This is a genomic window from Enterobacter sp. UPMP2052, assembly GCF_053709675.1.
On record NZ_JBSKJR010000004.1, the window covers coordinates 171,761 to 226,823 of the forward strand.

Below are 55,063 nucleotides of genomic sequence, written 5' to 3' on the forward strand. Positions count from 1 at the left end.
CAGTAACGGTTAGTGCTTCACCCAGACCAGCCGGTCGACGTTAAAGCCCAGACCACGTGCGGTGTTCAGGTAATCTTGTTTCACCGTATCCGGAATGGTTGGCGTGCGGGACAGGAGCCACAGGTAGTCGCGGTTCGGGCCGCTGACCAGCGCGTACTGGTACTTGTCGTCCAGCTTGATGACGTTATACCCGCCGTAGAACGGGCCGAAGAACGAGACCTTGAGCGCGGCCGTGGTTGGCTCGCCGGTAAAGTAGGCTTTACCTTCGCTCTCATTCCATTTTTTCTTCATCGGATCGTAGCCGCGGTTTAGCACGCTAATGCCGCCGTCGCTGCGTTCGCCGTACGTAGCAGTTACCTGCTCCAGCCCGCGCTCAAAGCGGTTTTCCAGGCGGGCCACTTCGTACCACTTGCCCAGATAACGGCTGGCATCAAAGCCGGAAATTGGCTGCACGCCTTTCGGCGGCGTTGGGGATTTACAGGCAACCAGAGTCAGGGCAATGGCGACACCGGTTACAACAGGCCATAGCTTCATGAGAATTCCTTTCATTTGCGCGGTTGGAAGTTAAAGTGTAGTGCACCGCTCGGGCGCTTCATCCCATCGGGAAGAATTCGTAGTATATTGGGAATATTCTTTCTCTGCGGGCACGGACATGGCTTACTCCATCGGCGAATTCGCCAGACTCAGCGGGATCACCGCCACTACGCTTCGCGCGTGGCAGCGCCGCTATGGTTTACTCAAGCCGCAGCGCACCGAGGGCGGGCATCGCCTGTACAGCGAAGACGATGTCCGGCAGGCGTTAATCATCCTCGACTGGGTCAAAAAAGGCGTCCCTATCGGCCAAGTGAAATCCCTGCTGGAGCGCCCCGCCCCGCGTCGTACCAACAACTGGCAAACGCTGCAGCAAACCCTGCTGGAGCGCCTGAAAGCGGGAAAAATCGAATCCCTGCGCCAGGCGATTTACGACGCCGGTCGGGAATATCCCCGGCCCGACCTGGTTGCCAACGTTTTACGCCCGCTGCGCAGCCAGATGTCGGCCAACGTGCCTGCGGCCATGACCCTGCGAGAAATCCTCGACGGTATTATCATCGCCTACACCTCGTTTTGCCTGGAGGGCGATAAAAAAGCGCCCGGCGATAATTTCCTGCTCAGCGGCTGGCACCTCAACGATCCGTGCGAAGTCTGGCTCGAAGCCTTAGCCCGCACCGGGCAGGGTCACCGCATCGACGTCCTGCCCTTTCCACCTGCTGCGCTGGCGCCGGAGATTTTCCCGGACCGCAAATGGCTTCTGGTCACCAGCGGAAAGCTCAACGCTGCCCGCAAAAAGCAGCTTGAGCAGTGGCAGCAGCAGGTTTCCCTTGAGGTGATTATCCTCTAAACATTTTCTGCGGTGGGAATTGTCACGAAAAGTTGAATATTTTCCCGCCTCTGGAGTGCTAACGTTTTCCTGTGACCTAACCACAACAACAGGAAAACGTGATGAAAAAAACAACCCCGCTGCTGATCCTCGCCTCGCTGGCCTTTGCGCCCGTTGCCTTTAGCGCCCCGATGGGCACCCTGAGCGTGCACGTGCTCGACCAGCAAACCGGCACCCCACCGCCGGGTGTCACCGTCACGCTCGAAAAACAGCAGCAGGATAAATGGACCCCGCTTGCCAGCGGTAAAACCGACCAGGATGGCCGCATCAAATCACTCTATCCGCAGGATCAGGACATGCAGCCTGGCGTTTACAAAGTGACGTTTAAAACCGCGGACTATTTCCAGGGCAAAAAGCTGGACACCTTCTTCCCGGAAATTCCGGTGCTGTTTACCGTGACCCGCACGAACGAAAAGCTGCACATCCCGCTGTTGCTTAGCCAGTACGGTTACTCCACTTACAAGGGCAGCTAAACCGCGTTGATTTACAACGATTAGTAAAAATAATCGTGCCAATACTTGGACAAATCAGTCATGTTGTGTAAGTTTTAAAGAAGAGATTCTGGAGGCTTACACCATGACGACAAAACCTGTACTGGGAATTAGCGGATGCTTGACCGGTTCCGCCGTGCGTTTCGACGGCGGGCATAAGCGTATGGGCTTTGTCATGGATGAGCTGGCCCAGTGGGTGAATTTCAGGCCGGTATGTCCTGAAATGGGCATCGGCCTGCCGACGCCTCGCCCGGCCTTGCGCCTGACGATAACCCCCGCAGGCGAGACGCAAATGCGTTTCAGCAAAGCACCGCATGAAGACGTTACGCAGAAAATGGCCGACTTTACGGCACAATATCTGCCAAAAATCGGCGATCTCGCCGGGTTTATCGTCTGCGCCAAATCGCCAAGCTGCGGTATGGAGCGCGTGCGCCTGTATGATGAAAACGGCAATCGGGGCCGCAAGGAGGGCGTCGGGCTGTTCACCGCCGCCCTCCTTGAAACCTACCCGTGGCTGCCGGTCGAAGAAGATGGCCGCCTGCACGATCCCGTTCTGCGGGAAAACTTTGTCGAGCGCCTGTTTGCCCTTCACGAACTGAACACCCTGCGGGCCAACGGCCTGACGCGCCGGGCGCTGCTTGATTTTCACAGCCGCTATAAGCTCCAGCTGCTGGCGCACCATCAGGCAGGCTATCGCGAGATCGGGCCGTTCGTGGCGTCGCTGCACCAGTGGGACGATCTTGAGGCGTTCTTCGTCGAATACCGCAGCAAGCTGATGGCCATTCTGAAGAAGCCGGCCTCGCGTAAAAACCATACCAACGTGCTGATGCATATTCAGGGCTATTTCCGCAATCAGCTTAACAGCCGCCAGCGCGGGGAGTTACGCGACGTGATCCTCCACTACCGCGACGGGCTGTTGCCTATCCTCGCCCCGCTTACGCTGCTGAAGCACTATATGGCGGAATACCCGGACCGCTATCTGCAAACGCAAAACTATTTTGACCCCTATCCGGACGATCTGGGTCTCCGTCTCGCCGTGACCTAAGGCAGTATGCAAGGGCCCAAATTGACCCATAGAGGCCCAAAGCAGTACCCCGTTTAGACGACACCTCACTGTCGTCTTTTTTTGCATTTCACATAAAAATACTGGCATTATATACAGGTCTTTATCCGCAAATCGGGACTGCCAGATGATCAAAACGCTGCATATCGAAAACTATCGCTCCATTCGCCGGATGTCGCTGGAGCTTGAACAGCTCAACATCGTTTTCGGACCGAACGGCACCGGCAAGTCAAACATCTATAAGGCGATCCACCTGATGCACAGCGCGGCGCAAGGGCAGTTCTCGCAGGCGCTGGCGAACGAAGGGGGCATTCTGAAGGTGTTCTGGGCGGGCAAAACCCGCACCGACCAGCTGCGGCGGATGAACCTGGCGGTAGAAACCGAAACCTATGAGTATGAACTTCAGGTCGGTTTTGTTGAGCGGCTGCCTTACCCCTCGCAGTTCCAGCTCGATCCGGTTATCAAAGAAGAGACAATCTGGCTGAGCGATCAGCATCGCCGCCCATCGGCGCGGCTGATGCAGCGCAAAAACCAGACGGTGTTTCTGAACAACGTGCACCACGAGAAAGTGACCCACAGCGGTACGCTGTACGAGAACGAATCGGTCTTCGGCCAGCTCGGTGAGCCGCACCTGTACCCGGAAGTGTCACAGATGCGTGAATCCCTGCGCAACTGGCGCTTTTACCATGAATTTTCGGTCTCGTCCGGCTCGGCCATCCGCGCCCCGCAGGTCGGTTTCCGCTCGCCGGTGCTGGCCAGCGACGGGGCAAACCTGGCCGCCGCGTTCCAGACCATCGTGGAGATTGGCGATGAACTGCTCCTGATGCGTATCCTCGACCAGGCCTTCCCCGGCTGCGTGTTTTACAGCGATAACACGGATGGCCGTTTCCGCATGATGATGCAGCGTGAGGGCTTAAGCAGGCCGCTGGAGCCGACCGAGTTCTCCGACGGCACGCTGCGTTTTCTCTGTCTGGCCGTGGCGCTGTTAAGCCCGCGCCCGCCCGCATTTATCGTTCTCAACGAACCGGAAAACAGCCTGCATCCGCAGATGCTGCCCGCGCTGGCGAGCCTGATTGCCGAGGCCAGCCGCTACTCGCAGATCTGGCTGACCAGCCACTCGCCGGAGCTGGCGAACCTGATTGAAAAACAGCGCTCGTTTTCGCTGTATCAGCTGTCAATGGCGGACGGTGAAACGAGGATGGAGCGGCTGGGATAGCGCGTTACGCACGCGTGCGGAACGTTTTGCGCCACTCCATGGGGCTGACGCCAAAGCGCGCCTTAAACTGCTGGCGATAGGTGACCGCCGACGCAAACCCAACCTCCGCAGCCACGCTCTCAATCGGCAGATTGCCCGATTCCAGTAAAATCTGGCTGCGCCGCAGGCGCTCGGCGCTGAGCCAGTCGGCGACGCTCATGCCCGTTGCGTGGGTGAAATGGCGGGTCAGGGTGCGACGGCTCATAGAGACGATCGCCGCCAGAGAATCGAGATTATGCGGTTGCGCGATGTGCTGCTGTAGATAGTCGATCAGGCAGTTAATCCGCGCGTCGCGGGTATCTTTGGGCACAGGCTGGGCAATAAATTGTGCCTGCCCGCCTTCGCGGTGCGGTGGCACAATCATCCGTCGCGCAATCTGGTTAGCGACCACGCTGCCAAAGCGCTGGCGGATAATATACAGGCAGCAGTCCAGCGCCGCGGCGGTACCCGCCGAGGTAATGATGTGGTCGTCATCAACATAAAGCGCGTTGATATCCAGCTGCACCTTCGGGAATAACGACTGGAACTGACGTTCAAATTCCCAGTGCGTGGCGGCGCGTTTGCCGTCGAGGATCCCCGCATAGCCCAGCACAAATGCCCCCAGACACAGGCCGACAATCGCCGCGCCCCTCTTTTTTGCCTGCACCAGGCTATCGAGCAAGGCCTGAGGCGGGCGCTCCAGGACATGCTGCCAGTAGGGCACGACGACGATATCGGCTTTCCCAATGGCTGAAAAATCCTGCGTCGCATTCAGCGCGAAACCGTCCTTCGAGGTCAATAAGCCCGGCTTTTCGGCACATATCGTGACCTTAAACCGCGTTTCACCCGACACCGTATCGCCAAACAGAATGCAGGGAACGGCGTAGTGGAACGGGCTAAACCCGTCCACCGCAACAATCGCGACGTGTGTAAGCGGCATCTGTCTCTCCTACCCTCAGTGAGGCTCAGAATATAACGGTTTCGCCGTCCTGTGGAATGCTCAGCGCATCGCTAAACTGGTTGGCTTCGGCATATTCCCGCAGCGCGCGGCGGGTCAGCAGGCAGTGATTAACCGCTTCCATGTGGACTGCCATAAGCTTCGCCTGCGGGAGCAGGAAATGCACGTTCAGCACATCCTGCTCGCCCATAATAATCGGTCCAAAACCAATAACGTGCGCATACCCGGCGTTAAGTATCACCACATCCGGCTGATGGTGCAGCAGATCCGCCGCCACGTCTTCACGCCATATCGTATCCCCGGCGAGATAAAGCGTTTTTTCATCAGCATGGCGGAACACCACGCCACAGGCTTCTCCCAGCCGCTCAGCCAGCTCGGGCACGGCGTAAGCGCGATCGGTACCGTGCTGGCCGCCGTGGGTTTTGGCGATGCGGATATCACCAAAAGCCGTCTCATCGGTCATCACCGTCAGGTGGGTGAATCCCTGCGAGCGCAACAGCGCGGCGTCGTGCTCGTTCTGAACAAAGATGGGTTTATCTTTGGGGATCAGCGCAATAGCCTCGCGATCCCAGTGATCGTCATGCGTATGGGTCACGATCACCGCGTCGGCCTCCAGCAGCGTCTTCACGTCCACGGGAAGTTCTACCATCGGGTTGCGCAGTTCCGCGCGGGCGGTCCCCAGAAAGCCCGGGTAAGCGCCTTTAGGTGCCAGCATCGGATCGATTAAAAAGCGTTTCCCGGCGTAGGTAATCATCTGGGTGGCATTGCGAATGTGGGTAATGTTCATGGGCTATCCTCCGGTGTGTGTGATAAGGAGGATAGCCAGATGCCGCGCGTAACGATGTGGGTTATCGGGCAATGATCGATGAAATCGGGTCAATCTGTCTGAGACCATTGCGGCTCGTTCAACACCGGAAATCAGTGGGTTAACTGCTGCGAGCCAACCCAATTAATTTCTCACAGACAAAAACAGCAACCGAGGCTGCGAGCATATTTAACGCTACGTACACCGTAAAATAGTTGTTCTCTACGCGGTCGGGGTAAGGTTCTGGTTTATCCGTCGGAAGGGCGTTCAACGCGTTAGTGAGGGTATATTTCAGGCTTTCAGCCAGCGGATCAAATACGCCTGATAGCATCAGCACAAATGCGATAGCTAAAAACGCCACGACGCGAGAAGTCCATTTAATCGGGCGTGACACGGCAATCCTCCCGCGTATGACCAATCACCGTAATCTCACCGTAAGCCCAGAGCTGGTCACCCTGTAAAATACGATGGCGGTGTGCTTTTAACAGCGCAGCACGCACCCTGTAGAAATCCTGAGACAGGAAAAAAGTGATGCATCCCTCACTGATGCCTGAACCGTCGGGCCGGGGAGGATGTAAACGGAAATGGCCGCGCTGGTAGTGATGGCGACGATCAACGTCAAATGTCATATAGTCATCCACTACACCATCTTTGCGAAAGAGTGCAAACCAGTCGTAGTAATTATTCCCGGTATAGGCGTGCTTAAACCACGTCTCACTTCGTGAACGAAGCCCTCCAGTCGGACGATCAACAATCCAGTAGCTGCCCGGTGGTACCGTGGCGTTCTCCAGGAATGAACACTCACTCCTGTTTACGAGATTGCCCAGGCCACTGAAAACAGGGAACGAACCTACGCCTCCGACATCCAGACGAGCCACGCGACCTTCGTCATAAAGATGATTGAAATCCACACGGCACGTTAACATTAAGCCATCACCCGCTGATTCCATGCATCCGTATAGGCGATATTACCGTCAAGATAGCGCCAGGTAATAGTCTCATAAGCCAGTGAAACGGATTCGGCAGGATTATTGATTTGGCCTCCGGTATTTTTAAAATTATGCATTACCGGCGTAACGGCCACCACCTTGACGTTTTCCAGAATAATGTGCATAAATTCTTCTTCCAGGCCTGCATCATTAATCCGATACCATTTAATAATAGCTTGCTTCAGCGTTTCACCCTGGCAAACCGCCCGGTTTAAATACGGCGTAGCTTTATCTAACTCTTTTGTAAAACTGAGCTGATCGTGTACGCGTGTCCCGGTGAGTTTGCCAAACGTGTGGTCGTAGGGAATGTGCACGCCGTGGTGAAAACTCTGCATTTCTATCGCGCCCTCGCGTAGCGTAACGCGGCTACTTCCTTGAATAAGCGATCCTGTAGCATTATAAATCCAGATATAAGCGGGAACAGCCATTTGCCTTTCCTTTCAACAGGTTGATTATGGCCCTTTCATACACTCCTTTATCTGGATCACGTAAGCGTTAAATGCTTTCCGTTAATCTTTAAATGAAAATATCTATCGCAATCACTTTTTAGCACAGAGTTAGCAAATTTATTTTTGTTTTTTACGCTTACGTTTAATTCACATGGCTTATTTATTAAGGCGTATAACACAACGCTATACGCCATTCACACGTCAATCAATAAACCGCTTCCTCACCCTTTCAAGCGGAGCGATAAGTAAATTAATAAGCGGCTTGCGGTCGATAACGATATCCGCGTTCACGGTCATTCCGCCCATCAGTAGCCGTTTTTTCTTGTCCGGGTCGCTAAACCACGAAGGAACGCGCACCTTCGCGAGATAGTAGTTCTGCCCTTCCTGGAGCGGGATCAGCGCCGAATGGGCGTCGATATTGACCTCATAGAAATCGGACAGCGTGGCGTCAACCGAGCCATATTTATCCACTGGCCAGGAGTCGAAGCGCAGTTTGACCTTGTCCCCTTTCGCCACCCGGCCAACGCCCGTCGCCGGGACGTAGAGATACCCCTCCATCGTCGCGGTGGTGTTTTTGCGGATCACCACCACCACCTCGCTGTTTTGCGTAATAGCGCGTCCGGGCGGGAAATTGATGGCCACAACGTACCCCTCGGCGGGAGCCAGCATCGACATGGTCGAACTGCCCCGGCTGGAGAGATTGCGGTCAATTTCACTGATGCGGTTTTTCACGTACAGCTGCTCTTCGCTCAGGGAGTCGATTTGCGACTGCGTGCTGTCCGACAGGCTGGTTTTCCGCGCCTCCAGATCGAGAATGGTGCTCTCCTCCAGCGTCAGGTTCAGCTGGGCGTTGAGCACATCGTTATGGCTTTTATCGAGGTCAACCTTCGACACATACCCCTTCCCGGAGATGGCTTTCCACGCGTTGTAGGTATCCGTGCTGTTTTTCAGCAGCGCGCGCAGCTTCTTGACCTTGTCCCGCGACACGGCGATCTGCCGGTCGGTGATATTCAGCTGCTGCGCCAGATTCTTACGGTATGAGGCGATAGAGTCATCAATGGCCTGAATACGCTGTTCACTGCGCTTTTTCTCGGCCTCCATCTGCTGGCGGTCGAACTGCACCACCGACCCCTGCTTGCCGCCATAGTCCTGCGATACCGTAAACAGCGGGTCGTTTTCCTTCACGTAATCGCCCGGACGCACCGCGAAATCGACGATGGTGCCGGACTCTCTGGCCCGCACTTCAACATCGCCCTGCGCGGGGATCAGCACCCCGCGCGCCAGCGTGGTTTCGGAAAAATTAAACACCACGGAAAAAATCAGCAAGCAGAGAAAAAAGGAGATAAACAGCGCCAGCACGGCCTTTAACCGGGGAGCGTTAATCTGGTAACTCTTTGAAAAGTGGTTCGGGATCAGCGCCCGACGCTGTCGGCTACGGTTTTTTAATTTCACAACATGTCATCCATGATAAATCACTGAAAGATCGTCCCACGCACTCCAGAGCGTGGGGGTGCTGTGCAGCGCATTCAGCGTGGCGGTCGCGGCCTGGCGGTAATCCGCTGGCGCATAGCGCTGGCTCTCCAGTCCAAACGCCGGGGAATGGAGCGACCCCGTGGGCAGCAAGGTACGAATGCTGTAGCCGTATCGCGTCAGAAACCGCGTTGAGACATCCGTAAGCCACGCCGCCTGATCGCCCGCCCGGGCCATAAACAGCGGCGCGCCCGGTAGGCGCTCGTCCATCATCAGCACCGTTACCAGACGCTGGCGGGCAAAGAAGGACCCTGCGCGACGCGCCTCATGCGCGGCCATCAGCTTGTGCAGCGCGGGATAGTGGCTGATGCACTGAAAGCGCACATCGTCCGGCGCGGTGGATAACAGCGCGTCCATCACCAGCCCAAACCCCGCCCAGCGCATCCCCAGCAGCAGCGTGCGTTGTGAGGCGTAGAAGTCCTGCTCACGGGTAAACGCCGCCACGCGCGGATGCAGATCGAAGCGCACGTTACGCCGCCAGAGCGCGGGCGGGAAAACCTGCTCCACGAAGCCGAATCCGCTCAGCTCGCGGGCGTTCTCGCGCAGAAATTCGGCCGGGACATCGCTCTCTGCGCAGCGCATAAACTGGCTGTAGTTTTGCGTAATCCGGCTTCCCAGCGGCGTGCGCCCAACCTGACGGGCACAAAGATGAGCGTAGATCCGCGGAAGCAACATCATGGCTCACTCTCCCGCAGGGTGCCGTTTTCCATGGTATAGCACCGCCCCTCGCAGCCGACCACGTCAGGCGAGTGGGTGACAAACACCAGCCCGATCCCCAGGCCTCGCAGGTTTGCCAGCACCTTCTGCGCGGTGGTTTTATCGAGGTTGGCGGTCACTTCATCGCACAGCAGCAGCTTCGGCTGGCTGTACAGCGCGCGCGCCAGTACCAGACGCTGCATCTCTCCCGCGGAGAAAAAGGTATTCCCCGGCAGCAGCTGCGTTTCATAGCCGTGCGGCAGACGTGCCACCACGCTATCGACTTCCGCCAGCCGACAGGCCTCGATAACCCGCTCTTTATCCGGGGCGCTGTCGAAGCAGGCAATGTTGTCCAGAATCGATCCGGTAAAGAGAATATCGTCCGCATGGACGATGCGGATCTGCTGGCGCAGCGAGGAGAGATCGCACTCGTGAATGGGGATCGCATTGATCCGCAACGAACCCGACGTCGCCAGCAGCATGCCGGAGATCAGCCGCAGCAGCGTGGTTTTGCCGGAACCGCTCTGACCGACAATCACCGCCTCTTCGCCCTGCTTCAGGGTCATGTTGATGTGTTTAAGCGTGGCCTCGCGTCCTGGATAAGCAAACGAAACGTCCTCAAACGCCAGGCTCACCGGCGAGGTGACGATGCGTTTGCCGAACTGGCTGGCTTCCGAGGGGGCAAACAGCAGGTCGCCTACGCGATCCAGCGGCCCCTTAAGGGCGTTTTTGTCCAGCAGCTTTTGCGCCACCTGCACCATTGCGTCGGAAAAATAGCGTTTATAGCTGATGTAGGCGTACAGCATCCCGATGCTCATCTGCCCTTCCAGAATCAGCCACGCGCCAAAGCAGACCACCAGCAGCTGTTCGGCATTGATCACCAGCAGCGAGGCCACGTCAAAGCGGGCCAGCAGCCGTTCTTTGCGCATCAGGCCGGCGATATGCTCGCGCTGGGATTTATCCATCACCGCATCCCGCGCCTGCTCCATATTGTTTGCTTTAAGCGTAATGATGCCTTTCTGGGTCTCCACCAGCAGGGATTCATACTGCGCGGTGCGTTCAATGGAATCATCCACGGCGCGCTGATACGGACCAATCAGTGAAAAGCGGATCAGGAAGAAGACGCCCATCAGCAGCAGGGTCAGCACCGCAATCTTCACGTTATACAGCAGCATAAACAGCAGGCTGGTGAAGGCGATCAGGCAGGAAAAAAGGATTTGTACATAGCCATTGCTGATGAACTCCGCGCAGGCGTGGAGCGATTTCTCAATCGCCAGCACGATGCCCGGCGGACGCGAGCGGAACCAGCTGGTTTGGGTGCGCAGCATGTAGTGGCGCACGGACTGGCTCAGGTCGTCATAGGCGATGTTACGCATCAGGATCTCAAGCAGCTGCTTGAGGAATTTGCCTATCACTTCAAAAATAAAGACGATCGCAAAGATGGCGGTGAGCAGGATCACCAGGTCACTGTCGCTGCGGGCAATCGCCTCATCCATAATCAGCTGCACGTAGGTGGGGCTGGCCAGCATGGTGATAAGGGTAAAAATAGAGAGCACGAACAGCAGCAGCTGGCGCTGGAACAGACTCGGGGATTTATTGGCCAGCCGCCCGAGGGTCAGCGTGTCGTCCGGCGTTTTCTTTTCAAAACGCGGGGTGGGTTTTAGCTCCAGCACATAGCCGGAGAAGAGTTTTTCCGCTTCCTTAAGGCGATAACGACGAACGCCGCTCGCAGGGTCGTGGACGGTAACGCTGCGGCTGTCGACCTTCACGATGACCACAAAATGGTTCCCGCGCCAGAAGGCGATAAGCGGCAGCTCCGAGGTTTCTATTTCAGTGATTTCGCCTTTTAACACCCGGCCCGTCATATTTTTATCGCTGGCAAGGGTCATCAATTCCGCCATTGAGGTGCCCGCGTCGGCAGACACCGAGATCTCCCGGCGTAGCTGGCTTACAGAGACATGGTGCTCGTAATGCCCCATCACCATCGCCAGGCAGGCCAGACCACATTCGGTAAATTCATGCTGACGAATAACAGGGGTTTTACCCTGCTTCTTATACTGAAAAAGCGAAAACATAATGATCCGTGGCTGAAATAAAAAAATGGCCCGGCAAGGCGGGCCATAGGAGCATAGGTCGAAAACTTATGCGCTGAAGAAGCCGCCGATGAAGCCGCCCACCAGACCGAACACGCCGCCGATGGTGCCGCCCAGCGCGCCTAACATCTGGCTGCCTGCGTTATAGCCCGCGCTTGCGCCCTGCATTGCAGCGGCAAACGGATCCCAACCACCGATGATGGCCTGTGCTTTCTTAAAATCGATAACTTGCATGTTTCTGTTCCTCTAATCGTGAATTAGTTGTAGCTGCCAACCAGCGAGCCAAGGAAGCCCATTGCGCCACCCAGGATCCCGCCAACAACGCCGCCCACCATACCCATGATGCCTGCGCCAGTGTCGTAACCCAGCTGTGCACCTTTAACCAGACCCGCGAACGGGTTCAGCGCGCCACCGATAATGTCTTTCGCTTCTGTGAATGAAATCGCTTTCATTTTATTCTCCTGTTGATTGAGATCTTTGGCTTTAGGCCAAAGGGTAATTTCCTTTTATGAAGGAAAGCGGTTGCTACGGGCAGGTAGAAAGCGGAATAATTTTATTTCCATAAATAATCATCCGCCTTGCTGGCTGCCCGGCATTATCTATTTCCAGCCGTTGTCCCGGTGGAAGATATTTTGAGTTGTTATATTGCGTGCTGCACCCGACCGAGGAAACATATTTAAAATAGGTATTCCCCGTATTGCTTACCACCCCGTTGCTAAACGCATAATCAAAATGTCTTGTCCACGGACGGACAATCAAAATCGCCTCAAGCGAAACCACCACATCCGACTGAATGCGTTGGCCTTTACTCATTACAACCCGCGCCTGTAGCGGCGTCTCGGTGAATTTTACGCGATAATAACGCTCTTTATCGTCGTGCGGGCCGGTATAGTAAAACTTAAACCCGGCGCGCTCGCCGCTCCCCAGCGTCAATTGTTTTGGCGAGAACATCAGCTCGCCATCTTTTATTTCAGTCTCTTTCCCTTTTTGTTTAGGGACGTCTACCTGGATAAGTGAGACAGTATAATTCTGCCTTTCACTGGTATCGTTTTTTATAGGCTGAAAAACAACTTCCTTTTCTGGCAAAAAATCAATATTCAGACTTTCGATAATTAAAGCATTTGCCCCGAAAGAAATGAAGCAATTTATTGCGAAAATAGCCAGGATTTTTGCAGTCATATTCGTTTAATTCCAGGATGCACTGACGTCTATTTTCCCTTGCGCGGTTACTTCGCCAAACCAGTCATTCCCGTCATAGGTTGTTTTCGATACCGGGTTATCCATCACAAACTGCAGTACCAGCGGCGTTTTCCACAGCCACAGGTCCGTGACCCCGGAGCTCATTTTGTCCCACTCGGACGCGTGGGTGGCAGGTGCTGGTACCTGGAGGACCTCGCCTTTGCAGTTATGCGCCAGCAGCGTCTGGCTTTTGCCCACCAGCACGTTGCCCGGGATCGGGACGGTAAAACCGTTGCCGCTGAAGGCGCAGTAATCCACTCCGTTCAGGCTCCGCGTTGGCCCGGTCACTTTGACCGTTACCGCCACGGCGGCATCGCTTTGTGCGCCGCTGTAGGTAATGGTGTAGGGGATCTCAATGGGCGTTTCGCCAATGATCCCCGTGCCGGACCCGCCCAGGCCGTTCGGGTCGAGCGTATAGTCAGGGTTATCCGGCACAATCTCCAGCCCCGGCTCGATCGGGTTGATCACCACGCCGCCCCCCGGCTGGAAGCAGAAGTCCGCCGCCAGCGAGCTGTTGCCCGGCGTCAGGCACAGGCTAACGATATTGCCAATGCCGGTGCCGTCACCCGCCTGCGCCACGCTCAAAATCAGCGCCTTTGGCAAAAAGATTTTGAGGTAGGCTTTGCCGCCGTTTTTTTGCGGTGCTGCGAGGAAGGTTTGTGCCAGCACGCGGGTATCGCTCTGGATACCGCCGGAGATGCTGTACCAGTTGCTCTCATCAAACGTCAGCTCGGCGGCCAGGCCAGTGCCGCCGCTCATGTGCGACTGCAGCACGCTGTTCACGCGTGATGAGGTGAGCGCCAGTCCAGGGCTGTAGCCGGTAACATCCTCGCCGATAAAGGTGTATTCCATCAGGTCGCACAGCACCCCCGATATCGTATTTCGGGTGTATTTGGTGCAGGCGGCCTCCGTCGACCCGTCAACAATCGTGACCTCGCCGCTGATCGGGTCAATTCCCAGGTCCAACTCCCGGGAGTTGGTCATCGTCATCGTCCCCACCTTGTGCAGCGTGTTGGTGGTCGTCACTTTGTTGATGGACGACGTTTGCGGCGTGGAGGTAATGGTCACCTCGTCACCCGGCGCGGCGTTGAGCAGCGCGTTAAAGAACGGATCGCCCAACACCCAGCGGCCATAGGAGGTCCCCGGCTCCATCACCGGCGGCTTCACCACCATCGACGTGTCGCTGTAGCTGGTGGTCGGCGTGTAGCCGGCGGTACCGCAGCTCGATGAGCACGACGTCCCTTTAAAAAACGGCGAGGCGCTGGAGCCGGTGACGGAAAAGTTAATCGTCAACGCACTGCCCGCAGGCCCGCTATAGCTGTTATCCGGGATGTAGGTGGCGACCCCGTTGTTGGCCTTTGCGCTCAGCGTCGGCCACTCGCGCGAACCGTGTAAAAAGGCAGTCGAGGTGCTGTTCAGGCTAAACAGCCCTGCGGTATTCCCCGTCCCGTTGTTGTCGGGATTATTAATGGCGAAATAGGGCAACTGCTGCGCCTGAGCCGCCGCGCTCATCAGGAGCAAATTAAGAGCGAATATCTTTTTCATCGTCACGTTCCCGTGTTCCTTTTGCTTCCTGCCAGACGTAATTGCCCTTATCGCAGGAGATGTCCCCCAGCCACAGCGCGCCGCGGTTGGACTCGATGTCCAGGCGCACCTCACAGACGCTGTCGTCCGGCGTGGCAATGCTCAGAATCGGATTGTTTTTATCCACATCAATCACAAAGCGTCCGTCGTTTTCCGTGCGGGTCAGGCCGACGTGGTTTTTGATTTGCGTCTCACCAATCGGGGAGCCGTTGGCGTCCACCAGCCGGCCAAACAGCGTGACGATTTTCTTCACCTGCGGCTTCATCACCACTGTGTTACCCGGGTAAACCGTGATGTGGCGACGCGCGTTCGCGCCAATCTCATAGCTTTCGGTGCCGGTTTCACTGTTCATCACTTCGAGGTCGTAAGCCTGATAGGCAGGCAGCGACAGCCAGGTTTTATCCCCTTTTATCCGCTCCGCCCGGCCATTGAGCTTCAGGGTGAGCGCTTCGTCGGATTTAAGACCGGTGCTGACGATCACCCCCGCGCTGTCGGTCCCTTTCCCGGCGGCGATGGCCTCTTTCGACCAGCCTACGCTACCGTCGCTGGTCAGGGTGGAGTTCCAGCCTTTGCTCATGCCGCTCTGCACGCTGAGGATGTTGCTGTTCCACGGCGTATCAAAGTTCACGCTGCCGCCGCCGCTCACGCTGCGATCGTAGGTGCTGTTAAACGCCTTCGAAACGTTGGCGGTGGCCGATTTCAGGTAATCGCCGTCGAACTGGCGGCTGGCGCTTACGTTGAGCGCCGTGCCAGTGTCGCGGTTATGGGAAACGCCCACCGACACGCTATTTCCGAGAGGAATAGAGAAGTCGAGCATCACGTAGCGATCTTTCTCTTCGTAATACCCTTCGTATTTGTTGCGCGACAATCCGACGCGCAGGCGCGCGGTACCGTATCGCCCGGCATACAGCCCCTGGGAATAATCCAGCTGATCGCGTTTATAGCGATACATTTTGTCTTCCTGGCGCATCACGCTCAGGTTGCCCGCAGAAGGTAATCCGAAGGAGGGCAAGCTCAACGACGCCCCCCAGGTGTTGCCCTTGCTTTCATAGATATCGAGGAACTTGCCGCTGGAGAGCTGCTCGTGGGAGTACCAGACCGAACCAATCTGCCACGGCAGGCTGAGGTTCACGCCATAGTTCGCACGGTAGGTGCCATCGGTGGCCGCCATCGTCTGGGTATTGACCGAGAGCATGTTCGTCAGGTTAAGCGAGGCCCACAGTTCGCTGACCGCGTGCTCGCGCATCATGTACGCCGAGGCATTCCAGTCGACCATCCCGCTGCGCTTGCTGAACGACGCCCCGACCAGCGACATGGTGTCTTTATGTTTGGTGTTGTAATCGTAGTACCAGGTATTGTCCTGCTCGTTTTTGCGCTTAGCGTATTTTTTATAGTTAACGACGGATTTATCGCGGCTGTAGAGGCCGCCCCACATCTGCCAGCGCAGCGTTTCCGACACGTTGCTGGAGAAGGGTTTATTGATGGAGTACATGCTGCGCGACACGGTGCGGCTGCCGCTAACCACTTCCACCTCAACGTTGTAGATCCCGTAAGGCAGGCTGCTGGTGTCAATCTCATGGTTGCCGACGTCAAAGCGCTGAATGCCGATCAGCTGGCCGTCGCGGCGAATGCGCGCCTCACCCGCCGTGGGGAAGTACACCACCACCGGCGTCAGGGAGAGCGTATTGTCACGCTTGCGCGAGTTGGCCTGGTTGCCCACCGACACGCCGTACACTTCCCCCCCGGCGATGCCGCTCACGCTGGCGAGAGACTGCATCGCCCAGCCGTTGAGCATCCCTGCGGCGTAGCGCATGCCCTGGTAGTCGCGCTCCCACATGGCCGCATTCATCTGGGTATCGCTGCTGTTCTCGTTCACATAGCCTGAGCCGTCGATGAGCAGGTGATCAACCCCCATCGAGATCCAGCTTTTCGCATTCAGATACCCGGAGGACCAGCCGTCGCCGTAACCGCTCTCGGTGTGGTAAGCCCCGAGGTTATAAGAGAAGGTGCCGCTCAGGTCGTCCGACTCGGGGGCGTCAATATCCACTTCGCGTGGACGAATATTCACCCCATAGTCGTTCTTCGACAGGTTCAGCAGCAGGCGCATCTTCTTTTGATCGAGCGTAAACGACGATCCCGCGCTGACGGGGATCCGCATCTGGTCGTCAAACTGCTTGTTATTGATGCTTTTCAGTAGCTTGCGCATCTCTTTCGAGAGGCGAATGCCGTTATCAGACTCCTGGACCTGCACGTCACGCAGCCCGAGCTTGAGATCTTTCGCGAAAAGGGTCACATCACCGATACGCACGTATTCATGCGTATTGCTGCCGTCGCTTCCCTGCGTTGCTGTCTCTGATCGCGTATTGACTAAATAGACGGGGATTTTGATCCCCTGCTCCAGTAATCCATAAAGCGCGTCGGGAAAACGGTAATTAGCGATAACCACGGAGCCTGGAGCGGCAGACGCGAGCGCGGGCAGCGTGCCGGATGCGCAAGCCATCAGCACCGGCAACACTAATTTATTTTTCACCATGCATCCTTACTTAACAGGTATGAACTGTTTCAGGTCCCAAATTCCGAGATGAAAATGGTTGTCCGTCACGTTGATATCCTCGATAGCACGCGAGGTATTGGGCATCAGGTAGAAGTTTTTGGTACAAGGCGTGGTCGGGGAGTCCGGGTTCGGCTTCAGGCAGGTCCCCGTTGCGTTGACGCGAAACGACGTGTTGCCCTTGTTGGTGATCTTTCCCGCCACGTAAACGAAATCGACTTTTTTGTCGCGGGGCTGAACCACGAGGATGGTGCTCACCACGGCGCGGGTCATCCCTTTACCGTTCTTTTGCGCAGCGTTGTCCAGCTCTTCGCTCACCCCTTCATCGACAAAGGTGATGCGGTAGTAGCGCTCTTTATTGTCGGCGTTACCGTGGTAGTAAAATTTGACGATATTGCTGGTGCCAGCGGGCATCACCATGCGCGTGGGGGTGAGCAAGAGCTCGTCCACTTTCTCGGGGTTAATCACCACGCCTTCATCCATCGGGCTGCTGATACGCTGCGCGCTAATGGAGACAATACGTACGCTGTCCGCTTCGTTTTTTAATTCCTTCGACGTGGAATCCGCGTCGGCAGGAATAATGGTGGTGATTTTGCCGACGTTAATTGCCAGCGCGGAAGAGGAGACGAACAGTAAGAAGAAAATGGCAGATTTGAGGCTAAACATGATATTTCCCTAAACAGGGGCTTGCGCCCCTGGATCTGTCAGGCCTTAGCCCCAGGTTGCGCGGAACGCAACGGACACGGTACCTTCCCACAGGCTGTTGGTCAGGTCTTTGAACTCTTTCTTCGCGCCAGCGTTGTCCTGAGCGGAATCAACGTAGAAGACGAATTTGTCCTGGCCGGTGATTTCAGTATCTGCCACTGCGCCAGCGCTGGTGGTCAGGTTCCACAGGCCGGAAGAGACGCCGGTGTTAGAAGATGAATCAACCAGCGTGGTCCACGCGGTAGATTTCGCCCCTACGGTACCGCCTACGGAGCCCAGGTCGTTTCCGCCCCAACGCGCACCCACTTTCAGCTTGGTCGCTTCACCGCCAACGCTGTACAGGGTGTTGTTTGAATCGTCGAGGATGGCTTCGAGTTTGAACGTCGTGGCAGAAGAGTGATCGCCGCGAATGGCCACATCAAACAGACCGGTATCGGTGTTGAATGATTTGGTATTTGCGCTGTAGGCAAAGTTCAGAGCACGCGTCGGGGTAACCACCAGATCGGATTCGCTGTCTTTCGTCGCAGAGGCCTGCCAGGTTGCAGAGGCCGTGGTTTCAGCAGCGTTAACCGCGCTCAGGGCAGAAACAGACAGCAGTGAGCCCAGAACGATAGCGTTCAGTTTGTTCATTTATTTAGTCCTTCAAAAAAGAATCCACATGTATAAAAAGGGGGTGCCCCTTTTTCGAGGCGGAGTATAGTCAGCCCGAAAATAGCGAGGCAATACAGAAAAATTCACTCACCTGCGTGAAAAGATGAATATAAAAATACACCCTTGGTATCTTGTTGTTACATAATGAATAAATATTCCACTGGGTGGATAATAGATATTCATCGATTCTTATCTGATGAGAAATTATCAGGACGTGGGAACAGCAACACACATCATTACAGGCAAAACCAGCCCCTTAATTAGCCATGCGTGTCTTTTTACACTGGTGATATAAAAGAAGTTGATATTGTCGAGCAACATTTCGTTGACGACACCATCGGGTGCCGCATCATCTTCAGATTTGTTCAGCTTTTTATCGGTAATATAGTAGATGTTACTCCCGTCAATTTTCTCGACGCTAAGAAGGTAATTTCTGTCGATCAGATAACTTTTGCCATCCTTTCTCAGCACACCTTTATGGATAACTGTTATCGCATCGGTACTGTTGAACATAAATAGCGTGGTTAACGACATATCGGTAGAGTCACCCGTAGAATACGTTTTCCAGGAAACCGTATCTGACTGACAGCCAAATCCCGTCTCCTGGGGTCTCATAAAGTAAAACAACGCTAAGGCAATGATTGACAGCAGCAGTACGACGCCCAATAACACACTAAGCTTGGTCCTTGACATATTTTAACTCCCGGTCAGGCTTCTGTAAGAAAGGCAATTCTTATAGTCATCGACGCTATCCTGCTGGTAACAAACCGCAAGGAAATAGTTTTCCATCTGCGATTTTTTGAAATTTGAATAGTACGCATCAGCCGTTTGATGTTCGCAGTCGATGTGCCGGCTCGCGATGACCTCTTTCACGCGGTTAAAATAGTATTGTCGCGGCTCGAACATGTTCTTATCGACCAGGTATACCGTACAGCGATCCACTTTGCCGAGCAGATGAATGTCAGATTCTTTCAGGCTGTCCGCCGAGGAGGAGGTTTGATAAATCAGAAAGCCCGCTATTCCGGCAATGACGACCAGCATCACCACACATAGCGTTATAAACAGGGTGTGGAAATGGTGAAATCGTTTAGGGGGATCGGGATCGCGCTGCGGAATAAGCAAATCCGTCTCATCAGCCTTAGGGAGTTCGGGCACGGGCGGCGCGACCGGCGGTCTTACCGTATGGTGTTCAATATGCGCCGCCAGGCTAAATCCTTTCCCACGAATCGTTTTAATCAGCATCGGATCGCGCCCCAAAATACGAAACGCTTTCCTAATTTCACTTATGGCAACATTAAGACTGACGGAAGAACCCGAGAAGCCGTGCTCCTCCCAGACCTTTTTTATCAGGTCATCTCTGTCGAGAGTTTTACCATTATTGATGATAAGTTCGTAAAGTAAACGTGCGGCCTGGTTAGATAACTTAATGGAAGATTCCTCTTCTCCATTAACCATGATCATACCGGTGTCCACTTCATAAAGCATTGCAAGATCAATGAGATACTTCATAATATTATTTCGCCACTGTTATAAGTTTTTGTATTTCCCTGGCAATAATAAGTCTAAAGCGGGTAGGGTCAAGTCATGTAATATTATTTGGAGGGGGGATATAGAAAACTTCATTAATTAACGATTATTAAATCATTAATTAAAATCTTTGGAAGATAACATTTGGGTTATGATCTTAAAAAAAACCTTACAGCAAGATTATAATCTCGATTACTTCGTTTCTTCGGAATAATGTTTTGTTATGTGTCATTTTGATGCAACATAATCTCGTCAAGGCTTGTATCTCAAGTCGCTATGCGCCTGGCCCGGTCACCGCGTGCTGCGCTGCAAATAACATTCATCTTATACAAAACAAACATTATGGAGTTTATCATGTTCAAATCGATCATGACCGTTTCAATGCTGGCCGCAGCCATTGCCTCTACCAGCGCGGTTGCCGCCGATAACTCAGCGGGTGGCGTAATTAACTTTACCGGGGCCATTACCGATACCACCTGTACCATTAACGGCGGCAAAAGCGCTGATTTTACCGTTGCGCTCGCTCCAATTTCGGTTAAAGACGCTGGCACCGCAGTGGGTCTGATTACCAAAAATAAGAAATCCATCGCTCTGACCTTCTCCGGTTGTTCACCTGCGGCGGACACCACCGGTACACCACTGAAAGTGTACTTCTCCAGTGCGGATAATATCTCCACCGACGGAAAATACCTGCTGAATAACAGCGTCAATGAAAGCGATGCCAGCGTTGCCCGTAACGTTGGTTTTGCATTAGTGGAGCCGGGTTCTTCTACCCCTATTTCACTGAACCAGCCTTACACCACCGATATTATGGGAACGGCCAAAGCACCAGATTCAGAAACCCTGACCCTGGATGTTTATTACTATAAAACCAACGCCACCGCGGCGACGGTTGGTGATTTAAGCTCTAACGTTACCTACACCATTTCCTATCTGTAATATCACATTATTCAGGCTCTGTTCTGGCAGAGCCTGTTGTAAAGGTTTCAATCATGCGTAAGGCTATTTTGCTGGCAATGCTGCTGTTGAGCACGGGTCACTCATGGGCCAATATTGTCATTAACGGCACCCGAATTATTTATCCTGAAAAGAATAAAGAGGTGATTGTTCAGTTAATCAATACCGGCGATGCGCCTTCCCTGGTGCAATCCTGGATTGATGACGGCGATATTAATTCAACCCCCGAAACGGCAAAGGTTCCCTTCCTGTTATCTCCGCCGGTCATTAAGGTCAACGAACATAACGGTCAACAGCTTCGCATTAAAAAATTGCCGGCAACGTTACCTGCGGATCGTGAATCGGTCTTTTTCCTGAACGTTCTGGATATTCCACCCAGACCCGAAAACCTGCAAAACCAAAATACCGTTCAGCTGGCGATTAAGTCCCGCATCAAGCTTTTTTATCGTCCGGCATCGCTCACGGGCACGCTCGATGACGCCGTGGGAAAATTGACGCTGGTCGCCAACGGGCATGAATTCCGCATCAGCAATAACAGCCCGTTCTTTATTACGGTCGCCAATATTTCCCGGGGCAAAAATAAGCTTCTCGAGGAATCGCCGATGGTTTCGCCTTTTGGGCAACTGACCGTAGCGACAAAAAACGAGGTTAAACGCGGCCAGAGCGTCCAGCTGATGTACGTAGACGATCTGGGTGCCTACAAAACACGGACCTTCACCAGCCAGTGACCGGAAAGACTCACCATGACATTGAAACAAAACAGGCTCTATCTTCTGGCAGTCTGCTCGCTTCTGCTTTCGCATAAATCAGGTGCGGTGTCGTTTGACCCTTCCCTGCTTGCTGGCGCATCCGGTGAGTCTGATTTGTCACGTTTTTACGAAAACAACGCCATGCCCGCGGGTAAGCAGGAGATGGATATCTACGTCAACGGGAGCTGGAAGGGGCGTTATAACGTGACCTACGGTGAGCAGCTCGATGACATCCGGCTTGCCTGGAAGGATGCCCAAACGCTGGGGATTAACACAAAATCCCTGCCCGCGCCCGCCATCCCCCAGGGTCAGGTGCAGCTGCACGACCTGGTGCAGGGCGGTGAAGTTAAAACCGATCCCAGTACCCTGAGCCTGGCGCTTACCGTTCCGCAGGCGGCGATATTACGCACCGAAGAGGGGTACATTGCGCCGCAGTTCTGGGACGAAGGGATCCCGGCGCTGATGCTCTCGTGGAACACCACCTGGTACAACATCCGGGCAAAAGGGTCGGCGAAAGAGACCAATGATGATTTTTATGCCGGGCTGGATTCCGGTGCGAACCTGCTCGGCTGGCAATTTCGCGACAGCAGCACCTGGCGCAGGGCAGCCAGCGGCGACAGCAGCTGGCAAAACAACACCCGCTACCTGCGCCGCCCGCTTGCCGGGATCAAATCAAACCTGACGATGGGCGACTTTTATATCCCCGGCGATCTGTTTGATTCCCTGCGTGTGCGCGGCGTTTCGCTGGCGTCAGACATGAAAATGCGGCCCAACTCGCAGCAGGGCTTTTCACCGGTGGTGCATGGCGTGGCGCGCACCAATGCGCTGGTCAAGGTGATCCAGAACGGTAACGTGATCTATCAGGAAAACGTCCCGCCCGGCCAGTTCACGCTCGACAGCATCCAGCCCACCGGTTCAGCCGGGGATCTGCTGGTTGTGGTGCGTGAGGCCGACGGCTCACAGCAATCCTTCACGGTTCCGTTTTCCGCCGTGCCCGGTATGTTAAAACAGGGGGTGAGCCAGTACAGCGTGGTGGCGGGTAAAGTCCATCAAAATACGCTCGATGCCGAACCCGCTTTCCTGCAGGCGACCCTGCGCTACGGCTTTAATAACCTTATTACCGGCTACACCGGAACGATACTCAGCGATAACTATCAGGCCGGGCTGATCGGCACGGGCTGGAACCTGCCCTTTGGCGCCGTTTCCGTTGACGTCACCCACGCGAAAACCACGCTGCAGGATCGCACCGACAGCGGCCAGAGCTTTCGCGTGTCGTACAGCAAATTTATCGATACCACCGCCACCAACTTCACGCTGGCGGCCTACCGCTACTCCACCAAAGGCTATTACAGCTTCAGCGATGCGCTCTATTCGCGCGAAGGCTACCGGCGTCTGAAAGAACAGTACGACGATTACAAAGACCAGTTTGGCGTTGCACCGGAGATGTCGCTGGGCACCTGGGATGCCCTGCGCGCCGCCCAGCCTAAAAATACCTTTACGCTCAACCTCAACCAGCGCCTGGCTGACAACTGGGGCACGGTGTTTGTCTCCGGCACGCAGCGCGACTACTGGAACTCGCAGCAGACCACGCGCGAATATCAGGCGGGGTACTCCAACGCCATTGGCCGCGCCAGCTATACCCTGTCGGCCAGCCGGGTGCGTAACAGTGAGAGCGAAGAGGAGACGCGGTTTTACCTCTCCCTGAGCCTGCCGTTCTCGCTCTTCGACAACAACGCGTGGATCACCTCCAGCGTGACGGCCAGCGATTCCCATTATGAGCAGAGCAACATCAGCATGAGCGGCAACGCGCTGGAATCAAACCGCCTGAGCTACACCCTTTCCGGCAGCAACGCCCGGGGAGGAAATAACACCGCGAGCGTTAACACGGCGTACCGCTCCAACTTCGCGACGCTCGGCGGCTCGTACAGTGAATCTTCCGACTACCGTCAAACGGGGCTGAGCGGACGCGGCAGCCTGGTGGCGTTCCCGTGGCATGTTCTCGCCTCCAACGAAACCGGCACCACCATGACCATTGTGGATGCGCCGCAGGCGGAAGGGCTGATGGTCAACGGCGACGAAAGTATCGTGACCAACCACGACGGCGTGGCGCTGGTCCCCTACGCCACGCCTTATCGCAAAAACTCTATCACCTTGTCCGAAACGCCGGGCAGCACGGGCGCAGAGGTGCTCGGCAATATCGCAAACGTCGCCCCGTATGACGGCGCGGTGAATTACGTCCGCTTTGAGACCGACAAACGTCAGTCCTGGGTGCTTCAGGCCACGCGCCAGGACGGCAAGCCGCTGCCTTTTGGTACCGAAGTGCTGGATGAACGCGGTGAGTCGGTGGGATACGTCGGCCAGGCAAGCATTCTCTATATTCGTGCCGAGCAGCCACCGCAGACGCTTAACGTTCATCTTCGTGGCGGGAAGTGTGAAATTTCCTCGCCAGCGTGGGGGTTGAACAGCCCGCCCTCTGTTTGCCATTAATCACGGAATATCACTATGATACGGTTCTTCACCTTTCTGCTGCTGGCCTGCCTGAGTACCGCCAGCTACGCCACCTGCTCCGGGGGCAGCATTGTCTATGGCACGCCGATCAGCGTGGATTTATCGGACAAACTCAGCCCGGCGACGCCAACCTGGACGGGGAGCTTTACCACGCAGTACAGCGGTACCTTTAACTGTACAACCGGCAACAGCGAGTTCTCCTATACGCCGATTCTTTCTACCGACAGCAAATATGCCACGATCCTGGGGTTCAGCAATAACAAGTACATGGTGCGGGCGGAAATCACCAGCACCCAGGCCAATAAAACGCTGGCGGCTGGCGGGAGCCACACCGCAGCCGAGCTGAACACCCCTTTTACGGTCCGCTTCACGCTGGTGAACCAAAGCGGCACCACCCTTACGGGCGACACGGCCAACATGAGCGACGTCATGTTCGTCAGCGATATGAGCGGCATGTCCTTCTGGGAGATCATCACCTGGCCGATCAATCAGATGGTGAAAATCGTGCAGTGGCTGTTCAACGGTTTTCAGTGGCCCTACGATAACCGCGATATGTTTGGCCAGCCGATGACCATCAAATATGCGCCTAAGCTGACAACCTGCTCTTTTGATAACGCCGGGTTGACCGTAAACCTGCCGACGCTGGGTATTCCCCAGCTCAGCGCCTCCGCCCAGCCGGGGCTGACGCCTTTTACGCTGAACATGAGCTGTCAGAACGTGGGCGTGAACGGCAATTCAGACCGGGCAATTGAGATGTTTTTCTCCAGCACACAGCTGTCATCCACGGACAATTCGGTGCTGGTCGACAGCAGCAGTAGCGCTGCGCAGGGCATCGGGCTACGGCTCATCAAGCAGGATACGCCCCAGACGCCCGTGACTTTCTCGACATCCACCACCAGCCGTGGAAATGCCACCCTGATTTTCAATGTGGCAGCAGGGGCGGCGCTGAGCGAACGTTTCACGATACCGATGGCGGCGTACTACTACGCCTGGGCTCCCGCGAAAGTGACGCAGGGCAAGATCAACACCTCCGCGACGTTGAACATCATCTATCCCTGATCTGACCTGGCCGGAATGATGTGCGTTCCGGCTCACAAGGTTAGCTTCCCATCTTCCCCACGGTGTTCAGATACTTAATCAGTTCGCTGTGGCTAGAAATGTTGAGCTTTTTCATCGCGTTATGTTTCTGCGTAGCAATAGTGCTTACGGAACGATTTCGATAACTGGCGATTTCGGTGATCGTATAGCCTTCGACGATAAGGTGGATCACCTCCCATTCTCTGGCAGACAGCACCGAACGCGAGCGCGCGCCGGCGCGCATGGCCCCTTTAAGCCAGGTTGAGACGACCGGTTTTTGCTCCTGGGTTTGCATCAGCGTCTGTAATTCTTTTTTCAGCTCCGCCATGTCATCCTGCAGGCTAATGGTCAATTCAAACTTCATTTCCAGCACTTTCTTCAACAGCCCATAGTGCAGCTCAGGCACAAAAAGAACGCGCCTGACGTTCCGGGTCTTGCACAACATATTTAACCGGCTGCTGGTTTCCGTACTCCACTCCTTGTGATTAAGCAGATAATTAAATTCAGTAAAAACAAGATCCACTTCATTTTCAGCAAGCGCTTCCAGCAACTTATCCGCAGTTTCCACGATCGTGACATGTAGCGAGTAATCAGAAAGCATATTCTGAAGCGAACAAGATATTATTTCCTGAAAGATATTTATTTTATAGAACACTATCACCCTGACGGGGTTTTCACTATTTATCATGTCATTTCAGAGTTATTGTGGTGAAGAAAAAACCGATGATAGTTTATGCCCCCCTCGCTCACAACCTCTTACGCGCCAGGATTTTATCCTTCAGAATGCTAAAAATCTGAACAACTTTATTAGAATAATAGAATTTCTTCTATTTTATCCTTAACAGGCTTTTTAGCATTAAGACAAAATCACCTTACGACCCTATTTCGCCCGTGAGGTTTTCTGAAGTAAACTGCTTAAAACCCCCATTAAAACCGTGGATTAGCACTACTTTACACCAACCGAATCCTGGCTTAATGGCATTTAACAGGATAAAAACCTGCGCACCAGATTAATAAAAGATTAAAGAGATTATATTTCCCATTAAAACGATTTTTCAATTTTATCTTCCCCTAATAATTAGCATTCTCTTTACTCAGTCATTTCCAGTGAATTACATTTAGCCCCATCGACTTTAAATATTAAAAAGAGATTCGCTACTCTTTACGATACGGCGAAGCAGTCACCTTCTCTGTATATGGACTGATTCTTTCAGCAAAAGGAGAATGCCAATGCCAAACAAAAAAACAATTCATGTGGCCGTCATTGATAGCTGTGAATTCACCCTGATTGGCCTGCAATGGCTGGTAAACCGCGAGCCGGATGCCCAGCAAGAGGTCGTTTTCCATGGCTTCAGCCAAATAGACGATTTTGCGCTTAGCGAGTGCCGCTTTGACATTATTATTTACGATCCGCTGAATACGCTTGATTTCAAAGTGTCAACCAATGACGATATTTTAAGCCTGAAAGAGAAACAGCCTGGGGCCAAAATCTATATTTATTCCCTGTCCGTCGGCTATTTGAAATATAAACATGTGGATGGCGTGATCAGTAAAAGGGTCTCCCTGGGGGATATCAAAGCGCTGTGGCAGATCCTGATGAGCCAGACCCCGGCGGATTCCGGCCTGTATAACGTGAGCATGACTGCCCGGCAACGCGCCCCGGCGAGGCTTTCCAGTGAAGAGGCCAGCGTGCTGCGCGGCTATTCCTGCAACCTTAAAACCAAGCAAATCGCCCGCCAGTTGGGCTGTAACGTCAGGCTGGTTTACTTCTACAAGAACAATGCGATGCACAAACTTAAGGCCGTGCGTGGCCCGTCGTTCTACCAAAGCATTCGCTGGATACTGAATTAAGCATTTGACCGTGTGTCGTTTGCCTTTTGTTCCCGTGTCCGCGGGAACTTTTTTTTCGTCTTTTGAAGGGCCGTCATGTATACCGTTCTTCCCTCCCCCGTGTTTCAGCGCATCTCCGGGCTGCGGTTTCAGCCGCTGGTCGACTTACGTTCTGGTCAGGTGGTGGCGCATGAAGTTCTCGTGGAGATCCCGAACGTCAATCTGGAGGCATTCTTTGCCACCTTGCCCTCCCGCTGTGCGCTGCAGATTTTTTTCTGGCAGGCCAACACGCTTTTGCAGATGCCCGGGGCCGGTCACTACTGGCTCAACCTGCTGGCGGAACATTTCCTGGACGCGCGGGCGATTGGGCTACTGCTGAGGTTACGCCATCAGCAGCGGCTGACGATTGAGATTCAGGACCCCTTCACCCTTACCCGAATGAACGAGGCTGAACAACGGCGTTTCCATGACGCGCTGAACCAGCTCAAACAGGCGGGCTGGAAAATCTGGCTGGACGACCTGACCTGGGATCTGGCAGAGGAGTACGTGCGCCTCGCGCTGCCGCTGGACGGTGTGAAAATCGATCGCTCCGCGCTCCATGCGCAGGAGGGGCCTGCCGCCCTGGTGCAGTCCGTCAGGGCCGGGATAGCAAAAGCGGTCGTCATTGAGGGCATTGAAACCTCTCAGGATCTGGCGCGCGCCTGTGCGACGGGCGCGCAGTTTGGCCAGGGTTTTCTCTGGCCAGAGAGCCGCGTTAATGCCCGGGTGCCGGTATAAGAGGCTTACCAGCCCGGAACGGCACCACCGTTAAAGATTTTTTCCGCCGCCTTCGCCACCTCAGGCGACTGGTACGACTGGATAAATTCCTTCACCTTCTCTGCGTCTTTGTTGTCTTCACGCGTCACCACAATGTTCACATAGGGCGAATTTTTATCTTCGACAAAGACGCTGTCGTGAACCGGTGACAGCCCGGTTTGCTGGAGGTAGGTGGTGCTGATAATGGCGACATCGACTTTCGGATCGTCCAGCACGCGCGGGAGCTGCGCCCCTTCCAGCTCCATGATGTTGAGCTTTTTCGGGTTGGCAGTAATATCCAGCGCCGTCGGCAGCAGGCCAACGTCCGGCCTGAGCGTAATCAGCTTCTCTTTTTGCAGCAACAGCAGCGCGCGACCGAGGTTGGTTGGATCGTTTGGAATGGCAATGGTTGCGCCATCTTTAAGGTCATCCACCGCTTTTATTTTGCGGGAGTAACCGGCCATCGGGAAAACGAAGGTATTCGCAACCGCGACCAGCTTATAGCCGTGCGCTTTGTTATCTTCCGCGAGGAACGGGCGATGCTGGAAGACGTTGGCATCCAGTTCGCCGCTGTTGGTGGCATCGTTTGGCAGCAGCGAGCCGCTAAAGCCCACCAGCTCTACGTCGAGGCCGTACTTCTCTTTCGCCACCTTTTTCGCAACTTCCGCCACGTCCTGCTCGGCACCGTTAATCACGCCGACCTTAATGTGTTTGGCATCGCTGCCTTCCCGATCGCATCCTGCCAACAGCAGCCCCGCCAGAACCAGCGCACCCAATCGAAGTTTCACCAGACATATCCTTTTGATAAATGTTTCAGTGACTATATCGACAACGAGACGGCTGGCTAAAAAACGAAAAGGCATCAGTAAGAAGGATAGGTTATATGCGGATTTTCCCTCTCCTGCAGGAGAGGGGGGGAACATCAGGCAGCGTGCGTCCAGTCTTCCACGCTTAACTCCTGCACCATCAGAAAGGCACGATCGTTCGTGACAATGGTGGTGCCCTGGCTGATGGCATGCGCAGCGATCAGCTGGTCGAGATCGCCCATGACGTTGCCTCTCTTTTCCATCGCCGCACGGAGCGCGCCGTAGGTGGCTGCGGCCTCGCTGTCCCAATCGCAGACGGTGATGGTTTTGAGAAATTCCAGAATGGTTTCTTTGAGTTTATGGCTATGCTTTTTGGCTACGCCATAAAGTAATTCCGCCTCCGTTACGCTTGAAATACACATGTCATCCGGTGCAATTTTCGAATACTGGCTCACCACCTCAGGATGTTGCCGTACGAGATGGCTAACCATATTGGTGTCCAGCATATGCCGCATCACTATAGCCCTTCTAACGGATCCCTGGACGTATAGCTCTGATTACGCTCCTCTTTGCTAAGGAAGGAATCCGGCACCGGCGTTTGCTTGAGTAAACGCAAAAAGATTTCTCTGTGTCGCGCTTTCTCTGAAATAGCCGTCAGCACCACATTCCCGTCGTCATCCCGCCGGATATAAACACTCTCCGCATCAAACGTGAATTCAGCAGGCAGCATTACCGCCTGGCTTCGCCCTCTTTTAAACAGTTTTGCTTTGCGTTCCATGGCAACCTCTGTCGGTTTATTGACCAGGCCAAAGCATGCGTCATCGCCAGAGGGCAAGACAAGCGTGACGCGTCAAATTAGGAAAGCGACTCGCAATAAATAACCGAACCCTTAACCTTGCGCCTGCCCGCGTCGTAGCGGTGCCTCGCGTAAAAACCACGACAGCGCAAACGCCAGCACCATAATCGCGGCCGCCAGCAGGAACACCGCGTGGATGGCGGAGCCGAAGGCATCAAGATAACCCAGCCTGAGCGCATCCGGCAGATGATGGATCGCCGTCGGGTTAAGCTCGCGCGGCATCTCCGCCCCTTCCGGCAGACGCTCTGCCAGGCCGGACTGCAGAACGTGGGTAAACACCGCGCCAAACAGCGCAACGCCTATCGCGCCACCGATTGAGCGGAACAGGGTCACCCCGGAGGTTGCCACGCCATATTGATCCACAGAGACACTGTTCTGCACCGCCAGCACCAGCACCTGCATGACCAGCCCAAGCCCCATACCCAGCACGCCGGTAAACAGGTACAGCTGCCAGGTCGGAGAGTGAATCGAAATGCGCGTCAGCAGGCACATCCCCACCACGCCCAGCAGCGTGCCGAGGATCGGGAACAGCCGGTATTTCCCGGTGCGGCTGATGATGCGACCGCTGATAATCGAGGTCAGCAGCAGACCGCCCATCAGCGGGATCAGCTGAAGCCCGGCCTGCGTTGGGGTGGCATCTTTCACCACCTGCAGGTAGAGCGGCAGGAAGGTGACCGAACCAAACAGCGACATCCCGATGATAAAGCCGATCAGGCTGCAGAGCAGGAAGCTGCGGTCGCGGAACAGCGACAGCGGAATAATCGGCTCCCACGCCAGACGTTCTTCATAGATAAACCCGGCGATACCCGTCAGGCCAAAGGCCAGGATGCACCACAGCTGCGGATCGCTCCACGGGCGTATCGTCCCGCCTTCGGTGGTGAACAGGATGATGCACAGCAGCGCCATGCTGAGGTAAATCGCCCCCAGATAATCAATTTCGTGCTTATTGCGCCTGGCGCTGCCCTGAAAAACGGCGCCAATCACCAGCAGCGCAAACAGGCCGAGCGGCAGGTTGATGTAAAAAATCCAGCGCCACGACGCGTGCTGGACGATAAACCCGCCGATCAGCGGCCCGATGACCGTCGCCAGGCCAAACACGCCGCCAAACAGCCCCTGATAACGGCCACGTTCCGCAGGCGGGATAACGTCCGCCACGGCGGCCATGCTGATCACCATCAGCCCGCCACCGCCCAGTCCCTGCAGGGCACGCATCAGCACCAGCTGGGTCATGTTTTGCGCCAGCCCGCAGAGTACGGACCCCGCAAGGAACAGCACGATCGCGATTTGCAGCACGATTTTACGGCCAAACAGATCGCCAAATTTCCCGTATAACGGGACCACGATGGTGGAGCTAAGAATATAGGCCGTTACCACCCAGGAGAGCTTATCCAGCCCGCCCAGTTCGCCAACGATGGTCGGCAGCGCCGTGGAAACGATGGTCTGATCCAGCGCGGAAAGCAGCATCACCAGCAGCAGTGCGCTGAACAGCAGCTTTATCGACGGCGCGTTTTGCGCAGGTTGAGTCATTACGTCGGACTCCCTAAGAGATCGCTTGAAATTAATTAATGAGATAATTAATATTCATGTAAGTGATGAATAAGATCAAGAGATCCTCAGACCATGCCAGCACAAAAGGACAATTCCGAACCGCGCCGCCCCGGTCGTCCGCGCGGCGGCAAACGCGCAGCGGCCAGCCGCGAACAGCTGCTGGATATCGCCCTGAACCTGTTTTCCCGTCAGGGGATTGCCAACACCTCGCTCAATGCGATTGCGAAAGACGCCGGCGTCACGCCCGCGATGCTGCACTACTACTTCAACTCCAGGGAGCAGTTACTGGATGCGATGATAGAGGAGCGTTTCCTGCCGTTACGCAGCAGGATCGGCGCGCTGTTCGTCGAAAACGCAGACTCACCGGTCAACGCCCTCACGGAGATGGTCAAGGTTCTCGCCGAACTGGCGGAACAGCATCGCTGGTTTGCGCCACTGTGGATGCAGGAGGTCATTGGCGAAATGCCGGTACTGCGCACCCATCTGCAGGCGCGGTTTGGCGACGAGCATTATCAGGCGACGCTCGCCACCGTTAAACGCTGGCAGGCGGAAGGGAAACTGAATCGGGCGCTGGCCCCTGAACTGCTGTTCACCACGCTGCTCAGCCTGGTGCTGGTGCCCTTCTCCAGAATGCGCAACGACGAGAGGCTAAGCGACCTCTCGCCGGAGAGTATTGTGCGCCATGCGCTGGCCGTGATGGGTAGCGGGATCGGCGGTTAAAGGGCTTTCGTCAGATAGTGTCTCTGCATCCCCGGATAAGGATAATCCTGCAAAGACAGTTGCAGCTGATAACCCTGTTTTTCATAAAACGGGCGCGCCTGGAAGCTGACCGTATCCACCAGCGCGTGGGTGCCGCCTTTGCGTCGGGCTTCGTCCTCTGCCGTTTTGATAAGCTGGCTGCCGACGCCCGAGCCCCGCACGGCGTCGCTGACCCACAGGTATTCAATGTTCAGCCAGTCGCCTTTGCGCACGCCAATTAAGCCGCCCAGCATCACGCCTTTGTCGTCTCGCACATAAACGCCAATATCGCCGCTAAAGGTCGAGAGATCTAAAAATTGCCCGTTATAGGTACGAAGCCCTGTTAATAATTCTTCTTTTTCCTGTGGGGTGACAGCGTCTGTCGTGTTCAGGTGCATAGGGTTCTCCTGGTTTGCGCGCACTCGGAATCTCTCACAGCTTAACCGACATAAATCACTCGCCACCAGCGCGGGTGATTCTCATACGCGTCAAAAAGAAAATTAATACTTTTGGCTGGCGTCGCCATACTGTATGTAACGATATATTTCAGAGAAAACCTGTGACGTGACCGGAGGGATTGATGAAAGCTACACACCTGGTTTGCCTGCTCATCTGCATGCTGTTTGCCGCCTTCGTTCACGCGCAGGAGAAGGACAATCCGGCGAAAGAGGCCCAGATCAAACAGCAGGTGATGAAAGACATTAAGAAAACCTGCACGCCGCAGAAGAAGCAGAGCGACAAGGCGTGGCAGGCGATGATTTTATCGTCTGAGGCCAATCAGCTGCTGATCAAAAATGCCGTCACCGCCATGAAACGCGACAACCTCGACGGCTACTGGGACGCGGTAAGTCAGGTGGATTGTATGGAGGATTATTAAGGATACAGCCCGTGCTTATTGCCGGGTGGCGCTGCGCTTACCCGGCCTACAAAACCGTATAAGCGCCGCCGGGCAAAACGCACCCTGCACCTTCTCAGCGCTTACGTCTTTCCGGAATAATCAAATCCCCACGCAGCACGTACGACCCCAGCATCTGCGTTTTCTCATTCAGCCAGCTCACGATGCGCGCTGCCATGGCGTCCATGGAATATTCAATCGCCGGGATCACCGGAATGCCCGGCAGCTGCAGCGAACCGGCCAGGCTAAAGACCATGATGTCGTCCGGAACGGATTTATTAAACGCCTGCAGTTGCGGGATCACCCGCTGGGCTTCTTGTTCATCCACCACCAGCAGCGCGTTGAAGTTCAGCGTGCTCGCATTGTTGAGTAACTCCTGCAGCGCAACAGAGGACGAGGTCGCGTCCATAAAGACAAGGTTGCGGTTAAAGGGCAGGAAGTTTTTCTCCAGCGCGTGCTTGTAGCCGAGCAGCACCTGATCGGCAAAACCGCTGCCGTGCGGGTGGATCAGGGCAATCTGGCGTCGTCCCTGGCTGGTGAGAAAGTTGCAGGCCGTTTCGGCGGCAAAGGCGTGATCGAACTGAATGCTGTTGGCGTTATCGGCTTCCATGCAGTCAACCAGGATGACGTTGTCCATTTCGATATCCAGCGGGAAACGCGCGCCAATCACCAGAATGTCATCGCATAACCCACAGGAGAGCTCTTCCAGGGCGTGCATCACTTCCGCTTTGGTGTGCGCAAAGCGCAGCAGCAGGTGCTTTTGATGCTGGCTGAGGTGTTTTTCCAGCGCGTAGAGATAACCCGTGGTCTGGTTGATATTCTCCTGGGCGCAAATCACGCCGATACAGCCCGTTGACTGGCTCAGCAGCGACTGGGCAATCACGTTGGGACGATAGTTCAGCTCATCCACCGCTTTTAAAACGGCCTGGCGGCTGGCCTCTTTCACGCCACGCGATCCGCTCAACACCCGTGATACCGTGGCTTTGGACACCCCGGCCAGACGCGATACATCGTTGATTGTAGACATCTCTCTCCCCTGGCAGGCCTGGCGCACCTGCAAATTCCATTTCCGCTACGGCTCACATTATAGCCAGTACGGAGTATATCCGTTTCCGTTTTTCATGGAAACCGATTTTCCGTTTCCACTCAATTTGATGTAAAACTCGCCAAATTTTGTGACACCGATCGTGATAATTAGCCCCATAATCAACGCTTCTTGATAGCTGTCACACTTCTGTCTTTTATAAATGGAAACCGGTTTCCGTATGATGTCCAATCATCCTCGCAATAACTTTTTACATTTAGAGGAAGGATGTCGATGTTCAAGATTATGCTGTGTTGTTCAGCCGGGATGTCCACCAGCCTGCTGGTCAGCAAAATGGTCGAAGAAGCGAATGCGCGTGGGCTACCGGTCAAGATTGATGCCTACGGCGTGTCCGAATTTGACACGCAGTTTCCGCATTACCAGGTGGTGCTTCTCGGACCGCAGGTGAAATACATGTTAAAGACACTCTCAGACAAGGCGGCGACGCAAGGCATTCCGGTACAGGCCATCGAGATGATGGACTACGGCATGCAGCGTGGCGATAAAGTACTGGACTATGCTCTGTCGCTCATTGAAGCGGCACACTAAAAGGTGTTCACATGAGTTCGTTATATCAATCCATGGTCGCGGTGATTGAGCAATCGATTACCCCGCTGGCCGCTAAGCTCGGTCAGCAGAAGTATGTGATTGCCATTCGCGACGGCTTTACCGCCGCGCTGCCGTTTATGATCATCGGCTCGTTCATGCTGGTGTTCATCTTCCCGCCGTTCTCGGCGGATACCACCAACAGTTTCGCCCGCGGCTGGCTGGATTTCTCCCAGACCTACCGTGAACAGCTGATGCTGCCGTTTAACCTCAGCATGGGCGTGATGACCTTCTTCATTTCGGTGGGGATTGGCGCGAGCCTCGGACGTCAGTTTAACCTCGACCCGGTGATATCCGGTCTGCTGGCGTTTATGGCGTTCCTGCTGGTTGCCGCGCCCTATGCCGACGGTAAGATCTCGACCCAGTATCTGTCGGGCCAGGGCATCTTCACCGCGCTGATCACCGCCATCTACTCCACCCGCGTGTATGCGTGGCTTAAGCAAAACAACGTGACCATCCGCCTGCCAAAAGAAGTGCCGACCGGCGTGGCGCGCTCGTTTGAAATCCTGATCCCGGTGATGGTGGTGATTGGCACCCTGCATCCGCTGAACCTGTTTATCGAAGCGCAAACCGGGATGATCATCCCACAGGCGATCATGCACCTGCTGGAGCCGCTGGTGTCGGCGTCGGATTCCCTGCCCGCCATTCTGCTCTCCGTGCTGCTGTGCCAGATCTTCTGGTTTGCTGGCATTCACGGCTCGCTGATTGTCACCGGCATCATGAACCCGTTCTGGATGGCGAACCTGTCGGCAAACCAGGCCGCACTGGCTGCCGGTGCCGCCCTGCCGCACGTTTATCTGCAGGGCTTCTGGGACCACTACCTGCTGATTGGTGGCGTCGGTTCTACCCTGCCGCTGGCATTCCTGCTGCTGCGCAGCCGCGTCACGCACCTGCGTACCATCGGCAAAATGGGCGTGGTGCCCAGCTTCTTTAACATCAACGAACCGATCCTGTTCGGCGCGCCGATCATCATGAACCCGATGCTGTTTATCCCGTTCGTGTTTGTGCCGCTGATCAACGCCTGTCTGGCCTACGGTGCCACTAAGCTCGGCTGGCTGGCGCAGGTGGTGTCGTTAACCCCATGGACCACTCCCGCACCGATTGGTGCCTCGTGGGCGGCGAACTGGGCATTAAGCCCGGTGGTGATGTGCGTGGTCTGTATGGTGATGTCCGCGCTGATGTATCTGCCGTTCCTGCGTGCCTATGAGCGTACGTTGATGAAAAACGAAGAGCAGAAAGCCCAGGCCACCGTTGGCGTCGCTGAAACCGCAAGTCATTGAGTCAAAGAGGACGCGTCATGAAATACACATTTCCCGATCGCTTCTGGTGGGGCAGCGCAAGCTCCGCTCTCCAGACCGAAGGGACACGAGAGGGGGAAACCACGTGGGACTACTGGTTTGCCCGCGAGCCGAACCGTTTTCATAACGGCGTGGGGCCGCAGCAGACCTCCACGTTTTATCAGCGCTGGAAAACGGACATTCAGCTGTTAAAGCAGCTGAACCACAACAGCTTTCGCACCTCGATAAGCTGGGCGCGCCTGATCCCCGACGGTATCGGTGAAGTGAACCCGCAGGCGGTCGACTTTTATAATCAGGTCATTGATGAGCTGATTGAACAGGGCATCACGCCGTTTATTACCCTGTTCCATTTCGACATGCCGATGGCGATGCAGGAGATCGGCGGTTGGGAAAACCGCGACGTGGTGGACGCTTACGCCCGCTACGCGCAGATCTGCTTTGCGCTGTTCGGCGACCGCGTGCTGCACTGGTTTACCTTCAACGAGCCGATTGTGCCGGTGGAGGGCGGTTATCTGTACGACTTCCACTATCCGAACGTGGTGGATTTTCGTCGTGCGGCTACCGTGGCGTATCACACCGTGCTGGCCCACGCGAAAGCGGTTCAGGCTTACCGCGCCGGGCGTTATGCCGGGGAAATTGGCATCGTGCTCAACCTGACGCCCTCCTACCCGCGTTCGCAGAACCCGGCGGATGTGAAGGCGGCGCACATTGCGGATCTGATGTTTAACCGCAGCTTCCTCGACCCGGTGCTTCGCGGCGTGTATCCGGCAGACCTGGTGGCGCTGTTGAAAGCGTACGACCAGCTCCCGACCTGCAAGCCGGAGGACCGCGCCCTGATTGCGGAAGGAAAAATCGACCTGCTCGGCGTGAACTACTACCAGCCGCGGCGCGTGAAGTGTCGCGACAGCGCGGTAAACCCGCAGGCGCCGTTTATGCCGGAGTGGTTCTTTGACAATTACGAGATGCCGGGCCGCAAGATGAACCCATACCGCGGCTGGGAAATCTACGAGCCGGGTATTTACGATATTCTGGTTAACCTGCGCGACAATTACGATAACCCTCGCTGCTTTATTTCTGAAAACGGTATGGGCGTCGAAAATGAACAGCGCTTTATTGAAAATGGCCAGATTAACGATCAATACCGCATCGATTTTATTTCTGAGCACTTAGCGTGGCTGCATAAAGGTATTAACGAAGGATGCAATTGCCTTGGCTACCATATGTGGACCTTTATTGATAACTGGTCCTGGTGTAATGCCTATAAAAATCGTTACGGATTTATTCAGCTCGACTTAGAGACGCAGCAGCGCACCCTCAAAAAAAGCGGCGAGTGGTTTGCCATCACTGCCTTAAATAACAGTTTTGATAAAGAGTAATTATGATGATCGTATTAGAAGATGCCGTAATGGAAATTATCGTCAACGCCGGTCAGTCCCGCAGTTTGTGCTTTGAAGCGCTGCACGCGGCGCGCCAGGGCAACCTTGACGAAGCCAAAAGCCTGCTGCGCGAGGCCGATGGCTATGCGCGCCAGGCACACAAAATGCAGACCAAACTGATCGAGCAGGATGCGGGAGAAGCCCGCCAGCCGATGACCTTAATTATGGTGCACGCCCAGGACCATTTAATGAATTCCCTGCTGGCGCGTGAATTATCGGAAGAAATTATTCATTTATACCAGAGATAATCTATGGCGAAATAACGTTAGCGTAATACCTCTGTACCTAAAATAGAGATCCACTTGTTCTGATGATAGCGACATACTCTGTCAGATCGGAGCGGGATGGTTATTGTCTGAATAAAATTAAACTATATTGAGATAACCATGAATACGATTAAAAAACTTCCATTAACAATGGCGGTTATCGCCGCGCTTTGCCCCATTTCCGTACTCGCGCAAGAATTTACGCAGGAGCAAATCGACGCCATTGTGGCCAAAGCGGTGGATAAAGCCCTGGCAGAACGTCAGGCCAAAATGGATGCCGCCGTTGCCAAAAAAGCGGACGTGGTGACCGAGCCGCAAAGCGCGGCGCAATCCCCGGATATGGCGATCCCGTTCGGGGTGAAATTTACCGGCTACGCCCGCTACGGCGCGCACTTCCAGGCCGCCGATCAGAAATACGTGGCGGTAGACGGCTCCTACAACGGCGCGTCCGCGATTGGTCGTCTGGGCAACGAAGGCAACGGCGGTGAATTCCAGCTTTCCAAAGCCTTCAAAGGTGACAACGGTGCCATCTGGGACATCAACGTGATGATCGACCACTGGGGCGATGAGGTTAACCTGAAAAAAGCCTACGCCGGTGTGACCAACATTATGGCATCGAACCCGAACGCCTATTTCTGGGCGGGGCGCGACTTCCACCAGCGTCCGCAGCAGGGCATCAACGATTACTTCTGGATGAACCACGACGGCCAGGGTGCCGGGGTGAAGAACTTCGACATCGGCGGCGTACAGTTTGACGTGGCGGCCGTGGCGGCGGTGGAATCCTGTAGCCCGGAAGTGATGGAAGACGAAGCGAACCCGTCGCGCATCACCTGTACCGGCGGCTCCGGCACGGGCGACAAAGGCAACTACGCGGCAACCTCTAAAATCCACGGCATGAAGCTCGGCCCGATCGACCTGGAGCTGTACGCCAACTACGGCTTTGACTCGAAGGCCATTGAAAGCGACGAGCGTCTGAACGCCTGGCAGGGCGGCGTGGTGATGAGCCACACCAACGACAGCGGCGTGAACAAGGTGATCGCCCGCTACTCGGATAACTCGGACAACAGCGTCTTCAACAAAACCGAGGATCTGACCACGGTCTACGCCAGCTTCGAGGGGCTGTACAAATTCACCCAGGCCACGCAGGTGGAGTACATCCTCGCCTTCCACGATTACGACAACAGTCGTGATGACACCGACAACCGCAAGAACTACAACGCCATCGTCCGCCCGATGCACTGGTGGAACGACGTCCACTCGACCTGGCTGGAAGCGGGCTGGCAGCACGTTGATTACGACAACGGCGGCGATAATAAGGGCTGGAAGCTGACCCTGTCGCAGAACATGTCTATCGCCATGGGGCCGGAGTTCCGTCCGATGCTGCGTTTCTACGTCACCGGCGGCAAAGTGGATAACGAACGCACCGCCCGCGTGAACAATACCAAAGACGAAACGCTCGACGATTTCAACGTCGGCGCGATGTGGGAGGCGTGGTTCTAATACGACGCCGTTTGTTTCGCCCGGCGGCGCTGCGCTTGCACGGGCCTACAAAACCTTGTAGGCCAGGTAAGCGCAGCGCCGCCCGGCAAGATCCCATGTTATGCTACAAAAAAACCGACATAACAGGGGAGAACATGGGTTCCACACGTAAAGGGATGCTGAACGTCCTGATCGCCGCCGTTTTATGGGGAAGTTCAGGCGTTTGCGCGCAGTACATCATGGAGAAAAGCCACATTTCCTCGCCTTATCTGACCATGATTCGCCTGCTGTTTACCGGCGTGATCCTGCTGACGCTCTCCTTCGTTCACGGCGACAAGATTTTCTCGGTCATCAAAAACCGCAAGGACGCCATCAGCCTGCTGTTTTTCTCATTGGTCGGCGCGCTCACCGTGCAGCTCACCTTCCTGCTGACGATTGAAAAATCCAACGCCGCCACCGCTACCGTGCTGCAGTTCCTGTCGCCGACCATTATCGTGGCATGGTTCGCGCTGGCGCGGAAAAAGCGCCCCGGTATTTTTGTCTTATCCGCGATAATGACCTCGCTTGTCGGCACCTTCCTGCTGGTAACGCACGGCGACCCGACATCGCTCTCTATCTCGCCTGCCGCGCTGTTCTTCGGCATCGCCTCGGCCTTTGCTGCGGCGTTCTATACCACTTATCCGTCAACGCTGATCGCCCGCTACGGCACGCTGCCGATTGTTGGCTGGAGTATGTTGATTGCAGGACTGTTGCTGACGCCGTTCTACGCCGGGCGCGGCACCACGTTTGCGTTCGACGGTAGCCTGCTGCTGGCGTTCTTCTATCTGGTGGTGATCGGTACGGCGCTGACGTTCAGCCTGTATCTGAAAGGGGCGCAAATGATCGGTGGGCCGAAGGCAAGCATTCTGAGCTGCGCCGAGCCGCTGAGCAGCGCATTGCTGTCGGTGATCCTGCTGGGGGTGGCCTTCACCCTGCCGGACTGGCTGGGCACGCTGCTGATTGTCTCGTCGGTGGTGTTGATTTCGATGGATTCGAGAAGACGGGTTAAGACTTCAGCCTGATATTCCCTCACCCTAGCCCTCGCCCCTTTGGGGAAAGGGCCGGGGAGAGGGGCGAATTTACGAATTCGCCCTCACCTTCGCTGCCACCAGCAGCGCCGTCAGCAGCATCAGCGTGCCGGAAATCACCAGCGGTGAGGTCAGCCCCAGATGGTCGAGCGCCACGCCGCCCACCGCTGCGCCGCAGGTGTTCGCCAGCTGGATCACTGCCACCTGAATCGACCCGGCTTTTTCCGCCTGATCGGCCAGCGAGCGGGTGATCCACGTCGACCAGCCCACCGGTACCAGCGCAAAAGCAAAGCCCCAGATAATCGCAATCGCCGAAGCGACCCACTTATCGCTGCCCCACAGCAACAGCACCGCGGCGCTTATCGCCAGTACCAGCGGCGCGCCTGCCAGCGCCACCTTGAGGGAGCGTTTCAGGAACTGGGACGACAGCGAGGTACCGACAAAGCTGGCGATACCGAAACTCAGCAGCACCAGCGTCAGGCCATCCACATCAAAGCCCGCCATGGTCATAAACACCGGGCGGATGTAGGTGAAGAAGGCAAACTGCCCGGCGAAGGCCATAAAGATGGCGGTCATGCCCGCCATAACGCCGGGGCGCTTGAGCAGCGCGAACATGTTCTGTTTGTGGTGCGCCGCTTCACCCGGCAGGGACGGCAGCGCCTTCCACACCCAGATAATGCACAGAAGGCCCATCACCGCGGCGGCGTTAAAGACGTTACGCCAGCCGATAATCCCGCCGAGGAAGCTGCCCAGCGGCGCGGCGATCACCAGCGCGATGGAGACCGCGCCGAAAATCACGGACAGCGCTTTAGGCACCGTGCGGGCGGGCACCAGACGCATGGTCAGCGAGGCCGACATCGCCCAGAAGCCGCCGAGCCCTAACCCAAGGCAGGCACGACCGAGCAGCAGCAGGCTAAAGCTATTGGCGAAGGAGACCAGCAGGCAGGATGCCGTCAGCAGCACGCTGAAGAGAATGACCACTTTGCGGCGGTCGATAGCGCCAATCGCCTGGGTAATAAAGAGGCTGGCAAACATCGCCACAAACGCGGTGACGGTGACGGATTGCCCCGCCACGCCTTCGGAAATACCCAGATCCTGCGCCATTGGCGTCAACAGGCTCACCGGCAGAAACTCAACGGTAATCAGACAGGCGACGCAGAACGCCACGGAGAAAACCGCCGACCAGTTGGGCCGGGAAACGTCTTTGGTCTGCGGTCTGGTCGTGGGCTGGATATGTTCTGTCATGGCATCACCTGAAGATAAAAACGTGCGGAAAAGTCGCGCAGTTTATCATCAAAAGTGTGATGAATTTAACGTTTAGACAACTTTTGCGCTTTTTAATTACCTGCAAGGCAAATCGGTGTTGCCTGATACCTTTTGAGCATAACGAAAATGAAAATTCAGTATCCACAATTGAGGTGAAACAATCATAGCGTCTGAAAAGGAGAAACTATGAAAACACGTACTTTATCTCAAAATCTTACCGTCAGTGCCGTCGGCTATGGTGCCATGGGTCTGAGTGAATTTTATGGCCAGACCGATGACAAAGCCTCACTGCAGGTGTTGCATAGCCTCATCGATCTAAACGTGACGTTTATTGATACCGCAAATTTATATGGCCGTGGTCATAATGAAAGACTAATCGGTCATTTTCTTGCCGGGCTGGATAAAAGCACTCGCGAGCAGTTCAAAATAGCCACGAAATGCGGCATCGATCGCTCTGCTGACGAGTCCTATGCCCGCACCATCAACAACACGCCTGACTATATCATCCGCTGCTGTAATGAGTCCCTCAAGCGGCTTGGCGTGGAGCGAATCGACCTCTTTTATCTTCACAGAGTAAGTAACGCAACCCCGATAGAAGAGAGTATGGATTGTCTGCGCGCCCTTGTTAAAGAGGGCAAGATCAACCACATCGGCCTTTGCGAAGTGTCGGCTTCAACGCTGCAGCGTGCCCATGCGGTACATCCGGTCACTGCGCTGCAAACGGAATATTCGCTGTGGACACGCGACATTGAGGAAAGCATTCTGCCAGTCGTGAAAGCGTTAGGTATTGGTCTGGTGCCCTACTCACCTCTTGGCAGAGGCTTCCTGACGGGAAAATACCTGAACAACAGCGCGTTTGCAGAGGGTGATTTCCGTAAAAACAACGAACGTTTTGTTCAGTCCAGCCTCGATCATAATCGACAGCTGCTCGATATCATCCACCCGCTGGCGGAGAAATACGGCTGTAGCGCGGGTCAGATTGCCCTTGCCTGGCTGTTAGCGCAATACGATCGGCTGGTTCCCATCCCGGGCACGAAGCACGCCAGCTATCTGGCCGAAAACGCATGCGCTGCCGACATTGTGATTGAGAAGAGCGACATTGAATCATTGAACAACCTTCATCGGCGGATTGAGATTAAAGGCGATCGTTATTCTGCCGAGGGTATGAAAGGTGTGAACGCCTGATACCTCATCATAAAAACAAAAAACCGGGTTTCCCCGGTTTTTTTATATCCATAAATAAGCCGTGTCGTTAGCGATAAACGCTCAACGCAACCCCTTCCCCACCGCCAACACACAGTGCGGCGACGCCACGCCTGGCGTCATTACGGATCAGGGAATGAACCAGCGTCACCAAAATTCGGCAGCCGGATGCACCTATCGCATGCCCAAGCGCGATTGCCCCGCCGTAAGGATTGATACGATCCGGGGAAATCCCAGTCTGCTGAATCACAGCCAGCGCCTGGGCTGCAAACGCTTCGTTGGATTCAAGATGATCGACATCCTCTGGCTTCCATCCCGAGCGAGAAAGACAGTCGGCAATGGCTTGAATCGGGGCTGCACCCATTAATGCCGGCTGGATGCCGGAATTTGTAAACACGCCCAGCGACGCCAGAACCGGCAAGCCACGCGCTTCGGCAGTATCACGCGTACAAAGCAGCACCGCAGCGGCACCGTCATTCAACGATGAAGCATTTCCCGCCGTCACTGTTCCCTCTTTACGGAAGACAGGCCTCAGTTTCATCAATTTTTCAATACTGGTTGCACGCGGCCCTTCATCCCTCTCCATGCTAATCGTTTCGCCTTTTCGCGTCAGCCACTCAACCGGAACAATTTCTCGCTCAAAAATGCCGCGCGCCTGCGCTTCAAGCGCATTGTGGTGAGAGACAAGGGCATATTCATCCTGCATTTGGCGGCTGATACCAAACTCCGTCGCAACATTCTCTGCAGTAATACCCATATGATAATCATTGAAGGCATCCCAGAGCCCGTCAGAAACCAGGCTATCTTTGAGAATAATATCACCCAGCCGCGTTCCGCTACGCGACGTCATGGCAATATGCGGTGCGTTGGACATACTCTCCTGGCCGCCAGCAATAATAAACTCAGCCTCACCCGTCTGTAGCGCCTGCATGCCAAGATGGACCGCCTTAAGCCCGGAACCACACACTTTATTGACCGTCAGACATTGCGTGTCTATAGGTAATCCAGCATTCAGGGCCGACTGTCGAGCCGGATTCTGGCCGCACCCCGCAGTAAGAACCTGTCCCATAATGACCTGAGAGATATCATTGGCCTGTACGCCAGATTCTTTCAGGAGCGCCTGAATGACCCGGCTTCCCAACTCAACGGCGGAATGCTCCGCAAGCGCGCCCTGAAATGCACCCGTCGCAGTGCGGCGGGCTGCAATAATGACAACCTCGCTCATGCGTCTACCCCTTTCAGCCCTGGCAAGGGGTGACCCGTCGAGGCCATTGCCGCGCGGTAGGCTGTAAGACCATTCATACAGGCGGGAACGCCGGCATACACCGCCATCTGTATTACAATTTCAAGTAGCTCTTCCGGCGTCACGCCGGTATTGAGCGCTCCTCTCATATGCAGTTCCAACTGCGGCATAGCATTACCCAGCGTCACAAGCGATGCGACGGTCAGCATTTCGCGCGTTTTGAGATCCAGTCCCGGACGCCCCACCACATCCCCGAATGCATAGTCGGTAATCAGGGCGGGCAGCCCCGGGTCCAGTTCGCTCAGGCGGCGAGTGACTTTATCCGCGAGCCCCGCTTCGAGACGGTCCATAATCTCTCTGCCATAGCGCGTGCGGTCATTAATTTGACTCATATGATTTCTCCATAGGGGATTGTTTTGCGGTCAACGTTGCAGGAATAACCGCGACAAGCAGAACGGACAGGCCTATGGCCGTACCGGCGACGATATACAGGAGCGGCATTGAAAATGATGAAACCATCCAGGCACCGACTGACGCGCCGATACCAATAGCGGTGTTGAAAAATGAAACGTAGATTGCAGAGGCCGGGAAGGCTTTATCCTCTGCCATACGTAAAACCCATGTCTGGAAGCCAACAAATATTCCTGATACGGCGATGCCCCAGACAATCATGCTGGTGAATATCAGTGCAGCAGAGAGCGAGAAACCTGACAGGCCCAGGAACAGCAGCACTGCACAGATCAGCAGTACAGACAAAGAGACCGTCAGCTTAAGATATTTATCAATCAACACGCCGGTCAGGAAATTACCAGCCAGACCCGCGATGCCGTAAACAAAAAGCACAGCGGGAATAAAGGCAGTGGACAGTAAGCTCTGCGTGTGTAACCAGGGTTCAATGTAAGTAAAGGCGGCAAAGTGGGCAGTAACAGCCAGCAAGGTTGCTGAGTAAATTTTCCATAAGGTTGACGATTTCAGCACACCTTTAAGCGCATCCAGGCCGAGCGCACTTTTGCTGGTAATCTGGGGAACAAGAACGCTAATACCCACAAACGCAATTATGCTCAGCGCGGCCATCAGCCAAAATGCCTGCCGCCAGCCGAAGTGAATACCAATATAGTTAGATACCGGTACGCCAAAAACGCTTGCTGCGGAAACGCCACCAAATACGATTGACGTCGCCGCCCCAATATATCTGGCAGGAACGATGGCAACCGCCGTTGCACCGATCATCGCCCAGAATGCACCGTGAGCAAGCGCACCCAATACGCGGGCGCTAAGCAGCATGCTGTATGTGTTTACCGTCGCGGCCATGATGTTGGAGATGAGAAGCACCACGGTGAGAACGAGTAAAAGGCGCTTCTTGGCCACATTACCTAAAAAGACGGAGGCAAACAGCGCGCTCAACGCCCCCACCCAGGCATAAAGCGATACGGTCATACCCACCGCGGATTCCGAAGACTGTAGCCCCTCTGCGATTGGCGTTAATAATCCGACTGGCGCCAGCTCTGTGGTGACAATAGTAAACGTTGAAATAGCCAGAATGAATAAGGCAAGCCATGACCTTAACGTCATATTTTGCGAGGAGAGTTCAGAAGTCATACTACTTACCTCAATAATAGTTTAAATAATGTGCCAATTTTTTTCTGTTGCATATCTGTTGAGCGCGGAACGCTCTCCCACACAGACGGGATGTCCGACGGCTTCGAGCATTGGAATATCTGAAAGATCGTCACCGTAGGCATAACAATCCGCCGGGTTAATCTCCTTTTCCCGGCAAAACGTCATAAGAGCGTCTTTTTTACCCGTCCCAATCGTTTGAGGCAGGCCGATTTCACCCGTCAACTCACCTGCGTCATTTATTATCACCGGCGCACAGAGTACGTCCGTTACCCCAAGGTATTTCGCAATGGGCGAAAGAATCGGAAGCATAGAACCTGATATAAATACGGTGTACATATTCTGGCTCTGATGCTTTTTAAGCGCTGAAACGGCACTCTCAATAAAAAAACTGTTTTCCATTTTACGCTTGAACCATTTCTCGCCCATTTCTTCCAGATAACGCCAGGAAACATTTTTAAACTGGCGATAATATTCTCTATTCAGGGTTTCCCTTGGCACACCGTTTTTCACGTCAGTACGAAAACGAGACATGTAGCGTTGAAGATGATCGTCTTGATTGTTTTCCCTGCACCAGAAGTCATAAAAATCGAACATGCTTTTAATATTTATAAGCGTCTCATCAACATCAAAAAATGCGGCATGTTTAAGCAATGCTTATTCCTCGTAGTTTTTTCGTCGACTCTTAATCGGGAAGTCTTTATCCGTACCAGGCACGCCTGCATCCGCCCAGCGGGAAGGCGTAATTTCAGAAACCACCACGGAAATTTTATCCAGCGGCGCACCTGTGTTTTTGTGAACGGCAAACGTAATCTCTTCCTGGAGCCTGATGATTTGATTTTCATCTTTCGTCGGCCAGGTCATCACATGAACAAACGGCATATTTTTCTCACTCTATAGTTGTAAATTCATCGAAGGAACGGCCTTTAAGTTTTAAATGGGCATGGATATCGCCTCCAAGACCGTAAAAACCAATTGCACCGCCGTAGCTCTGACGCGAGCTCATATAAAGTACGACTACGTTAATAATTCTGTTTCCTTTCCTCTCCGGGGCCGGAAAAGGATCGGTTAACTCAGCCCAATACTCGGCATTACCTTCGCTATTAGTTATAAATACGTTGGGTATTCCCAGCGGACCTGGCCTGCTAGGATCCTCAGAGGCTAAATCGTTTTCCCTGAGACTCATCACGGTATAAACGCTATCCGGGACAAGGCTCCGGAACGAAAAAGTGAACCTTGCTCGTTTCTTGTCTTCAGACAACGTGACGTCAAAGGTTCCCTCTGCCTCAAGCCAGGCAGCGAGTGTCACAGGCTGGATATCTCGCTTTCCATCGTTGATGCGATAATCCGCGATATAACCGTCATGCAGTGGAAGGCTAGACCTTATTTCATTATTGGCCTGCGGCCGCTGTTCTGGTGCGAAAATCATCCGATAGTTGTTCATCGGAACGGGTAAAGGAAGAGTATGAAGAATGATGTTCTTCAACGCCTCCTTGGGCATTTTTTCTATATCGTACAGAATGTTATAGGGTGCGGTTTCCCCAAATACCGGAAGCTCGCTGTCCGGTGAGACAATGACACTTCGCCACTGCAGACCGTTATCCCCGGGCACCATGCCAACAACGACAAAATTCCCCTTTCCGTCCATGACCTCCGCAGGGGGGTAAAGCGGCCCCTGCGTGGTCGCAGCCAGACGGTATTTCTGGCTACGTAATTCAGGCATGCGTTACCCCTTGAACCACCACTTGCTGCTCAACGATGGTCGCCTGCATGGCAACCTCAGCCAGAGATTTTTCTTTCTCTGTAATCAGGGCCGAAGGGTAGACGGTGAACGAGACATCCATTGTCGCGCAAAGCGTTTGGTGCTGAGTGACGCGTACCTGAGCTTTAAAACGCCCCCGGCGGTCGTTAATATCTTTTTTAAGAAATTCAAAGTGGACCAGCGCCGGTAAAGGGAACAGGAAACTGGCGAAATTGATTGCCATGCTATTAATGACGTAATAGCGCCCACTTTCTTGCTGGTAAATAAATTCTTCGGTGACGCCGATAAAGGCCTGTCGACTGGCTTCAACCAGGAGCATTCCTTGGATATGCTGGCCCGTCTGGTGATCTGCCATCAACTCGCAACGCTCATCAATTAACAGAGGCATCGCATACAGATCGTGGTTATGCTCAGCGCGTTCCGCAGGTCCTATAAGTACGTTCTGTTCCAGCTTTTTATGGCAATGTGCATTTTTTTTGTCGCTAACCAGTTTTTCCAGAGAGCACATTTTAAGTTTATTACCATGAATCGCGTTTCTTGCCTGATTTGAAATTACTTTCCCGGCAAAATCCTTGCGCACGCCCTGCCCAACAATAATTTCGTGTTCTTTATCAATGATATTTGCAGGGATCTGAGTCAATAATTCAAGCTGAGATATAGTCAGTACATCTTTACCGTTGGCAAATTCATTAAATTTATCGCCCACAACAACCAACTTTTTACAGTTCATTCATTGTTCCTCAACAACAGCAAGCACGATAGATACGCGTATAAAGGCCGTCATTGCCGCCAGTGATAAAGTTGTCGCCAGCCTGTTGAATGATTTCCTGGTAACGCGCATTGGTAAATGCTTCTTTATATTCTGCTTTATCACCGTTGAATGAGGAGATGAACATTACGCCCGGAACGCCACTGATCAGAGAATGAAACGCTTCGAAGCTTTCAATTTTATCTTTGTTATCTCTTACCACATTAAAAATAGTTTCATCGCGCCACTGACGGTACTGCTGATAGTTATGCGCAGGCACTTCAACATGGCGAAGTTGGATGTAATTTGATTCTGGCTAGATCTTTTCATTATCGATTGGGGATTCAACAAACTTAAGCAGTTCGCGACGGATATCGGCAGAAAGAACATCAGAGAAACGATGGAACATAGACTCCATTTCACTTTCAACCCATGCAATTTCTTTAATATCATTGAATGCGCGCAGTTCCAGTAACTCATTAACACCATTTTCTTCACAGGAAAAGTAGCGAACGTTTTCATTACTTTTTAAGGAAGTGAATTCTTTTTCAGAAAAAGTATTTTTTAATGGGAAGCGTGATACCAGTACATATTTAGACGACATAATTACTCCGAGTATTGATTGGTGAGGATTCGATTAGAAATTTATCAATACAGGAAACAATTGGAATTGTTAAATTTGTAATATATTTTTTGTATTACTGTTAAAACAGGTTTTGCTTACAGCATTTAGCGTGTAATATCGAAATCGAAAAAAGACGAAGTACCTTTTTGCATTTAGGATCCACGTATGGCCACAGCAGAACATTTAATCAGCAATAACCTGCCGAGTATCAAACAATTACAATGCTTTCTCGCTGTTGCGCATGAACTGAACTTCCGTAAGGCTGCCGAACGTCTGCGCATGACTCAACCGCCTTTGACGCGCCAGATAAAATGTCTTGAAGCGGTTCTGAAACGTCAGTTGTTCAGCCGCAGCACGCATGATGTAAGCCTCACTGAGGCAGGCCGTGCGCTGGTTGTTCAGGCTGAAAAAATTCTTAAAGACATCAGCAATTTAAAAGTTGATCTTCTCTCCTCAGAAACGAGCCTGCGCATCGGACTCACGCGGACCCTTAATTTTGAATATATTGAACCCGTGAATACTCAGCTTCAAAAAATGAACGCGGGAGATGATGTCGAAACGCCGGATCTGACGTCAGCCCAACTGCTGCAAAGCTTGTCTAAAAATATGCTGGATCTGGTGCTGACCGGCGAAAAGGGAACAGGTCATGAAGATATTGTTCAGTACCGCTGGGTCTGCCAGGAACCTTTGCTCATCGCAATGCCCTCTTTACATCCTGCCAGCCTGAAAGAGAAAGTCTCGCTGGAAGATATTAGCGATCTCCCAATTTTTTGGTTTTCGAGAAGCGCTAACCCCTCATTCTATGACAAATGCGAAAGCTACTTTGATACGTTGAAAACGCCGCTGAAGCGCATTAAAGAGCCGGATGATTCCCTCGTTATGCTAAGCCGTATCGCAAGAGGGAAAGGATTTGCCCTGCTACCTCAGTCGAAATGCACCTTTAATCAGGAAGGGCTGTGCTACCGTGAACTCACGGACGCGGAAGCAAAAAGGTTAAACATAGATATCTATGCTGCCACCCGTCTGAATGAGAATAGAGAAGAGATTCTGAACGCTCAGAATGTGTTATGCGGGAAAATGCCTTAATGCAGATAAAACACGCCCTCATCCGGTAAGAAGAGTTGGTTATACCGCAGCTGGAAGGCGTTAAGCTCCTGCGGGTCTGGCTCTATTTCGCGCATGAAGCCGAGTGCGAGGCGGATTTGCGCGTCGGTAATGGGCGCGGCAAGGCGGGCTTTGCGCAGCATACGGTGCCAGGTGTGCAGGTTCTGTTCACTGCCATCAACAATACACACCTGCCAGATTAGCAGCACCTGCGCAGCGTTTTGCAGATGGGCTTCGTCGGGACGCTCAAGGTAGCGGATAAACTCGTTGCCGGACGATTTACCAAACTGATCGATCATCGATTCCACCGGAACCGGGGTGATCCCCAGACGCTCGCTTAACCGTTTGATGGCACGACGGGAATCCGAGGTCAGGACACGAAACCCCACCACAAACACCACGACAAGCGTTGCCAGCATTATCCAGACCATGCGTTCTCCTTAGAATAGCCGCTTATCATAGCGGGAAACTCATGGCCTCGACAGCTGGCAAAACGCGATTAGTGCAGTGAAAAGAGGTGGAAAATCATTCTGAAAGCGGATCGCTGCGCTTCAGCTCTTTCAGCAGCGCCTCGTGGAAGCGCACCGGATCCTGCATCTGCGGCGCGTGGCCCATATCGTTAAACTCGACCAGAGTGGCGTGCGGAATGCGTTTTGCCGTCTCCTTCCCCAGCACCGCGTAGTTACCGAGCGTTTTACGCACCTCCGGCGGGGCGAGATCTTTGCCGATAGCGGTGTTGTCCTTCGTGCCGATCATCAATAATACCGGCATCTTCAGCTCGCTAAATTCGTAGACAACCGGCTGGGTGTAGATCATGTCGTAGAGCAGCGCCGAGTTCCATGCCACGCGCGCTTTGCCCGGCCCGTTGTTCAGCCCGGCAAGCATGGTTACCCAACGCTCGTACTCCGGCTTCCACTCTCCGGCATAGTAGGTGTTTTTCTCGTACTGGCGAATGCCGTCCGCGCTGGTTTTCAGCTCACGCTGATACCACTGGTCGACGGTAATATGCGGCACGCCGCGCGCCTTCCAGTCCTCCAGGCCAATCGGGTTGACCATCACCAGCTGCTCCACCTGCTGCGGCCACATCAGCGCGTAGCGCGTCGCCAGCATGCCGCCGGTAGAGTGCCCGATCACCGTCACGCGTTCGACACCCAGAGATGTGAGCAGCGCATGGGTATTATCAGCCAGCTGCTGGAAGGTGTACTGATACCGCTCGGGCTTGGTGGATTTGCAGAAGCCGATCTGGTCCGGGGCGATCACCCTGTACCCGCTCGCCGTCAGCGCACGGATGGTGCCGTCCCAGGTACCGGCACAGAAGTTTTTACCGTGCATCAGCACCACGGTGCGGCCGTTGGCTTTTTCCGGCTTCACGTCGAGATAGGCCATGTCCAGAGACTGGTTTTGCGAGGTAAAGGTAAAGTGTTTAACCGGCCAGCCGTAGTCAAAACCTTCCAGCTTTTCGCCATAGGTGGGGGTATCCGCCGCCATCGCGGAGGACGCCAGCGCCATCAGCAGCGCAAGGCAGGATAATCGTCGGGTTAACATGCAAGCTCTCCATAACAAAACGGTCAAATGCCGCGCAGCGCGGCAGCAAAAATAAACTGTAGAGCATGCTGGGGAGCGGATCTGTAAAGCGGGGTAAAGGGGGACGTAAAATATACGCATCCCCTTTTATGGAATGTTTTAAAGGATATGCAGTGATGAGCCTGAGTGTTTCAGAACGCCAGGTGCCGAAACGTCTGGCTTTGTAGTAAGTACCACAGCTGGTACAACGCACCCGGTTTTCTAGCTATCATGCGCAACAACGATCGTTCCAGGTATCACGATAAATGATATTCCCCTCCGTGTACTTCCAGGAGATCGCTTCATAACGCAGTTCGAGCGTTTCCAGGTGGGTGCTGCTCATCCCATTAGGGGTCAGGAATGGCGCTACTGTCGTGAACTTCACGTTTTCCATCACGATATTGAAATACTCGGCCTCGATACCGGACTCCAGAATTCGATACATTTTAATGATCCCCTTCTTCATAGTTCGCCCTTCGCACACGGCGCGGTAAAGAATCGGGGTAGTCTGATCAAATTCTTTGACTATCGTGACAGGGCGGTGGACGCGCGTGCCGGTAAGCTTACCCCAGCTTGGGTCAACTGGAATGGTGACCCCGTGGGAGAACGACTTTAACTCGATAGAGCCAAGGCGTTTGGGCATTATGCAATTACCGACAATCGGCGAGCCGTTCTCGTCTTCAAGCCATAGGTGAGCGGGTGTAGACATGTCATTTCCTTATTAACAAACGTTGATGATCCTCAATGCCATATCCAGTAAGCCAACCCCAGTGTTATCAAGTAAAACAGGAGGATGAAACCCTGGCTAACGTCAGGAAAGTAAACGTCGAGGACATAGCCGAAAATGAACGTGAGGATGATTGGCATATAGGTCCAGAAAAAAAACTGAGCCTGGGATTTGAGCCAGCGTCTTAGAAAGCCCATGAGTGTCTGCCCATTAGCTTCAGGATCTTGTCAGCTGCGCTATCAGGGCCCTCTGCCCACCGCTGGGTTAGCACGCCCGCGCGCATAAACGCAGGTTCCACGAGGAAATACATCATCTCCAGTTCTCGCAGGTACAGTGCTTGATAGTATGCGGGATGGATAACCTGCAGGCGGTGAGCGCTGTCGGCTGCCTTTTGCACAATCCCGTATAACCCCAGACTACCAACAACTGCCCCGGTTAATCCTGAAACGACCTTTAACCCTGACGTTGAAAGGGTGACATAAAGACAAACAGTCGTTGCAACGGCTGCAGAGAATGAATAGGAGGTTAGCGTGCTGGTCGATATGTACACATTGGCTCGCATGAGAGCATGCTGTATCGCTGCTAATTCAGCATGGGAATAATTCTTAACCAGTTCCTCAACGTACGCGTTGACCATGTCAAACACGATGCTCCAGCGAGAAACGAGATGGACGATACCCTTTCGAAAACGCACGTCCTCCAGATTTTGTCTTGTGCATACCTCGTAATATTCATCGGTAAAGCAGGAGATGTAGTACAACAGACGTTGGGCACCGACTCCTATATTACTCAGGTGGCCCTTCACCTCTTCACCAACAGCCCGCGCCGCCCGGTCCAGTTTCATTGCCAGTATCTTTTGGCTCTGAAGCTGTCGGATGATCTCTTCAGAATGGTACATGCTTACCCGCCTTCCCTTTAGTGCGCCTATCTCCCCCCAGCGTATGCCCGGTGCGGCGATAAAAGTTCAAGCCAGGTCATGTTTACGCCTGGTCGATCTCTTTTGAGATATTGACCAGGCATTTTTTAACCATATTAAAAAATTAGATGATGAACGTTCCAGAAAACACCGTGCGACCGGCTGCGGGTGGAGTGAAAAAATGAGCCGTAATCTTTTTTCTGAGGGGGAGCGGGAAGAAAAAAAGCCCGGTGGTCAGCCGGGCAAAGAAGTCACCTGCACACTCAGGCTGCTTTCAATTTTTGTTTCTGCGCACGATTCTCACGGCGGATCTTACGTTCTTCCAGCACTGCGACCATCGCCATCAGGACGATACAGCCGATGGCGGCGGCGTCCAGCGCGGCGAAGGTGCCTGCCCAGCCGGTGAGGCCAAAGACCGGCGTGCCGTCGGCGATCATTCCCAGACCGAGCTTGGCGAAGCTATCGCCGATCAGGTAGGCGAAAGTGCCCTTAATCCCATCGGCTGCGCCGATCGCTTTTTTCGGCACAAAACCGACCGCCGCCACGCCAATCAGCAGCTGCGGACCAAACACCAGGAAGCCGAGCGCGAACAGGGAGGCGAGGTACACGTACTGGTTGCTGGCGTGCTGGTATACGCCGAGTGTGGCGATAATCAGCGCCAGCGCAACGCAGGCCACCAGCGCGCGACGCCCATTGGCGAGGTCAGAGAGCCAGCCCCACAGCAGCGTGCCGACCAGCGCACCCACTTCAAAGAGGGTAAAGCCCTGAATCGCCACTTCTTTCGAGAGTTTCAGCTCCTGGAAGGCGTACACGGTTGACCACTGGTCGATACCGATGCGCACCACGTACAGGAAGATGTTCGAGAAGCAGAGCAGCCAGATCACCTTGTTTTTCAGCACGTACTCAACAAAGATCTGCCATTTGGTCATCTCATTTTCTTCGGTCTCTTTATCCTCCTCGCTGATCTCCTCACCGAACAGCTCTTCGGCTTTGCCGAGGCCGTAGGATTCCGGGGAGTCGCTGCCGAAGCGCAGGCCGATAAAGCCGACGATCAGGGCGATAATCGACGGGAAGATAAACATGCCGATGACGTGGCCGTCGAACAGATAGTTGGCACCGAACAGCGCCACGCCTGCCGCGCCCGCTCCGCCGAGGTTGTGGGAGATGTTCCACATGCCGAGGTACGAGCCACGCTTGCGGCGCGGGGTCCATTTGGTGATGGTCGAGTAGCTGCACGACCCGCCGGTGCTCTGGAAGAAGCCGCTCAGGGCGTAGAAAGCGATCATCAGGAACAGGCTGACGGAGCCTGAACCCATGCTGGCGCTGAAGCCAAGCATACAGATGGCGGAGAGGATCAGCATAAACGGCAGGAACTGCTTGGTGTTTTTGCCGTCGGCGTAGTACGACACCAGCGTTTTCCCCACGCCATAGGTGATGGAGAAGCCCAGGCCAATCATCCCCAGCTGCGTCATGCTCAGCCCGTAGGTTGAAATCATGTCGTTCTGCGCGATGTTAAAGTTTTTGCGGATCAGGTACATGGTCAGGTAGCCGATAAAGACCACCAGATAAGACTGCATGAACGGTTTGAACCACATCTTACGCCGCACGTCGAGCGGCAGATCCAGGGTCGGCTTGCGCACCTGGTTGAGGAAGGCCAGCATGGTTTGCTCCTGAGCTGATTTTTATACCTGCGAATGGCAGGCATTGTAAAAATCAGCCGGGCACAACGCCTGAGACAGCGTCCAGGTAAAACCGGGAAAATTTCTTAGTTTTGCGCCACTCGGCGCCAAAAGGTGAGGCTCGTCACGCTTCGCGCGGCGCCTGGGCGTGCAAAAACGGCAGCAGCAGCAGGGCAGAGATCCCCGCCGCGATGGCGATCACCGCGAAGAATCCGCTCCAGTGCCAGGCGTCGATCACGCGAGCCAGCGGCCAGCCGGAGAGCGACGCGCCGAGGTAGGCAAACAGCCCGACGAAGCCCGTCGCCGCGCCTGCCGCCTCTTTGTGCGAGCACTCCGCCGCCGCCATGCCGATCAGCATCTGTGGGCCAAACACGAAGAAGCCAGTGGTGAAGAAGCACGCCGCCTGCATCACGTAGCTGGCAAAAGGCATCAGCCACAGCGACCCGACGGAGAGCAAAATGCCGGCAGCGAAAATCAGGTTCATCGGCCCGCGGTTGCCGTTGAACAGTTTGTCCGATCCCCAGCCCGCCACCAGCGCGCCGATAAATCCGCCCAGTTCAAACATGGTGACCGCCGAGTTGGCCGTCACCAGATCCACGCCGAGCGTCTCGGACATATACAGGTTGCCCCAGT

General features: G+C 54.4%; 62 protein-coding genes (2 of these 62 cut by a window edge). 21 read left to right on the forward strand and 41 right to left on the reverse strand.

The genetic code is table 11. The annotated features are described in order from the left end of the window. Window positions 1-6, forward strand: partial view of a fimbrial protein gene (locus tag ACWKX3_RS14385; protein WP_454541993.1) — the 3' end only. It extends 1,005 nt beyond the left edge of the window; the window shows 6 of its 1,011 coding nt (coding positions 1,006-1,011); its start codon lies beyond the left edge, outside the window; the stop codon is at window positions 4-6. A 3-nt stretch (window positions 7-9) separates the two neighbouring features. Here the strand turns inward: ACWKX3_RS14385 and ACWKX3_RS14390 are convergent, their stop codons facing one another. Continuing rightward, window positions 10-534, reverse strand: a complete 525-nt coding sequence (locus ACWKX3_RS14390) for a lipocalin family protein (protein ID WP_404600507.1) — start codon at window positions 532-534, stop codon at window positions 10-12. Window positions 535-652: 118 nt separating this feature from the next. On the opposite strand from ACWKX3_RS14390, the gene ACWKX3_RS14395 reads away from it, so the two are divergent. From ACWKX3_RS14395 to ACWKX3_RS14410, 4 genes are all read left to right on the forward strand, one after another. Beyond that, window positions 653-1,378: a MerR family transcriptional regulator gene (locus tag ACWKX3_RS14395; RefSeq protein WP_006177676.1), complete on the forward strand. Its 726-nt coding sequence runs from the start codon at window positions 653-655 to the stop codon at window positions 1,376-1,378. A gap of 101 nt (window positions 1,379-1,479) precedes the next feature. Further along, window positions 1,480-1,890, forward strand: coding sequence for a hydroxyisourate hydrolase (gene uraH, locus ACWKX3_RS14400; RefSeq protein WP_088208973.1), 411 nt, complete (start codon window positions 1,480-1,482; stop codon window positions 1,888-1,890). Between the two features lie 103 nt (window positions 1,891-1,993). Next, entirely contained in the window at window positions 1,994-2,953 is a 960-nt protein-coding gene (locus ACWKX3_RS14405; RefSeq protein ID WP_006177674.1) for a YbgA family protein, read from the forward strand. Between the two features lie 145 nt (window positions 2,954-3,098). After that, a complete protein-coding gene (locus ACWKX3_RS14410; RefSeq protein WP_006177673.1) occupies window positions 3,099-4,187 on the forward strand; it encodes an AAA family ATPase in 1,089 nt (362 codons plus the stop codon). A gap of 4 nt (window positions 4,188-4,191) precedes the next feature. On the opposite strand, the gene ACWKX3_RS14415 is transcribed toward ACWKX3_RS14410, so the two are convergent. From ACWKX3_RS14415 to ACWKX3_RS14495, 17 genes are all read right to left on the reverse strand, one after another. Then, window positions 4,192-5,145 carry a GlxA family transcriptional regulator gene (locus tag ACWKX3_RS14415; protein WP_404600506.1) on the reverse strand — a complete coding sequence of 318 codons (954 nt, stop codon included), beginning with the start codon at window positions 5,143-5,145 and terminating at the stop codon, window positions 4,192-4,194. 25 nt (window positions 5,146-5,170) lie between these two features. After that, complete coding sequence (locus ACWKX3_RS14420; RefSeq protein WP_454541994.1) at window positions 5,171-5,950, reverse strand: MBL fold metallo-hydrolase; 780 nt, start codon at window positions 5,948-5,950, stop codon at window positions 5,171-5,173. Window positions 5,951-6,089: 139 nt separating this feature from the next. Then, window positions 6,090-6,362 carry a hypothetical protein gene (locus ACWKX3_RS14425; protein WP_454541995.1) on the reverse strand — a complete coding sequence of 91 codons (273 nt, stop codon included), beginning with the start codon at window positions 6,360-6,362 and terminating at the stop codon, window positions 6,090-6,092. Further along, complete coding sequence (locus tag ACWKX3_RS14430) at window positions 6,346-6,894, reverse strand: DUF2778 domain-containing protein (RefSeq protein ID WP_454541996.1); 549 nt, start codon at window positions 6,892-6,894, stop codon at window positions 6,346-6,348. The genes ACWKX3_RS14425 and ACWKX3_RS14430 overlap by 17 nt, the downstream gene beginning before the upstream one ends. Beyond that, on the reverse strand, window positions 6,894-7,385 hold the full coding sequence (locus ACWKX3_RS14435; protein WP_153689162.1) for an Hcp family type VI secretion system effector: 492 nt from the start codon (window positions 7,383-7,385) through the stop codon (window positions 6,894-6,896). The genes ACWKX3_RS14430 and ACWKX3_RS14435 overlap by 1 nt, the downstream gene beginning before the upstream one ends. Before the next feature lie 222 nt (window positions 7,386-7,607). Beyond that, window positions 7,608-8,858, reverse strand: coding sequence for an HlyD family secretion protein (locus tag ACWKX3_RS14440; RefSeq protein WP_088208968.1), 1,251 nt, complete (start codon window positions 8,856-8,858; stop codon window positions 7,608-7,610). A 6-nt stretch (window positions 8,859-8,864) separates the two neighbouring features. Next, a complete protein-coding gene (locus ACWKX3_RS14445; protein ID WP_006177669.1) occupies window positions 8,865-9,614 on the reverse strand; it encodes a hypothetical protein in 750 nt (249 codons plus the stop codon). Beyond that, entirely contained in the window at window positions 9,611-11,707 is a 2,097-nt protein-coding gene (locus ACWKX3_RS14450) for a peptidase domain-containing ABC transporter (RefSeq protein WP_454541997.1), read from the reverse strand. The genes ACWKX3_RS14445 and ACWKX3_RS14450 overlap by 4 nt, the downstream gene beginning before the upstream one ends. Before the next feature lie 66 nt (window positions 11,708-11,773). Continuing rightward, on the reverse strand, window positions 11,774-11,959 hold the full coding sequence (locus ACWKX3_RS14455; protein WP_152082750.1) for a hypothetical protein: 186 nt from the start codon (window positions 11,957-11,959) through the stop codon (window positions 11,774-11,776). Window positions 11,960-11,982: 23 nt separating this feature from the next. After that, window positions 11,983-12,177, reverse strand: a complete 195-nt coding sequence (locus ACWKX3_RS14460) for a hypothetical protein (protein ID WP_454541998.1) — start codon at window positions 12,175-12,177, stop codon at window positions 11,983-11,985. Between the two features lie 73 nt (window positions 12,178-12,250). Then, on the reverse strand, window positions 12,251-12,904 hold the full coding sequence (locus ACWKX3_RS14465; protein WP_006177666.1) for a hypothetical protein: 654 nt from the start codon (window positions 12,902-12,904) through the stop codon (window positions 12,251-12,253). 6 nt (window positions 12,905-12,910) lie between these two features. Beyond that, window positions 12,911-14,509, reverse strand: a complete 1,599-nt coding sequence (locus tag ACWKX3_RS14470; protein WP_454541999.1) for a receptor — start codon at window positions 14,507-14,509, stop codon at window positions 12,911-12,913. Then, window positions 14,487-17,081, reverse strand: coding sequence for a CS1-pili formation C-terminal domain-containing protein (locus ACWKX3_RS14475; protein WP_220710848.1), 2,595 nt, complete (start codon window positions 17,079-17,081; stop codon window positions 14,487-14,489). The genes ACWKX3_RS14470 and ACWKX3_RS14475 overlap by 23 nt, the downstream gene beginning before the upstream one ends. 6 nt (window positions 17,082-17,087) lie before the next feature. After that, a complete protein-coding gene (locus tag ACWKX3_RS14480) occupies window positions 17,088-17,765 on the reverse strand; it encodes an EcpB family pilus assembly chaperone (protein ID WP_220710849.1) in 678 nt (225 codons plus the stop codon). Between the two features lie 45 nt (window positions 17,766-17,810). Beyond that, complete coding sequence (locus tag ACWKX3_RS14485; RefSeq protein ID WP_454542000.1) at window positions 17,811-18,434, reverse strand: common pilus major fimbrillin subunit EcpA; 624 nt, start codon at window positions 18,432-18,434, stop codon at window positions 17,811-17,813. Between the two features lie 228 nt (window positions 18,435-18,662). After that, the gene (locus ACWKX3_RS14490; RefSeq protein ID WP_006177661.1) at window positions 18,663-19,148 is read right to left on the reverse strand and encodes a hypothetical protein; all 486 of its coding nucleotides are present in this window, start codon (window positions 19,146-19,148) and stop codon (window positions 18,663-18,665) included. A 3-nt stretch (window positions 19,149-19,151) separates the two neighbouring features. After that, window positions 19,152-19,964, reverse strand: coding sequence for a winged helix-turn-helix domain-containing protein (locus tag ACWKX3_RS14495; protein ID WP_454542001.1), 813 nt, complete (start codon window positions 19,962-19,964; stop codon window positions 19,152-19,154). 372 nt (window positions 19,965-20,336) lie between these two features. On the opposite strand from ACWKX3_RS14495, the gene ACWKX3_RS14500 reads away from it, so the two are divergent. From ACWKX3_RS14500 to ACWKX3_RS14515, 4 genes are read left to right on the forward strand one after another with little or no spacing between them, the layout of a single operon-like run. Continuing rightward, window positions 20,337-20,921 (forward strand): fimbrial protein, encoded by a 585-nt coding sequence (locus tag ACWKX3_RS14500; protein WP_337279042.1) that lies wholly within the window; start codon window positions 20,337-20,339, stop codon window positions 20,919-20,921. Between the two features lie 53 nt (window positions 20,922-20,974). After that, complete coding sequence (locus tag ACWKX3_RS14505) at window positions 20,975-21,667, forward strand: fimbrial biogenesis chaperone (protein WP_454542002.1); 693 nt, start codon at window positions 20,975-20,977, stop codon at window positions 21,665-21,667. Window positions 21,668-21,682: 15 nt separating this feature from the next. Then, window positions 21,683-24,175: a fimbria/pilus outer membrane usher protein gene (locus tag ACWKX3_RS14510; RefSeq protein ID WP_454542003.1), complete on the forward strand. Its 2,493-nt coding sequence runs from the start codon at window positions 21,683-21,685 to the stop codon at window positions 24,173-24,175. Window positions 24,176-24,190: 15 nt separating this feature from the next. Further along, a complete protein-coding gene (locus ACWKX3_RS14515) occupies window positions 24,191-25,255 on the forward strand; it encodes a fimbrial protein (RefSeq protein WP_006177656.1) in 1,065 nt (354 codons plus the stop codon). Window positions 25,256-25,295: 40 nt separating this feature from the next. On the opposite strand, the gene ACWKX3_RS14520 is transcribed toward ACWKX3_RS14515, so the two are convergent. Beyond that, entirely contained in the window at window positions 25,296-25,961 is a 666-nt protein-coding gene (locus ACWKX3_RS14520; protein ID WP_006177655.1) for a LuxR C-terminal-related transcriptional regulator, read from the reverse strand. Window positions 25,962-26,503: 542 nt separating this feature from the next. Between ACWKX3_RS14520 and ACWKX3_RS14525 the strand changes: the two genes are divergently transcribed. Together ACWKX3_RS14525 and ACWKX3_RS14530 are read left to right on the forward strand one after the other, a co-directional pair. Further along, entirely contained in the window at window positions 26,504-27,124 is a 621-nt protein-coding gene (locus tag ACWKX3_RS14525) for a LuxR C-terminal-related transcriptional regulator (RefSeq protein ID WP_102891870.1), read from the forward strand. A 75-nt stretch (window positions 27,125-27,199) separates the two neighbouring features. After that, window positions 27,200-27,880, forward strand: coding sequence for an EAL domain-containing protein (locus tag ACWKX3_RS14530; RefSeq protein ID WP_102891873.1), 681 nt, complete (start codon window positions 27,200-27,202; stop codon window positions 27,878-27,880). 5 nt (window positions 27,881-27,885) lie between these two features. Here ACWKX3_RS14530 and nlpA read toward each other — a convergent pair whose 3' ends face one another. The 4 genes from nlpA to ACWKX3_RS14550 all read right to left on the reverse strand — a co-directional run bounded on the left by nlpA (window position 27,886) and on the right by ACWKX3_RS14550 (window position 31,087). Next, window positions 27,886-28,686 (reverse strand): lipoprotein NlpA, encoded by an 801-nt coding sequence (gene nlpA / locus ACWKX3_RS14535; RefSeq protein WP_101736742.1) that lies wholly within the window; start codon window positions 28,684-28,686, stop codon window positions 27,886-27,888. Between the two features lie 134 nt (window positions 28,687-28,820). Then, the gene (locus ACWKX3_RS14540) at window positions 28,821-29,219 is read right to left on the reverse strand and encodes a type II toxin-antitoxin system VapC family toxin (protein ID WP_282484725.1); all 399 of its coding nucleotides are present in this window, start codon (window positions 29,217-29,219) and stop codon (window positions 28,821-28,823) included. A 2-nt stretch (window positions 29,220-29,221) separates the two neighbouring features. Continuing rightward, complete coding sequence (locus ACWKX3_RS14545; RefSeq protein WP_137273024.1) at window positions 29,222-29,482, reverse strand: antitoxin; 261 nt, start codon at window positions 29,480-29,482, stop codon at window positions 29,222-29,224. 111 nt (window positions 29,483-29,593) lie between these two features. Beyond that, on the reverse strand, window positions 29,594-31,087 hold the full coding sequence (locus tag ACWKX3_RS14550) for an MDR family MFS transporter (RefSeq protein ID WP_102891881.1): 1,494 nt from the start codon (window positions 31,085-31,087) through the stop codon (window positions 29,594-29,596). Between the two features lie 93 nt (window positions 31,088-31,180). Here ACWKX3_RS14550 and ACWKX3_RS14555 point away from each other — a divergent pair, with 93 nt between their 5' ends. Then, window positions 31,181-31,828 (forward strand): TetR/AcrR family transcriptional regulator, encoded by a 648-nt coding sequence (locus tag ACWKX3_RS14555; RefSeq protein WP_088208959.1) that lies wholly within the window; start codon window positions 31,181-31,183, stop codon window positions 31,826-31,828. On the opposite strand, the gene ACWKX3_RS14560 is transcribed toward ACWKX3_RS14555, so the two are convergent. Then, window positions 31,825-32,244: a GNAT family N-acetyltransferase gene (locus ACWKX3_RS14560; RefSeq protein WP_454542004.1), complete on the reverse strand. Its 420-nt coding sequence runs from the start codon at window positions 32,242-32,244 to the stop codon at window positions 31,825-31,827. The two genes, ACWKX3_RS14555 and ACWKX3_RS14560, sit on opposite strands and share 4 nt — an antisense overlap. 182 nt (window positions 32,245-32,426) lie before the next feature. On the opposite strand from ACWKX3_RS14560, the gene ACWKX3_RS14565 reads away from it, so the two are divergent. Continuing rightward, on the forward strand, window positions 32,427-32,723 hold the full coding sequence (locus ACWKX3_RS14565) for a YicS family protein (protein WP_088208952.1): 297 nt from the start codon (window positions 32,427-32,429) through the stop codon (window positions 32,721-32,723). A 94-nt stretch (window positions 32,724-32,817) separates the two neighbouring features. Here the strand turns inward: ACWKX3_RS14565 and ACWKX3_RS14570 are convergent, their stop codons facing one another. Then, window positions 32,818-33,768, reverse strand: a complete 951-nt coding sequence (locus tag ACWKX3_RS14570; RefSeq protein WP_088208951.1) for a LacI family DNA-binding transcriptional regulator — start codon at window positions 33,766-33,768, stop codon at window positions 32,818-32,820. 291 nt (window positions 33,769-34,059) lie between these two features. Here ACWKX3_RS14570 and ACWKX3_RS14575 point away from each other — a divergent pair, with 291 nt between their 5' ends. The 6 genes from ACWKX3_RS14575 (at window position 34,060) to ACWKX3_RS14600 (ending at window position 39,971) form a co-directional block, all read left to right on the forward strand. After that, window positions 34,060-34,374, forward strand: a complete 315-nt coding sequence (locus ACWKX3_RS14575; RefSeq protein ID WP_042321291.1) for a PTS sugar transporter subunit IIB — start codon at window positions 34,060-34,062, stop codon at window positions 34,372-34,374. A gap of 11 nt (window positions 34,375-34,385) precedes the next feature. Next, window positions 34,386-35,711, forward strand: a complete 1,326-nt coding sequence (locus ACWKX3_RS14580) for a PTS sugar transporter subunit IIC (RefSeq protein WP_454542005.1) — start codon at window positions 34,386-34,388, stop codon at window positions 35,709-35,711. Between the two features lie 17 nt (window positions 35,712-35,728). Further along, entirely contained in the window at window positions 35,729-37,105 is a 1,377-nt protein-coding gene (locus tag ACWKX3_RS14585; RefSeq protein WP_454542006.1) for a glycoside hydrolase family 1 protein, read from the forward strand. A 5-nt stretch (window positions 37,106-37,110) separates the two neighbouring features. Continuing rightward, complete coding sequence (locus tag ACWKX3_RS14590) at window positions 37,111-37,413, forward strand: PTS lactose/cellobiose transporter subunit IIA (RefSeq protein ID WP_072208838.1); 303 nt, start codon at window positions 37,111-37,113, stop codon at window positions 37,411-37,413. A gap of 138 nt (window positions 37,414-37,551) precedes the next feature. Next, complete coding sequence (locus ACWKX3_RS14595; protein ID WP_006177638.1) at window positions 37,552-38,931, forward strand: carbohydrate porin; 1,380 nt, start codon at window positions 37,552-37,554, stop codon at window positions 38,929-38,931. Window positions 38,932-39,065: 134 nt separating this feature from the next. Beyond that, entirely contained in the window at window positions 39,066-39,971 is a 906-nt protein-coding gene (locus tag ACWKX3_RS14600; RefSeq protein WP_454542007.1) for an EamA family transporter, read from the forward strand. A gap of 57 nt (window positions 39,972-40,028) precedes the next feature. Here ACWKX3_RS14600 and nepI read toward each other — a convergent pair whose 3' ends face one another. Continuing rightward, window positions 40,029-41,222 carry a purine ribonucleoside efflux pump NepI gene (gene nepI, locus ACWKX3_RS14605; protein WP_454542008.1) on the reverse strand — a complete coding sequence of 398 codons (1,194 nt, stop codon included), beginning with the start codon at window positions 41,220-41,222 and terminating at the stop codon, window positions 40,029-40,031. Between the two features lie 207 nt (window positions 41,223-41,429). Between nepI and ACWKX3_RS14610 the strand changes: the two genes are divergently transcribed. Then, the gene (locus ACWKX3_RS14610; protein ID WP_042321280.1) at window positions 41,430-42,428 is read left to right on the forward strand and encodes an aldo/keto reductase; all 999 of its coding nucleotides are present in this window, start codon (window positions 41,430-41,432) and stop codon (window positions 42,426-42,428) included. Between the two features lie 67 nt (window positions 42,429-42,495). Here ACWKX3_RS14610 and ACWKX3_RS14615 read toward each other — a convergent pair whose 3' ends face one another. Genes ACWKX3_RS14615 through ACWKX3_RS14655 form a run of 9 tightly spaced genes read right to left on the reverse strand, consistent with a single transcriptional unit; the run spans window position 42,496 to window position 48,420 of the window. Continuing rightward, entirely contained in the window at window positions 42,496-43,671 is a 1,176-nt protein-coding gene (locus tag ACWKX3_RS14615) for an acetyl-CoA C-acetyltransferase (protein ID WP_454542009.1), read from the reverse strand. Then, on the reverse strand, window positions 43,668-44,081 hold the full coding sequence (locus ACWKX3_RS14620; protein ID WP_454542010.1) for a carboxymuconolactone decarboxylase family protein: 414 nt from the start codon (window positions 44,079-44,081) through the stop codon (window positions 43,668-43,670). The genes ACWKX3_RS14615 and ACWKX3_RS14620 overlap by 4 nt, the downstream gene beginning before the upstream one ends. After that, complete coding sequence (locus ACWKX3_RS14625; protein ID WP_454542011.1) at window positions 44,068-45,288, reverse strand: MFS transporter; 1,221 nt, start codon at window positions 45,286-45,288, stop codon at window positions 44,068-44,070. Before ACWKX3_RS14625 ends, ACWKX3_RS14620 begins: the two co-directional genes overlap by 14 nt. Window positions 45,289-45,309: 21 nt before the next feature. Next, complete coding sequence (locus ACWKX3_RS14630; RefSeq protein ID WP_454542012.1) at window positions 45,310-45,960, reverse strand: HAD family hydrolase; 651 nt, start codon at window positions 45,958-45,960, stop codon at window positions 45,310-45,312. Window positions 45,961-45,963: 3 nt separating this feature from the next. Continuing rightward, on the reverse strand, window positions 45,964-46,188 hold the full coding sequence (locus tag ACWKX3_RS14635; protein ID WP_337279025.1) for a tautomerase family protein: 225 nt from the start codon (window positions 46,186-46,188) through the stop codon (window positions 45,964-45,966). Between the two features lie 7 nt (window positions 46,189-46,195). Beyond that, a complete protein-coding gene (locus tag ACWKX3_RS14640; RefSeq protein WP_454542013.1) occupies window positions 46,196-47,029 on the reverse strand; it encodes a hypothetical protein in 834 nt (277 codons plus the stop codon). Further along, window positions 47,022-47,798 carry an AfsA-related hotdog domain-containing protein gene (locus tag ACWKX3_RS14645; protein WP_454542014.1) on the reverse strand — a complete coding sequence of 259 codons (777 nt, stop codon included), beginning with the start codon at window positions 47,796-47,798 and terminating at the stop codon, window positions 47,022-47,024. Before ACWKX3_RS14645 ends, ACWKX3_RS14640 begins: the two co-directional genes overlap by 8 nt. Before the next feature lie 10 nt (window positions 47,799-47,808). After that, complete coding sequence (locus ACWKX3_RS14650; RefSeq protein WP_454542015.1) at window positions 47,809-48,096, reverse strand: hypothetical protein; 288 nt, start codon at window positions 48,094-48,096, stop codon at window positions 47,809-47,811. Between the two features lie 36 nt (window positions 48,097-48,132). Further along, complete coding sequence (locus ACWKX3_RS14655; RefSeq protein ID WP_454542016.1) at window positions 48,133-48,420, reverse strand: hypothetical protein; 288 nt, start codon at window positions 48,418-48,420, stop codon at window positions 48,133-48,135. Between the two features lie 186 nt (window positions 48,421-48,606). Between ACWKX3_RS14655 and ACWKX3_RS14660 the strand changes: the two genes are divergently transcribed. Then, entirely contained in the window at window positions 48,607-49,527 is a 921-nt protein-coding gene (locus ACWKX3_RS14660; RefSeq protein ID WP_006177630.1) for a LysR family transcriptional regulator, read from the forward strand. Here ACWKX3_RS14660 and ACWKX3_RS14665 read toward each other — a convergent pair. The 6 genes from ACWKX3_RS14665 to uhpC all read right to left on the reverse strand — a co-directional run. Then, a complete protein-coding gene (locus ACWKX3_RS14665; RefSeq protein ID WP_006177629.1) occupies window positions 49,524-49,976 on the reverse strand; it encodes a DUF1198 family protein in 453 nt (150 codons plus the stop codon). The two genes, ACWKX3_RS14660 and ACWKX3_RS14665, sit on opposite strands and share 4 nt — an antisense overlap. A gap of 94 nt (window positions 49,977-50,070) precedes the next feature. Continuing rightward, window positions 50,071-51,090 (reverse strand): alpha/beta fold hydrolase, encoded by a 1,020-nt coding sequence (locus ACWKX3_RS14670; protein WP_454542017.1) that lies wholly within the window; start codon window positions 51,088-51,090, stop codon window positions 50,071-50,073. 247 nt (window positions 51,091-51,337) lie between these two features. After that, the gene (locus ACWKX3_RS14675) at window positions 51,338-51,817 is read right to left on the reverse strand and encodes an Hcp family type VI secretion system effector (protein WP_006177627.1); all 480 of its coding nucleotides are present in this window, start codon (window positions 51,815-51,817) and stop codon (window positions 51,338-51,340) included. Between the two features lie 202 nt (window positions 51,818-52,019). Further along, window positions 52,020-52,733: a hypothetical protein gene (locus ACWKX3_RS14680; protein ID WP_454542018.1), complete on the reverse strand. Its 714-nt coding sequence runs from the start codon at window positions 52,731-52,733 to the stop codon at window positions 52,020-52,022. Between the two features lie 281 nt (window positions 52,734-53,014). Further along, window positions 53,015-54,412, reverse strand: coding sequence for a hexose-6-phosphate:phosphate antiporter (gene uhpT / locus ACWKX3_RS14685; RefSeq protein ID WP_006177624.1), 1,398 nt, complete (start codon window positions 54,410-54,412; stop codon window positions 53,015-53,017). Between the two features lie 142 nt (window positions 54,413-54,554). Then, window positions 54,555-55,063: the 3' end of an MFS transporter gene (uhpC, locus tag ACWKX3_RS14690; RefSeq protein ID WP_006177623.1), read on the reverse strand. 802 nt of this gene lie beyond the right edge of the window; the window shows 509 of its 1,311 coding nt (coding positions 803-1,311); its start codon lies off the right edge, out of view — the gene reads right to left on this strand; it ends in the stop codon at window positions 54,555-54,557.

Coding starts and splice junctions, on each gene's coding strand:
- ACWKX3_RS14460 (WP_454541998.1), bottom strand. CDS start 12,177: ATGAAAGCGATTTCATTCACAGAAGCGAAAGACATTATCGGTGGCGCG.
- ACWKX3_RS14395 (WP_006177676.1), top strand. CDS start 653: ATGGCTTACTCCATCGGCGAATTCGCCAGACTCAGCGGGATCACCGCC.
- ACWKX3_RS14480 (WP_220710849.1), bottom strand. CDS start 17,765: ATGTTTAGCCTCAAATCTGCCATTTTCTTCTTACTGTTCGTCTCCTCT.
- ACWKX3_RS14555 (WP_088208959.1), top strand. CDS start 31,181: ATGCCAGCACAAAAGGACAATTCCGAACCGCGCCGCCCCGGTCGTCCG.
- ACWKX3_RS14470 (WP_454541999.1), bottom strand. CDS start 14,509: ATGAAAAAGATATTCGCTCTTAATTTGCTCCTGATGAGCGCGGCGGCT.
- uhpT (WP_006177624.1), bottom strand. CDS start 54,412: ATGCTGGCCTTCCTCAACCAGGTGCGCAAGCCGACCCTGGATCTGCCG.
- ACWKX3_RS14455 (WP_152082750.1), bottom strand. CDS start 11,959: ATGCAAGTTATCGATTTTAAGAAAGCACAGGCCATCATCGGTGGTTGG.
- ACWKX3_RS14620 (WP_454542010.1), bottom strand. CDS start 44,081: ATGAGTCAAATTAATGACCGCACGCGCTATGGCAGAGAGATTATGGAC.
- ACWKX3_RS14615 (WP_454542009.1), bottom strand. CDS start 43,671: ATGAGCGAGGTTGTCATTATTGCAGCCCGCCGCACTGCGACGGGTGCA.
- ACWKX3_RS14450 (WP_454541997.1), bottom strand. CDS start 11,707: ATGTTTTCGCTTTTTCAGTATAAGAAGCAGGGTAAAACCCCTGTTATT.
- ACWKX3_RS14525 (WP_102891870.1), top strand. CDS start 26,504: ATGCCAAACAAAAAAACAATTCATGTGGCCGTCATTGATAGCTGTGAA.
- ACWKX3_RS14665 (WP_006177629.1), bottom strand. CDS start 49,976: ATGGTCTGGATAATGCTGGCAACGCTTGTCGTGGTGTTTGTGGTGGGG.
- ACWKX3_RS14590 (WP_072208838.1), top strand. CDS start 37,111: ATGATCGTATTAGAAGATGCCGTAATGGAAATTATCGTCAACGCCGGT.
- ACWKX3_RS14610 (WP_042321280.1), top strand. CDS start 41,430: ATGAAAACACGTACTTTATCTCAAAATCTTACCGTCAGTGCCGTCGGC.
- ACWKX3_RS14410 (WP_006177673.1), top strand. CDS start 3,099: ATGATCAAAACGCTGCATATCGAAAACTATCGCTCCATTCGCCGGATG.
- ACWKX3_RS14645 (WP_454542014.1), bottom strand. CDS start 47,798: ATGAACTGTAAAAAGTTGGTTGTTGTGGGCGATAAATTTAATGAATTT.
- ACWKX3_RS14515 (WP_006177656.1), top strand. CDS start 24,191: ATGATACGGTTCTTCACCTTTCTGCTGCTGGCCTGCCTGAGTACCGCC.
- ACWKX3_RS14430 (WP_454541996.1), bottom strand. CDS start 6,894: ATGTTAACGTGCCGTGTGGATTTCAATCATCTTTATGACGAAGGTCGC.
- ACWKX3_RS14435 (WP_153689162.1), bottom strand. CDS start 7,385: ATGGCTGTTCCCGCTTATATCTGGATTTATAATGCTACAGGATCGCTT.
- uraH (WP_088208973.1), top strand. CDS start 1,480: ATGAAAAAAACAACCCCGCTGCTGATCCTCGCCTCGCTGGCCTTTGCG.
- ACWKX3_RS14675 (WP_006177627.1), bottom strand. CDS start 51,817: ATGTCTACACCCGCTCACCTATGGCTTGAAGACGAGAACGGCTCGCCG.
- ACWKX3_RS14660 (WP_006177630.1), top strand. CDS start 48,607: ATGGCCACAGCAGAACATTTAATCAGCAATAACCTGCCGAGTATCAAA.
- ACWKX3_RS14640 (WP_454542013.1), bottom strand. CDS start 47,029: ATGCCTGAATTACGTAGCCAGAAATACCGTCTGGCTGCGACCACGCAG.
- ACWKX3_RS14500 (WP_337279042.1), top strand. CDS start 20,337: ATGTTCAAATCGATCATGACCGTTTCAATGCTGGCCGCAGCCATTGCC.
- ACWKX3_RS14405 (WP_006177674.1), top strand. CDS start 1,994: ATGACGACAAAACCTGTACTGGGAATTAGCGGATGCTTGACCGGTTCC.
- ACWKX3_RS14485 (WP_454542000.1), bottom strand. CDS start 18,434: ATGAACAAACTGAACGCTATCGTTCTGGGCTCACTGCTGTCTGTTTCT.
- ACWKX3_RS14550 (WP_102891881.1), bottom strand. CDS start 31,087: ATGACTCAACCTGCGCAAAACGCGCCGTCGATAAAGCTGCTGTTCAGC.
- ACWKX3_RS14490 (WP_006177661.1), bottom strand. CDS start 19,148: ATGTCAAGGACCAAGCTTAGTGTGTTATTGGGCGTCGTACTGCTGCTG.
- ACWKX3_RS14475 (WP_220710848.1), bottom strand. CDS start 17,081: ATGGTGAAAAATAAATTAGTGTTGCCGGTGCTGATGGCTTGCGCATCC.
- ACWKX3_RS14420 (WP_454541994.1), bottom strand. CDS start 5,950: ATGAACATTACCCACATTCGCAATGCCACCCAGATGATTACCTACGCC.
- ACWKX3_RS14570 (WP_088208951.1), bottom strand. CDS start 33,768: ATGTCTACAATCAACGATGTATCGCGTCTGGCCGGGGTGTCCAAAGCC.
- ACWKX3_RS14680 (WP_454542018.1), bottom strand. CDS start 52,733: ATGTACCATTCTGAAGAGATCATCCGACAGCTTCAGAGCCAAAAGATA.
- ACWKX3_RS14585 (WP_454542006.1), top strand. CDS start 35,729: ATGAAATACACATTTCCCGATCGCTTCTGGTGGGGCAGCGCAAGCTCC.
- ACWKX3_RS14530 (WP_102891873.1), top strand. CDS start 27,200: ATGTATACCGTTCTTCCCTCCCCCGTGTTTCAGCGCATCTCCGGGCTG.
- ACWKX3_RS14465 (WP_006177666.1), bottom strand. CDS start 12,904: ATGACTGCAAAAATCCTGGCTATTTTCGCAATAAATTGCTTCATTTCT.
- ACWKX3_RS14415 (WP_404600506.1), bottom strand. CDS start 5,145: ATGCCGCTTACACACGTCGCGATTGTTGCGGTGGACGGGTTTAGCCCG.
- ACWKX3_RS14595 (WP_006177638.1), top strand. CDS start 37,552: ATGAATACGATTAAAAAACTTCCATTAACAATGGCGGTTATCGCCGCG.
- nepI (WP_454542008.1), bottom strand. CDS start 41,222: ATGACAGAACATATCCAGCCCACGACCAGACCGCAGACCAAAGACGTT.
- ACWKX3_RS14445 (WP_006177669.1), bottom strand. CDS start 9,614: ATGATGTTGCTTCCGCGGATCTACGCTCATCTTTGTGCCCGTCAGGTT.
- ACWKX3_RS14545 (WP_137273024.1), bottom strand. CDS start 29,482: ATGGAACGCAAAGCAAAACTGTTTAAAAGAGGGCGAAGCCAGGCGGTA.
- ACWKX3_RS14510 (WP_454542003.1), top strand. CDS start 21,683: ATGACATTGAAACAAAACAGGCTCTATCTTCTGGCAGTCTGCTCGCTT.
- ACWKX3_RS14670 (WP_454542017.1), bottom strand. CDS start 51,090: ATGTTAACCCGACGATTATCCTGCCTTGCGCTGCTGATGGCGCTGGCG.
- ACWKX3_RS14655 (WP_454542016.1), bottom strand. CDS start 48,420: ATGTCGTCTAAATATGTACTGGTATCACGCTTCCCATTAAAAAATACT.
- ACWKX3_RS14575 (WP_042321291.1), top strand. CDS start 34,060: ATGTTCAAGATTATGCTGTGTTGTTCAGCCGGGATGTCCACCAGCCTG.
- ACWKX3_RS14505 (WP_454542002.1), top strand. CDS start 20,975: ATGCGTAAGGCTATTTTGCTGGCAATGCTGCTGTTGAGCACGGGTCAC.
- ACWKX3_RS14540 (WP_282484725.1), bottom strand. CDS start 29,219: ATGCGGCATATGCTGGACACCAATATGGTTAGCCATCTCGTACGGCAA.
- ACWKX3_RS14565 (WP_088208952.1), top strand. CDS start 32,427: ATGAAAGCTACACACCTGGTTTGCCTGCTCATCTGCATGCTGTTTGCC.
- ACWKX3_RS14560 (WP_454542004.1), bottom strand. CDS start 32,244: ATGCACCTGAACACGACAGACGCTGTCACCCCACAGGAAAAAGAAGAA.
- ACWKX3_RS14635 (WP_337279025.1), bottom strand. CDS start 46,188: ATGCCGTTTGTTCATGTGATGACCTGGCCGACGAAAGATGAAAATCAA.
- ACWKX3_RS14600 (WP_454542007.1), top strand. CDS start 39,066: ATGGGTTCCACACGTAAAGGGATGCTGAACGTCCTGATCGCCGCCGTT.
- ACWKX3_RS14625 (WP_454542011.1), bottom strand. CDS start 45,288: ATGACTTCTGAACTCTCCTCGCAAAATATGACGTTAAGGTCATGGCTT.
- ACWKX3_RS14580 (WP_454542005.1), top strand. CDS start 34,386: ATGAGTTCGTTATATCAATCCATGGTCGCGGTGATTGAGCAATCGATT.
- ACWKX3_RS14520 (WP_006177655.1), bottom strand. CDS start 25,961: ATGATAAATAGTGAAAACCCCGTCAGGGTGATAGTGTTCTATAAAATA.
- ACWKX3_RS14495 (WP_454542001.1), bottom strand. CDS start 19,964: ATGAAGTATCTCATTGATCTTGCAATGCTTTATGAAGTGGACACCGGT.
- ACWKX3_RS14390 (WP_404600507.1), bottom strand. CDS start 534: ATGAAGCTATGGCCTGTTGTAACCGGTGTCGCCATTGCCCTGACTCTG.